60 protein-coding genes (2 of these 60 cut by a window edge) are annotated in these 57,671 nt (G+C 40.0%); 51 read left to right on the top strand and 9 right to left on the bottom strand.

The features are described from left to right. A protein-coding gene (locus BT147_RS00560) for a beta-ketoacyl-[acyl-carrier-protein] synthase family protein (protein ID WP_072329843.1) crosses the window boundary here: on the top strand, positions 1-1,243 show its 3' portion. 1,208 nt of this gene lie to the left of the window's left edge; the window shows 1,243 of its 2,451 coding nt (coding positions 1,209-2,451); its start codon lies beyond the left edge, outside the window; it ends in the stop codon at positions 1,241-1,243. A gap of 189 nt (positions 1,244-1,432) precedes the next feature. Further along, positions 1,433-2,167 carry a sugar phosphate nucleotidyltransferase gene (locus BT147_RS00555; RefSeq protein WP_072329841.1) on the top strand — a complete coding sequence of 245 codons (735 nt, stop codon included), beginning with the start codon at positions 1,433-1,435 and terminating at the stop codon, positions 2,165-2,167. 5 nt (positions 2,168-2,172) lie between these two features. Here BT147_RS00555 and BT147_RS00550 read toward each other — a convergent pair whose 3' ends face one another. Beyond that, positions 2,173-2,499 carry a hypothetical protein gene (locus BT147_RS00550; RefSeq protein ID WP_072329839.1) on the bottom strand — a complete coding sequence of 109 codons (327 nt, stop codon included), beginning with the start codon at positions 2,497-2,499 and terminating at the stop codon, positions 2,173-2,175. A gap of 135 nt (positions 2,500-2,634) precedes the next feature. After that, positions 2,635-3,459: an HAD family hydrolase gene (locus BT147_RS00545; protein ID WP_072329838.1), complete on the bottom strand. Its 825-nt coding sequence runs from the start codon at positions 3,457-3,459 to the stop codon at positions 2,635-2,637. Positions 3,460-3,717: 258 nt separating this feature from the next. On the opposite strand from BT147_RS00545, the gene miaB reads away from it, so the two are divergent. The 17 genes from miaB (at position 3,718) to glnA (ending at position 23,119) form a co-directional block, all read left to right on the top strand. Then, a complete protein-coding gene (gene miaB, locus BT147_RS00540; RefSeq protein ID WP_072329836.1) occupies positions 3,718-5,202 on the top strand; it encodes a tRNA (N6-isopentenyl adenosine(37)-C2)-methylthiotransferase MiaB in 1,485 nt (494 codons plus the stop codon). Between the two features lie 12 nt (positions 5,203-5,214). Further along, on the top strand, positions 5,215-5,643 hold the full coding sequence (locus tag BT147_RS00535; RefSeq protein ID WP_143187867.1) for a YlbF family regulator: 429 nt from the start codon (positions 5,215-5,217) through the stop codon (positions 5,641-5,643). 90 nt (positions 5,644-5,733) lie between these two features. Next, a complete protein-coding gene (cotE, locus tag BT147_RS00530; protein WP_072329832.1) occupies positions 5,734-6,324 on the top strand; it encodes an outer spore coat protein CotE in 591 nt (196 codons plus the stop codon). A 274-nt stretch (positions 6,325-6,598) separates the two neighbouring features. Beyond that, positions 6,599-8,032 (top strand): putative amidoligase domain-containing protein, encoded by a 1,434-nt coding sequence (locus tag BT147_RS00525; RefSeq protein ID WP_072329830.1) that lies wholly within the window; start codon positions 6,599-6,601, stop codon positions 8,030-8,032. Between the two features lie 111 nt (positions 8,033-8,143). Beyond that, positions 8,144-10,897 (top strand): DNA mismatch repair protein MutS, encoded by a 2,754-nt coding sequence (mutS, locus tag BT147_RS00520; protein ID WP_072329827.1) that lies wholly within the window; start codon positions 8,144-8,146, stop codon positions 10,895-10,897. Positions 10,898-10,968: 71 nt separating this feature from the next. Continuing rightward, the gene (gene mutL / locus BT147_RS00515; protein ID WP_072329825.1) at positions 10,969-12,915 is read left to right on the top strand and encodes a DNA mismatch repair endonuclease MutL; all 1,947 of its coding nucleotides are present in this window, start codon (positions 10,969-10,971) and stop codon (positions 12,913-12,915) included. 397 nt (positions 12,916-13,312) lie between these two features. Next, the gene (locus tag BT147_RS00510) at positions 13,313-14,134 is read left to right on the top strand and encodes an ADP-ribosyltransferase (protein WP_286118851.1); all 822 of its coding nucleotides are present in this window, start codon (positions 13,313-13,315) and stop codon (positions 14,132-14,134) included. A gap of 323 nt (positions 14,135-14,457) precedes the next feature. Beyond that, entirely contained in the window at positions 14,458-15,108 is a 651-nt protein-coding gene (locus BT147_RS00505; RefSeq protein WP_177239614.1) for a class I SAM-dependent methyltransferase, read from the top strand. A 57-nt stretch (positions 15,109-15,165) separates the two neighbouring features. Next, positions 15,166-15,843 carry a hypothetical protein gene (locus tag BT147_RS00500; protein ID WP_072329819.1) on the top strand — a complete coding sequence of 226 codons (678 nt, stop codon included), beginning with the start codon at positions 15,166-15,168 and terminating at the stop codon, positions 15,841-15,843. Between the two features lie 12 nt (positions 15,844-15,855). Beyond that, positions 15,856-16,785 carry a tRNA (adenosine(37)-N6)-dimethylallyltransferase MiaA gene (gene miaA / locus BT147_RS00495; RefSeq protein WP_072329817.1) on the top strand — a complete coding sequence of 310 codons (930 nt, stop codon included), beginning with the start codon at positions 15,856-15,858 and terminating at the stop codon, positions 16,783-16,785. Between the two features lie 33 nt (positions 16,786-16,818). Further along, positions 16,819-17,067: an RNA chaperone Hfq gene (gene hfq, locus BT147_RS00490; protein WP_072329815.1), complete on the top strand. Its 249-nt coding sequence runs from the start codon at positions 16,819-16,821 to the stop codon at positions 17,065-17,067. 92 nt (positions 17,068-17,159) lie between these two features. Then, positions 17,160-18,122 carry an AAA family ATPase gene (locus tag BT147_RS00485; RefSeq protein ID WP_072329812.1) on the top strand — a complete coding sequence of 321 codons (963 nt, stop codon included), beginning with the start codon at positions 17,160-17,162 and terminating at the stop codon, positions 18,120-18,122. Next, the gene (gene hflX, locus BT147_RS00480) at positions 18,085-19,437 is read left to right on the top strand and encodes a GTPase HflX (protein WP_286118846.1); all 1,353 of its coding nucleotides are present in this window, start codon (positions 18,085-18,087) and stop codon (positions 19,435-19,437) included. The genes BT147_RS00485 and hflX overlap by 38 nt, the downstream gene beginning before the upstream one ends. Positions 19,438-19,466: 29 nt before the next feature. Then, a complete protein-coding gene (locus tag BT147_RS00475) occupies positions 19,467-20,729 on the top strand; it encodes a methionine gamma-lyase family protein (RefSeq protein ID WP_083426261.1) in 1,263 nt (420 codons plus the stop codon). Positions 20,730-20,749: 20 nt separating this feature from the next. Further along, positions 20,750-21,232, top strand: a complete 483-nt coding sequence (locus BT147_RS00470) for a DUF456 domain-containing protein (RefSeq protein ID WP_083426260.1) — start codon at positions 20,750-20,752, stop codon at positions 21,230-21,232. A 100-nt stretch (positions 21,233-21,332) separates the two neighbouring features. Further along, positions 21,333-21,749: a MerR family transcriptional regulator gene (locus tag BT147_RS00465; RefSeq protein ID WP_072329808.1), complete on the top strand. Its 417-nt coding sequence runs from the start codon at positions 21,333-21,335 to the stop codon at positions 21,747-21,749. A 32-nt stretch (positions 21,750-21,781) separates the two neighbouring features. Continuing rightward, positions 21,782-23,119, top strand: a complete 1,338-nt coding sequence (gene glnA / locus BT147_RS00460) for a type I glutamate--ammonia ligase (RefSeq protein WP_502688546.1) — start codon at positions 21,782-21,784, stop codon at positions 23,117-23,119. A 186-nt stretch (positions 23,120-23,305) separates the two neighbouring features. On the opposite strand, the gene BT147_RS00455 is transcribed toward glnA, so the two are convergent. Continuing rightward, positions 23,306-24,076: a sulfotransferase domain-containing protein gene (locus BT147_RS00455; protein WP_072329803.1), complete on the bottom strand. Its 771-nt coding sequence runs from the start codon at positions 24,074-24,076 to the stop codon at positions 23,306-23,308. 377 nt (positions 24,077-24,453) lie between these two features. After that, positions 24,454-25,638, bottom strand: coding sequence for a CapA family protein (locus tag BT147_RS00450; RefSeq protein WP_072329801.1), 1,185 nt, complete (start codon positions 25,636-25,638; stop codon positions 24,454-24,456). Between the two features lie 174 nt (positions 25,639-25,812). Here BT147_RS00450 and asnS point away from each other — a divergent pair, with 174 nt between their 5' ends. The 16 genes from asnS (at position 25,813) to BT147_RS00370 (ending at position 41,473) form a co-directional block, all read left to right on the top strand. Further along, positions 25,813-27,108: an asparagine--tRNA ligase gene (gene asnS, locus BT147_RS00445; RefSeq protein WP_072329799.1), complete on the top strand. Its 1,296-nt coding sequence runs from the start codon at positions 25,813-25,815 to the stop codon at positions 27,106-27,108. Positions 27,109-27,227: 119 nt separating this feature from the next. Beyond that, a complete protein-coding gene (locus BT147_RS00440) occupies positions 27,228-27,947 on the top strand; it encodes a DnaD domain-containing protein (protein WP_072329797.1) in 720 nt (239 codons plus the stop codon). A 115-nt stretch (positions 27,948-28,062) separates the two neighbouring features. Further along, positions 28,063-30,282: a YheC/YheD family protein gene (locus tag BT147_RS00435; protein WP_072329796.1), complete on the top strand. Its 2,220-nt coding sequence runs from the start codon at positions 28,063-28,065 to the stop codon at positions 30,280-30,282. A gap of 252 nt (positions 30,283-30,534) precedes the next feature. Further along, complete coding sequence (locus BT147_RS00430; RefSeq protein ID WP_072329794.1) at positions 30,535-31,386, top strand: cytochrome c oxidase assembly protein; 852 nt, start codon at positions 30,535-30,537, stop codon at positions 31,384-31,386. A gap of 22 nt (positions 31,387-31,408) precedes the next feature. After that, on the top strand, positions 31,409-31,735 hold the full coding sequence (locus BT147_RS00425; protein WP_072329792.1) for a c-type cytochrome: 327 nt from the start codon (positions 31,409-31,411) through the stop codon (positions 31,733-31,735). Positions 31,736-31,905: 170 nt separating this feature from the next. After that, a complete protein-coding gene (locus tag BT147_RS00420; protein WP_072329790.1) occupies positions 31,906-33,237 on the top strand; it encodes a helix-turn-helix domain-containing protein in 1,332 nt (443 codons plus the stop codon). A 107-nt stretch (positions 33,238-33,344) separates the two neighbouring features. After that, the gene (locus BT147_RS00415) at positions 33,345-34,064 is read left to right on the top strand and encodes a sugar phosphate nucleotidyltransferase (RefSeq protein WP_072329788.1); all 720 of its coding nucleotides are present in this window, start codon (positions 33,345-33,347) and stop codon (positions 34,062-34,064) included. 27 nt (positions 34,065-34,091) lie between these two features. Further along, a complete protein-coding gene (gene rfbB / locus BT147_RS00410; protein ID WP_072329786.1) occupies positions 34,092-35,060 on the top strand; it encodes a dTDP-glucose 4,6-dehydratase in 969 nt (322 codons plus the stop codon). Positions 35,061-35,081: 21 nt separating this feature from the next. Further along, on the top strand, positions 35,082-35,948 hold the full coding sequence (rfbD, locus tag BT147_RS00405) for a dTDP-4-dehydrorhamnose reductase (protein ID WP_072329784.1): 867 nt from the start codon (positions 35,082-35,084) through the stop codon (positions 35,946-35,948). Continuing rightward, a complete protein-coding gene (locus BT147_RS00400; protein WP_072329782.1) occupies positions 35,941-36,396 on the top strand; it encodes a dTDP-4-dehydrorhamnose 3,5-epimerase family protein in 456 nt (151 codons plus the stop codon). Before rfbD ends, BT147_RS00400 begins: the two co-directional genes overlap by 8 nt. 17 nt (positions 36,397-36,413) lie before the next feature. Next, positions 36,414-36,905, top strand: a complete 492-nt coding sequence (locus BT147_RS00395; RefSeq protein WP_072329780.1) for a glycosyltransferase family protein — start codon at positions 36,414-36,416, stop codon at positions 36,903-36,905. Next, entirely contained in the window at positions 36,892-37,662 is a 771-nt protein-coding gene (locus BT147_RS00390; RefSeq protein ID WP_072329778.1) for a glycosyltransferase family 2 protein, read from the top strand. Before BT147_RS00395 ends, BT147_RS00390 begins: the two co-directional genes overlap by 14 nt. Positions 37,663-37,667: 5 nt before the next feature. Further along, the gene (locus tag BT147_RS00385) at positions 37,668-38,639 is read left to right on the top strand and encodes a CgeB family protein (protein ID WP_072329776.1); all 972 of its coding nucleotides are present in this window, start codon (positions 37,668-37,670) and stop codon (positions 38,637-38,639) included. A gap of 124 nt (positions 38,640-38,763) precedes the next feature. Further along, positions 38,764-39,294, top strand: coding sequence for an adenylyl-sulfate kinase (gene cysC, locus BT147_RS00380; protein ID WP_083426254.1), 531 nt, complete (start codon positions 38,764-38,766; stop codon positions 39,292-39,294). Between the two features lie 15 nt (positions 39,295-39,309). Further along, positions 39,310-40,698 carry an alkaline phosphatase family protein gene (locus BT147_RS00375; RefSeq protein ID WP_072329772.1) on the top strand — a complete coding sequence of 463 codons (1,389 nt, stop codon included), beginning with the start codon at positions 39,310-39,312 and terminating at the stop codon, positions 40,696-40,698. A 79-nt stretch (positions 40,699-40,777) separates the two neighbouring features. Further along, positions 40,778-41,473 (top strand): DUF4937 domain-containing protein, encoded by a 696-nt coding sequence (locus BT147_RS00370; protein WP_072329770.1) that lies wholly within the window; start codon positions 40,778-40,780, stop codon positions 41,471-41,473. A 31-nt stretch (positions 41,474-41,504) separates the two neighbouring features. On the opposite strand, the gene BT147_RS00365 is transcribed toward BT147_RS00370, so the two are convergent. The 3 genes from BT147_RS00365 to BT147_RS15330 form a co-directional block, all read right to left on the bottom strand. Then, a complete protein-coding gene (locus BT147_RS00365; RefSeq protein ID WP_072329768.1) occupies positions 41,505-42,758 on the bottom strand; it encodes a sulfatase family protein in 1,254 nt (417 codons plus the stop codon). 23 nt (positions 42,759-42,781) lie between these two features. Continuing rightward, complete coding sequence (locus tag BT147_RS00360; RefSeq protein WP_072329766.1) at positions 42,782-44,335, bottom strand: recombinase family protein; 1,554 nt, start codon at positions 44,333-44,335, stop codon at positions 42,782-42,784. A 94-nt stretch (positions 44,336-44,429) separates the two neighbouring features. Continuing rightward, positions 44,430-44,579, bottom strand: a complete 150-nt coding sequence (locus BT147_RS15330) for a hypothetical protein (protein ID WP_177239613.1) — start codon at positions 44,577-44,579, stop codon at positions 44,430-44,432. Positions 44,580-45,482: 903 nt separating this feature from the next. Between BT147_RS15330 and BT147_RS14940 the strand changes: the two genes are divergently transcribed. The 8 genes from BT147_RS14940 to BT147_RS00315 all read left to right on the top strand — a co-directional run bounded on the left by BT147_RS14940 (position 45,483) and on the right by BT147_RS00315 (position 51,925). Beyond that, entirely contained in the window at positions 45,483-46,931 is a 1,449-nt protein-coding gene (locus tag BT147_RS14940; protein WP_083426253.1) for an alpha-helical endospore appendage domain-containing protein, read from the top strand. A 278-nt stretch (positions 46,932-47,209) separates the two neighbouring features. Beyond that, the gene (locus BT147_RS00340) at positions 47,210-47,599 is read left to right on the top strand and encodes a hypothetical protein (RefSeq protein ID WP_072329759.1); all 390 of its coding nucleotides are present in this window, start codon (positions 47,210-47,212) and stop codon (positions 47,597-47,599) included. Then, positions 47,596-47,739 (top strand): hypothetical protein, encoded by a 144-nt coding sequence (locus BT147_RS15325; RefSeq protein WP_177239612.1) that lies wholly within the window; start codon positions 47,596-47,598, stop codon positions 47,737-47,739. Before BT147_RS00340 ends, BT147_RS15325 begins: the two co-directional genes overlap by 4 nt. A gap of 634 nt (positions 47,740-48,373) precedes the next feature. After that, positions 48,374-49,648, top strand: a complete 1,275-nt coding sequence (locus BT147_RS00335) for a Tle-like phospholipase domain-containing protein (protein ID WP_072329757.1) — start codon at positions 48,374-48,376, stop codon at positions 49,646-49,648. Positions 49,649-49,668: 20 nt separating this feature from the next. Continuing rightward, complete coding sequence (locus BT147_RS00330) at positions 49,669-50,424, top strand: hypothetical protein (RefSeq protein ID WP_072329755.1); 756 nt, start codon at positions 49,669-49,671, stop codon at positions 50,422-50,424. A gap of 114 nt (positions 50,425-50,538) precedes the next feature. Beyond that, positions 50,539-50,835, top strand: coding sequence for a transposase (locus tag BT147_RS00325; protein ID WP_072329753.1), 297 nt, complete (start codon positions 50,539-50,541; stop codon positions 50,833-50,835). Continuing rightward, complete coding sequence (locus tag BT147_RS00320; protein WP_143187865.1) at positions 50,808-51,536, top strand: IS3 family transposase; 729 nt, start codon at positions 50,808-50,810, stop codon at positions 51,534-51,536. Before BT147_RS00325 ends, BT147_RS00320 begins: the two co-directional genes overlap by 28 nt. Before the next feature lie 188 nt (positions 51,537-51,724). Then, positions 51,725-51,925 carry a hypothetical protein gene (locus BT147_RS00315; RefSeq protein ID WP_072329749.1) on the top strand — a complete coding sequence of 67 codons (201 nt, stop codon included), beginning with the start codon at positions 51,725-51,727 and terminating at the stop codon, positions 51,923-51,925. 149 nt (positions 51,926-52,074) lie between these two features. Here the strand turns inward: BT147_RS00315 and BT147_RS15320 are convergent, their stop codons facing one another. Then, positions 52,075-52,221, bottom strand: a complete 147-nt coding sequence (locus tag BT147_RS15320; RefSeq protein WP_177239611.1) for a hypothetical protein — start codon at positions 52,219-52,221, stop codon at positions 52,075-52,077. A 218-nt stretch (positions 52,222-52,439) separates the two neighbouring features. Between BT147_RS15320 and BT147_RS15315 the strand changes: the two genes are divergently transcribed. Beyond that, positions 52,440-52,586: a hypothetical protein gene (locus BT147_RS15315; protein WP_177239610.1), complete on the top strand. Its 147-nt coding sequence runs from the start codon at positions 52,440-52,442 to the stop codon at positions 52,584-52,586. 112 nt (positions 52,587-52,698) lie between these two features. Further along, the gene (locus tag BT147_RS00310) at positions 52,699-52,917 is read left to right on the top strand and encodes a TM2 domain-containing protein (protein ID WP_072329746.1); all 219 of its coding nucleotides are present in this window, start codon (positions 52,699-52,701) and stop codon (positions 52,915-52,917) included. Between the two features lie 224 nt (positions 52,918-53,141). Here BT147_RS00310 and BT147_RS15165 read toward each other — a convergent pair whose 3' ends face one another. Then, on the bottom strand, positions 53,142-53,309 hold the full coding sequence (locus BT147_RS15165; RefSeq protein ID WP_143123767.1) for a sulfatase-like hydrolase/transferase: 168 nt from the start codon (positions 53,307-53,309) through the stop codon (positions 53,142-53,144). Positions 53,310-53,468: 159 nt separating this feature from the next. Here BT147_RS15165 and BT147_RS00300 point away from each other — a divergent pair, with 159 nt between their 5' ends. The 6 genes from BT147_RS00300 to BT147_RS00275 form a co-directional block, all read left to right on the top strand. Next, entirely contained in the window at positions 53,469-54,077 is a 609-nt protein-coding gene (locus BT147_RS00300) for a glycosyltransferase family A protein (RefSeq protein WP_083426327.1), read from the top strand. 143 nt (positions 54,078-54,220) lie between these two features. Then, the gene (locus BT147_RS00295) at positions 54,221-55,234 is read left to right on the top strand and encodes a CgeB family protein (RefSeq protein WP_218159098.1); all 1,014 of its coding nucleotides are present in this window, start codon (positions 54,221-54,223) and stop codon (positions 55,232-55,234) included. A 130-nt stretch (positions 55,235-55,364) separates the two neighbouring features. Next, positions 55,365-56,228, top strand: coding sequence for a HesA/MoeB/ThiF family protein (locus tag BT147_RS00290; RefSeq protein ID WP_072329741.1), 864 nt, complete (start codon positions 55,365-55,367; stop codon positions 56,226-56,228). 17 nt (positions 56,229-56,245) lie between these two features. After that, positions 56,246-57,106: a HesA/MoeB/ThiF family protein gene (locus BT147_RS00285; protein WP_072329739.1), complete on the top strand. Its 861-nt coding sequence runs from the start codon at positions 56,246-56,248 to the stop codon at positions 57,104-57,106. A 14-nt stretch (positions 57,107-57,120) separates the two neighbouring features. After that, positions 57,121-57,570: a DUF441 family protein gene (locus BT147_RS00280; RefSeq protein WP_072329737.1), complete on the top strand. Its 450-nt coding sequence runs from the start codon at positions 57,121-57,123 to the stop codon at positions 57,568-57,570. Positions 57,571-57,585: 15 nt separating this feature from the next. Continuing rightward, positions 57,586-57,671, top strand: partial view of an alpha/beta hydrolase gene (locus BT147_RS00275; RefSeq protein WP_143187864.1) — the 5' end (the start) only. Its footprint extends 955 nt past the window's final position; the window shows 86 of its 1,041 coding nt (coding positions 1-86); its start codon is at positions 57,586-57,588; its stop codon lies beyond the right edge, outside the window.

Below are 57,671 nucleotides of genomic sequence, written 5' to 3'. Positions count from 1 at the left end.
GCATGATGAGCAAAAGCCAACTCCTGCTCAGACACCTCGGAAGAAAGTTTTGTTAACGGGTGTAGGTGTGTTAGCAGGTAATGTTGCCAACATGGAGCAGTTTGATCAACTGATAAAAGGCGAAGAGAGTGGAATTTCGGAAATTCATCGATTTGACACTAAGCCTTACGGGCAGTCAGAAGCTGGGCAAATTCCTGATATTCCTTATAAAAAGATGATCAATCCAAGCATGTTACGCAGAATGGACGCACTGAGTAAGCAAGCAGTTGCGGTAACGAAAATGGCATTGGATGATGCCAAGTTTAAGATTACCCGTGATAACAGCGAAAAAGTAGGTGTGATTTTCGCGACAGGCACAGGTCCGACTGAGACGGTAGAGTCCTTTAATCGTGTAGTCATTCAAGAAGGGGCTAAGATGGCGAATGCCCAGCTCTTTCCGAATACGGTAATGAATGCTGCTGCAGGTCATATTGGACTTCACTTTAAAATAAAGGGACCTACTTCCACGATTACAGCTGGTGGGGTCTCAGCGATTAGCGCCCTATATTATGCTTATTCACTGATTCAACTAGGTGGATGCGATACGGTGATTGTGGTGACATCAGATGAGTTTAATGAGCCGTTACTCGCGGGTCATGGCCGGATTCCTAACTTCTTGAGCAAAACAAAATCAAGACCTTTTGCTAGTGATCGGGATGGAGTAGTGCTGGGAGAAGGAAGCGTGGCGATGATTGTGGAGAGTGAAGAAGCGGCAAAGGCTCGTAATGCACGCATTCTCGCTGAGTGTAAAGGGTTTGGTATGACATCTGATCATCATAAAATTGCAGGTCTAAATCCGGAGGGAACGGAGTGGACAAAGTCATTTGAGCTGGCTCTATCGGATGCTGGTTTAGCTACAGAAGATATCGGCTATATCTCTGCCGCGGCGAATGGTCATCCTATTTTTGATCCGATTGAAGCAAAAGCAATCCATCAAGTGTTCCAAGATCAAGTTCCTGTTAGTGCACCGGGTTCTATTTTTGGAGAGACACATGGTACAGCAGGTTCAATTGGTTTGTTAACCGCTCTGTCTGCCCTGGATGGTACGATTCCTTTCATACGGAATTTAGAGAATCCGATGTTGGATGTAAACCTTGATTATGTAATGGGAGAGCCGCGTAAGACGCAGGTAGATCATGCATTGATTAGTTCGTATGCGTATGGTGGGAATTATCATTCGTTGGTACTCAGTCGTTATGTGTAGGGGTTGAGAGTTGAGCTAATCACCAAATATTTTTGGAGATGGAAGAGGGGCAATGTGTCTGATCACTGTGATGTTAGTGAGTCTGCGGAGCGGACTTGCTTTTCTACATCTTTGCAGACTCACTATTGGAGCAGTGATCAGATACATGCCTCGTGCCATTAACCAAAAACTAAACGAGGTGCATACATCATGAAAGGCGTGATTTTAGCAGGTGGAACGGGATCCCGATTGTATCCGTTGACAAAGGTGACAAATAAGCATCTACTTCCCGTTGGAGAATACCCTATGATTTATCATCCGATCTACAAATTACGTCAATCAGGCATTCAAGACATATTGATCGTAACCGGCCGGGAGCATATGGGAGATGTAGTGAATCTCTTAGGAAGTGGAGTTGAGTTTGGGGTTTCGTTTACCTATAAAGTTCAAGATCAAGCAGGTGGGATTGCTCAGGCTTTAGGTCTTGCTGAGGATTTTGTTGGTGATGATTTGGTGACGGTTCTCCTAGGAGATAATATTTTTTTAGATGATATTTCTTCTTGTGTCCAAACGTTTCAGGATCAGGCCCAAGGGGCTAAGATATTGATTAAACGAGTGGATGACCCCAAGCGCTTTGGCGTACCTGAGATCGATGGAGATCAAATTATATCCATTCAAGAGAAACCAGCAGATCCTAAAAGCTCCTACGCAGTAACAGGGATTTATCTATATGACCACCATGTCTTTGAGATTATCAAAACACTTCAACCATCAAAGCGTGGGGAACTTGAGATAACCGATGTAAATAATGCTTATATTAGAAAAAAACAACTAACCTATGACATACTAGATGGATGGTGGACGGATGCAGGAACCATTCACTCTCTAGCCATTGCAAATAAGCTATCTAGTGAGATAGCTTATGATGTGATAGAAATGAAATAATGGATTTATTCAGCTGATTCGGTAGGATTGTCTCCATTCCAGTAGCGAAGGTAGGTCGTTTCATCAGTTGCTTCTTTTTTAATAATGTTCCCACTCGCGTCTCTTGTAATTTCATACTCTTGGTAGGCCTCGACCTGATAACTACCTTTGTCTTGACGATTTTGTAGTTCAGATGTGTATTCATTTTTTGCTCCACTTTGGGAGGGAGAGGCAGTAGCAGGAACTGAGTTTGCCTTTGGGACCCAGAGGAACATGGCGACTAGCATTAGATTTATTGCGATTGTGGTTACTAAGCAGGATTGCATGATGATGGAAAACCATTTATTTTTCATCGTATCCTCCTCTAACTGAGCTTTACCTTCTATTTTATGAGATAACTATCTTTTTAGAACTAACGAGAGAGGTTCCTCTATTTTGGTTGCTATTATGCACCTGAAATAGAGGAACCTCTCATTAATTTTCCATGATTATGACTGTAGTTTTAGATATTTTTTCAAGTAATTCGCTACACCATCATGATCATTGCGGTCGGTGATGTCATCCGCAACATTTTTTAAGGCTTCGATGGCATTTCCCATGGCTACACCCTTACCGACATACTGGAGCATTTCCATATCGTTGTCTTCGTCGCCAAAAGCGATAATCCGTTCCTTAGGAATATCGTAATAACGAGCCATGCGTTCTACTCCAACAGCTTTGTCAACACCTTGTCGTAGGACTTCCACCACTTGAAATGGTTCATCCCATTTGCGATGATGTACGATATGACTGTGACGATCAATAAAGGTTTTTTGAATTTCATCCCAGTTATGATGGTCATGGAATTGTGCGAGTATACTTGTTGGATGGTCTTTGATAAGTTGAAGCAAATCTCCTGTGTGGATTTCGTGCGCATGCAAGGAGAAAAATTTATGATTGGTATTTTCGCTTCCTGTTGTGGAGGAATAGATATGATCCTCTATTTCTACGAGAATATTTGGCATATCAAGAGAATAACAGGTTTCAATAATATGATGAGCTTGCTCTAACGGTATAGTAATGTGATGCTTTTCAAAGGAAGTATCATGGGGATGATGGCTAAGTGCACCATTATAGTTTACAATGGGTGAGCGTAAGCCAAGCTCCTGATAATACTGCATACTCATTCGGTAAGGACGACCTGTTGCAATGGCAACCTCATGCCCTTCGCTCATCGCTTGGTGTAGTACTTGCTTCGTGGCTTGTGATATTTTCTTATCTTCTGTTAGTAATGTTCCATCTAAATCTAGCACGATCAAATGTTTGTTCGACATAAATAAACCTCCGTTTCACCATTCTTTCGATAATGAAAATATTATACACCATGTACTAAGGGAACGCGTGAAGATTACTTTATTTCTATTTTTAGGAATAGTAGGTGGATTGTTAAGTCTACATTGAAGAAATACGTAATTTCAGGTATAATCACTTAGTTGTAGACTGTTTTTATCTAAGTGATGCAATGGATGTTAAGATTTCATTTAAAATAGATGAGTCTCTCAAAAATAAAATGAGAATTCAGAGGTGGGAGCATGAGTAAAATGAAAAAAGACTTCTCTCAATACTTTCAAGCCCCTGACTTAAGAGAAGCGAAGAAGCGTGGGAAAGAAGAAGTACAAGTTTTGCAGTTTGAGGCATTACCAGATGAGATGAAACAGATCGGAGTGGGTCATAAATATTTGATCCAAACGTTTGGCTGTCAGATGAATGTCCATGATAGCGAGACAATGGCAGGTATTTTTGAGATGATGGGATATTCATCTACTACAAATGAACGTGATGCAGATATCATCTTGCTAAATACATGTGCCATCCGTGAAAATGCAGAGGATAAAGTGTTTGGAGAATTAGGTCGGCTCAAACATCTCAAGCTTGAGAAGCCGAATTTGATTCTAGGTGTATGTGGCTGTATGTCACAAGAAGAATCAGTAGTAAATCGCATCCTAAAAAGCTATCAAAATGTGGATTTGGTATTTGGAACCCATAATATCCACCGTCTACCTCATTTAGTGCATAATGCGCTAATGAGTAAAGAGATGGTAATCGAAGTTTGGTCAAAAGAGGGAGATGTAGTAGAGAATATGCCAAAAGTACGTGCGGATGGTTTGCGTGCTTGGGTAAATATCATGTACGGTTGTGATAAATTCTGTACCTACTGTATCGTGCCTTACACTCGCGGGAAGGAGCGTAGCCGCCGACCTGAAGATGTACTTGGCGAGATCCGAGAATTAGCCCGTAAAGGCTATCAAGAAGTAACGTTGCTTGGTCAAAATGTAAATGCATATGGTAAAGATCTAGAACAACGTAATTATCTCTTTGGCGACTTAATGGATGATGTGCGTAAGATTGGCATTCCCCGAATTCGCTTTACAACGAGTCATCCTCGTGACTTTGATGACCACTTAGTGGAGGTGCTTGGTAAAGGCGGTAACTTGGTAGAGCACATTCATCTTCCTGTTCAATCAGGCAGTAGTGAGGTCCTGAAATTAATGGCCCGTAAATATGATCGGGAACGTTATCTAGACTTGGTGCGTAAAATCAAAGAGGCAGTGCCAAATGTGGTTTTAACAACGGATATTATTGTTGGTTTCCCAGGTGAAACAGATGAGCAGTTTGAAGAGACGATTTCGTTAGTGAAAGAAGTGGAATTTGATTCTGCCTTTACCTTTATCTACTCCCCTCGTGAAGGGACTCCAGCGGCTAAGATGCAGGATAATATTCCGATGGAAGTGAAAAAGGCACGACTTCAAAGACTAAATGAAACCTTAAATGAGATTGGCCGTCGTAAAAACGAAGAGTTACGCGGTGAAATCGTAGAGGTATTGGTCGAAGGCGAGAGTAAGAAGAATCCAGATGTTCTCTCCGGCCGGACTCGTACAAATAAACTGGTAAATTTTGCTGGACCTAAGAGTTTAATTGGTAAAATGGTCATGGTTCGTATTGATGATCCAAAAACTTGGTCGTTAACAGGTGTTTGGTTGGAAGAGCAACCACAGCAGAAAGTTCCGGTTGCTTAGGTGAGGTGGCAGGTGAAGGATATAATGGAACACCCCGTGCTTGCATTTGCAAAAAAACTATCTGAACAAGTGAGTGCTACTGCTGAGGTCAAACGTTTTCGGCAAGCTGAGAAACAAGTTCAGGATAGTGCGAAGGTAAACCAGTTAATTGATGAAATTAAGAAGAAACAAAAAGAGTTGGTTCACGCCAAACATTATCATAAAAGCGAGTATGTTCGTTTGCTGGAAAAAGAATTAGAACAGCTACACCATGAGTTTGATCATCTTCCGATTGTTAAGGAATACCAGCAGTACCAAGTAGAGATAAACGAACTTCTGCAAACGATTCAAAATGTCGTGGCAGAAACCGTTTCAGCAAAAATTCATATTGAAGTGGGAGGAGAAGTCGCTAGAGGCTGTGGTTCCGGCGGTTCGTGTGGCTGCAAAAGCCGTTCAAAATGAAAAAACTTTGAGATCTGTTAATTCCCTCATGCACCCTAGGCGTACGCCCTGCATATACTCAAGTGAACGACCGTTTGAGGAGGGAATAAGGTGGCAAATACAGATCGATCAGTTGAATACCGTCAAATCATGTCGAGAGCGATTTGTGGGAAAGGACGGAAGTTTTGTCAAGTGAAACACTCTATCCACCCACCTGACCACATTCACCACATATTAGGAGCGTGGTTAATTAATCACAATTATGAAAGCTCTAAAGTAGGTGAAGCGGTCGAGGTACGTGGTACGTATGATGTGAATATTTGGTACTCCACCAAAGGAAATACCAAGACAGATGTCATGACAGAAACAGTACACTATGCAGAAAAGATTCCACTTACGTACTATGATCGCTATACACGCGAAGGGACTGTTAATGTAAGTACGATTTGCACACAGACTCCCAATTGTGTAGCAGCAAAGCTTTCTCCCCATAAAGATTCCATTTCTATCAAAGTGGAAAAAGAGTTTGTTGTGGAGCTGATAGGTGAAACAAAAGTCACAGTAGCCGTCTTCCCACATGAGCTTGGCGAGTGGGATGATAAAGACAAAGAAGACTTCATAAGCGAGATGGCTGAAGAAGACGAGGACGACACCTTCGATGACTTAGATCCAGACTTAGTCTTTGATGATTTGGAAGACTGATTCTTAATAAGCTACTGGCAACGATGCCAGTAGCTTTATTTTTTTAGAAATAGAAGATATGTTCATAGACACGTAAAAATAACCAGAGACAGACTCTAGTCCGCATAGTTTTGAATACTATAGCAGGGAGTCTGCTTTTTGGATGAGAATACGTGGCTTGGATAATACGCACTTGTGCTGATGCATTTGCATATAAATAACCAATGGATTTGGCTTTTTCGGTATGAAGGCATAAAAGGTAGCCATGGGTGGTGCGTAGAAAGGGGAAAGGGTTATGGGAGCCGTTACCCTACCATTAGATGCAAAGGAATCTGAACAAGAAGAACTGCAAGGTCTTCGCGAACAACTTGTCAGTGTTGATCACAGATTTGCGCCTTCCATCCTCCTGGAGACGACTGACGATCAGATACAAATATCTGGGGCGATACGTACGTCTTCAACGCTCTACACATTAAACAACGAAAAACACGTAGAGAAACTAAAAAGTTCAAAACAACATAATGACATTCTTCAACTACATGGGATTCAGGTGGTAGGTAGCAGCCGGCAGTTTCTTCGTGAATACGTATTTAGTATTTTTCAGACGAAAGTACTTAGTGTTTATCGATCGAAAGAAACGAGTGTTTGGTTAAGTCAGTCCAAGAAAAAACAAAAAGTAAAGAGAAAAACATATGTAAGGGTTACCGATCCAGATAATGATCGAGAAATCAAGCGAGTACAAAAGGTAGCTGTGCGGGCTTTATATGCGACGGGACTGGATTATGGCATGGTAACCTGTGGAGTAGGTACAAGTAAAAAGATATCGATTGTTCAGGTTGACCCTAGTCCTAAGTTAAATGAAGATCTAGAGAGACTTTTTATTAAAGCAGTATCTGATTATCGCAAAAGGCTTAGGAAGTCAAGCACCACACTTAAGACGATTATGTTAGGTGCCGACCCTGAATTTATTATGGTTACTCCAAAAGGAAATTTGATTGTCGCATCGAAATATTTTCCTATACAAGGGAAAATAGGGTGTGATGCGGCATGGTTAGGAGACAATCGAAGTCATAAACCGATTGTGGAGCTTAGGCCAGACCCTACGCCAGATCCCTTGCGGTTAAGTGTTCGTGTCTATCAGTGCTTGCTACATGCTGCGAAGAAGGTGCAGAATGTACAATGTAAATGGTTAGCTGGAGCTCTCCCTTACCCCAAATACCCGATTGGTGGTCATGTTCACTTCAGCGGGATCGAGCCTAGTTTTCAATTACTCAGAGCTTTAGATAATTACTTAGCTTTGCCGCTAGTAGTGTGCGAAGATCCTAGAGGGAAGGAACGGCGTCCCAAATATGGGTTCCTAGGAGATTATCGCATGCAGGAGCATGGTGGCTTTGAATATCGAACTCCACCTAGTTGGTTAATAACCCCTACTCTTACCAAAGGTGTGCTGGTTTTGTCGAAAATTATTGCTGGAAATTTCGAACAATTGATGTATAATCCGTTAAGTGATCCTGGTATACAACAGGCATACTACGATGGGAATAAAACAGTGCTAAAAGAATGGATTCCAGATCTATGGCAAGATATAAAACGTTTAGATGATTATGAAGCATATCAAAATGTAATTGACGAGTTTTTTTCATTCATCCAGCAAGGAAAGACTTGGGATGAGTCAACGGACCTACGGAAAGCTTGGAGACTTCCTCCATATCATACAAAGAAAAGGTAACATAAGGCATTGAAGGGAACCTATGGTATATTATAGTTGTTCCCTTTTTCTATGCATGTTACAATAAGTAAGATATAGAATTGATAGAATAATAGCCGGAGGAAGAGAGATTTGGCTAAATATACTCCGATGATTGAACAGTATCTCAAGATTAAGGCTCAAGCCCCCGATGCCTTTTTATTTTTTCGCTTAGGGGATTTCTATGAGTTATTTTTTGAAGATGCTCAATTAGCTGCAGAAGAACTAGAGATTACATTGACAGGGCGTGGTGGGGGAACAGAAGAGCGAATTCCGATGTGCGGGGTTCCGTATCATTCTGCTAATACCTATATCGAACGCCTAATTGAAAAAGGTTATAAAGTCGCCATTTGTGAACAGGTAGAAGATCCATCTTCTGCCAAAGGGGTCGTAAGAAGAGAGATTATCCGTTTCGTCACCCCAGGCACTGTGATGGAAGAATCAATGCTGACTGATCAAGAAAATAACTTTCTTGTATCCGTTGTACAGAGTCATTCTCTATATGGTTTATCGGCTGTTGACTTATCAACAGGGGAGATCCATCTTACCGAATTACCAAATCTGTCCTCGCTATTAGATGAAATTTTGTCTTATCAGCCAAAAGAATTATTAGTCGAACATGCCTTACTAGACCAAGAAGATATAGGGACGATGTTGCAAAAGCGATATCGTGTAATGGTTACACCGTTTTCTGTGCAGAAGTCGCAATTGGAGGGTCTGCTGAAGAAGATAGAGGACCAGTTTCCTTCTTTTCATCAAGAATGCTCTACTGTTGGCTTGAAAAAAGGATTAGTTGCCCTATATGCTTATCTGCAAAATACGCAGAAACGTTCCTTAGGCCATCTCCAAAGGCTTCACCGATATGATGCTAAGCAGTATATGATGTTGGATGAAGTGGCTCGTCGTAATTTGGAATTGACGATTACGATGGGGGAAGGGAAGAAGCGCGGTTCCCTATTAGGATTATTAGATCAATCGGTTACGGCTATGGGAAGCAGGCTCCTAAAAAAATGGTTGGACAAGCCGTTGCTTCGTATACAAGAGATCCAGAACCGACAAGATGTCGTAGCTGCTTATCTGGAACATCTACTGTTATTAGATGACGTTCGGGCTGGATTAAAGAATGTATACGATTTAGAACGTTTGGCCGCCCGGGTTTCATATGGATCTGCTACGGCTCGTGATTTGGTTGCCCTCCACCGTTCATTGGCAGCGATTCCTGATTTAAAAATCTTGTTAGGTCAGTTGCCATCGAAACGGATTCATTCCCTTCTAGTAGAGATAGATGAATGCGTCGATTTACAGACATACATATCAAAAGCGATTGTGGCAGAACCTCCACTCTCTGTAAAAGAAGGAGGCATCATTCAGGCTGGTTACCACGAACAGTTAGATCAGTATCGTGACGTCCAGAAGAATGGGAAACAATGGATTGCTACACTAGAACAACAAGAGCGTAATCGTACAGGGATTAAGTCTCTCAAGATCGGTTATAACCGCATATTTGGTTATTATATTGAGATTTCTCGCTCGAATTTACGAAATCTTCCAGAAGGACTATATGAACGAAAACAGACTCTTGCCAATGCAGAGCGGTTTATTACTCCTGAGTTAAAGCAGAAGGAGCAATTGATTCTCGATGCTTCTGAGAAGTCGATGGATTTGGAGTATGAGCTGTTTTGTGGAGTAAGAAATCATCTGGCTACCCATGTTGGACGACTCCAGAAGCTGGCCGAGCAGGTTGCTGAATTAGATGTACTTCATGCATTTGCGAAAGTTTCTGCCGAGGGGCAGTATGTGCGTCCAGAAGTGCATGAAGGGGATGAAATGGCTGTCGTCGCAGGGCGTCATCCAGTGGTTGAAGCACTCGCTCCCGATGATCAGGAGTTTATTGCAAATGATGTGGAACTAAATCATCAATCTCGTCAATTGTATCTCATTACCGGGCCGAACATGGCCGGGAAATCAACTTATATGAGACAAGTGGCTTTAATTACGATTTTAAGTCAAATCGGATGTTTTGTTCCTGCTCAGTCTGCATTGATTCCGTTAACAGACCGGATCTTTACGAGAATCGGTGCTGCAGACGATTTAGTAGGTGGACGAAGTACGTTTATGGTAGAGATGGCTGAGACGTGTCAAGCATTGAAGGAAGCGACCCCCCGCAGTTTGATTCTGTTGGATGAAGTAGGTAGAGGTACCTCCACCTATGATGGTTTAGCTCTTGCGCATGCCATTGTAGAATATATCCATGATCATGTGAGGGCGAAAACTCTGTTCTCGACTCATTATCATGAGTTGACACAATTAGATCAAAAACTAGAACGTCTGGTAAATGTACATGCCAAATGTATTGAGAAAGACGGGAAAGTCGTGTTCTTACACCGCATTGTCTCCGGTGGAGCGGATCGAAGCTACGGAATCCACGTTGCCGAGTTAGCTGGGATACCTACCACTGTGATTCAGCGTGCGAAAGTGATCTTAGAGAGGCTTGAAGTTGGCAATGCGGAGTCTGCTGTTGCGTGTGCGTCTTCAGTTCAAACCAATAGAAGGCACATCTCAGAAATTCAGGAAGAACCAATCGTATATCAAACAGATGATCCAGATGGACAGTTAAGTTTGTTTGATTTCGGTGGAGCCGCCAAAAAATCGGAAGAGCAGGATGTTGTTCATGAAACAGAGCAGGATGTAGTAGATGCTGAAAAACGACCAGAGAGACTGTCTGCAGACCGTTCTGTAGCAGAGGAAGAAGTGTTATCTGCTGTATTACAATTTGATCTAATGAATCAAACACCATTTGAAACGATGCAGTTTGTTTTAGAGTTAAAGAAAAAATTATTGAAATAACTATTTTGGGGGCGGGCAGATGGTAGAAACCAATCTCTCGTTCCTTTGTTTATAGAGAGGAGGATATGTTCATGGGGAAAATTCGTGTGTTAGATGAGCAATTAGCGAATCAGATTGCCGCAGGGGAAGTAGTAGAACGTCCTGCTTCCATTGTGAAAGAGCTAGTGGAAAACGCGATTGATGCCAGGGCAGATAAGATTATCGTGCAGTTAGAAGAAGGCGGAATTTCGTATATTCGTGTTTCAGATAATGGTTCGGGGATGGAGCGTGAAGATGCAGTAATTGCCTTTGAACGACACGCTACTAGTAAGATTCAGCGTGAACGCGATTTATTTCAAATCCAAACACTTGGATTTCGTGGAGAAGCATTACCTAGTATCGCATCGGTGGCGAAGGTGGAGCTGAAGACAGCTGAAGATGCTTCCGAACTCGCGACTTTATTAACAATTGAGGGCGGTCAGTTATTGCATATAGAAGATACTTCTCGTTCTAGAGGGACGGATGTAGTAGTCCGTGACTTGTTTTATAATACGCCTGCTCGCTTGAAATACTTGAAGACCGTCAACACAGAAGTAGGCCAAGTAGCAGACGTAATGGGCAGGCTAGCTCTTTCGTGCCCTGATCTTTCATTTACGCTTATTCATAATGGAAAAGAACTTTTCCGAACACCGGGAGACGGAAAATTATTACATGTCATCCATGCCATCTATGGGAAACAAGTGGCTTCTCAGATGATGCAAGTAGGTGGAGAAGACGGAGATTTTCAATTAAGTGGGTATATCTCTAAGCCGGAGCTGACCAGATCAAACCGTTCCTATCTCTCAATCATCTTAAACGGTCGCTATGTAAGAAGTATTCCTATCTCTCAATCGATCCTGAGGGCATATGGAACACTACTACCAAATGGGCGTTATCCGATTGGTATAATCCAGATGAAGATGGACCCCAAACTAGTAGATGTAAATGTTCATCCGACCAAATTAGAAGTTCGTTTGAGCAAGGAACGTGAACTATGTCAATTGATAGAGCAGTCTGTTCAAGGTGTTTTTCATAAGCAACGACTTGTCCCACAAGCTATCGGAGCGGCAACGATTAAGAGTGCGGCACCGAAACCGGAGCAATCTGAGTTATCTTTTACACCCGTTCGTACGAATGACTGGCAGGTACAAGAGAGGGCTTCTCTATGGAATGATAACTTGCAGGCGCAAAAATCCCCCTCTTTCCGTTCTTCCGATCAGAAGAAAGACGTTGATTTTAGAGTGGAAGAGAAAAAAGAACTAGAGAACGTTCAAGAGCAGTTTTCACCGCTTCTGTATGGTAGTCAGATGCCAGACCCAGTAGAAGAAAAGATCGAGCCTGCGTTACGAGACATCGCGGAACAAGCAGAGTCTCTAAATATAACAACTTTAGATGAATCAATAGAGGCTACGAACTCACGTTTTCCGCTATTGTTGCCCCTGGCTCAGGTACACGGAACTTACATTGTTGCCCAATCGGATGATGGCTTTTATCTAGTAGATCAGCACGCCGCTCATGAACGAGTTTATTATGAAGTTTTTTATCGCAGAATGGGCGAAAAAAATAGTACACAACAACCGCTATTAATTCCCCTAACGATCGAATGTACGCTTTCAGAAGTGAAGACACTAGAAAATTATTTAGAAGAACTGCAAGACTGGGGATTGGATTTGGAACCGTTTGGAGGAAATACGTTTATGATTCGAGCGTATCCAAGTTGGTTTCCCAAGGAAAATGAAGTGGGTTTGATCTATGAGATTATTCACTACTTGAAGGATCATGACAAAGTTGATGTGGCGGTATTACGAGATGCCTCTGCAAAGATGATGTCATGTAAAGCGGCGATCAAGGCGAATCGTCATCTTAGGCATGAAGAGATGGAGTCTCTTTTTCAACAGTTATCGGAGTGTGGAAATCCGTTTACTTGCCCACATGGGCGCCCGATTTTTGTTCATTTTACAACGTATGAGTTAGAAAAGATGTTCAAACGAGTGATGTAATAACAAGTGTTCCAGTCACTTTTATTCACCTGATAAATCTGAGCTTTTTAGAAGCTGTCGAAGGAGAATCAGGTGAATAAAAGGGGCGTTGCAGACAAATTGCAAAACAGAAGCAAAAGGTAGTGAAGTAGAGATATTCAATTATATGTATATAGTAATTTATAGGGATTAGTGATACTATTACCACAGTAATATAATGAATTGAGAAAAACATCTTTATATCAAATGATTATATTACAAGTCTACTTAAAAGGGGGAGAGAGTTGCCGGTATTTGTATTCAATGTATCCGAAAATAAACGGTTTTACATGTTTTTAAGAATATTATAAAATAAAGGCAACGAGATAATATGATGTTGAAAAGCAAACGAATATTGAGTGTATGCATGAGTATATTCATGGTATCTTCAATCGTAATTCCTATCCATGTTTCTGCACAGTCAAAAGTAGAGGCGACTACTAAACAGTGTCTTTCTAAAAGACCATTGGAGTTTAGTCTAGAATGTAAGTCAGAAGCTGATGAGTGGGGAAACGAACTATTTAACCTGTGGAATAAACTTGCCCCTCAAGTAGAAAAAGATATAGTAAGAGGGTATACTATGGCAGACTATAGTTCTATCAATAGTTACCTTCGCTCTGACTTTTTTGAGGGTCTAGATCAAGCAAAAATTGAAAAAAGCATTAAACATATGGACAAGGCTTTTTCTAGGACAAGGCTTTATCAAGATACGATTGTATATCGCCGAGTGAGTGAGCGAGCATTTGGGATGCAAAATGGTGATCTAATTAACGAGGATTCTAAGATAAATATGGATGGTTTTGAAGGGTTCAAAACTTTGTTTCAAGGAAAAATGAAAAAAGATCCAGCATATATGAGTACGAGTATTATTAAAGATGCAGCAAGTGGGTTTAGTGAGTTACCTATCTTAATGAAAATTCATGTTCCTCAAGGTGTTCCAGCTATGTATTTAGCACCTTTAAGTAATTTTCCTGACGAAATGGAGTTGCTTTTACCGAGAAATCGAACATATAAAGTTACCAATATATCGCCAGTAACTGAAAAAATAAGTGAAAAAGACGAGGAAGGAAAAACGATCGAAAGAGATAGAGAATATGTATTGGTAGATATTGATATTTTAGATATACCATCTAATTATAGAGAGAAACGTTCTCTTGATAACAAAATGTTTGAAGATCGTCTACCATCTTTATCAAAATAAGGAGTAAAACCAAACCACTTCTGAAAAATTTTATTAGAGGTGGTTTTTGTATGAATTTTTCGCTTCCCTCGAAGTAAAGAAAATAACAGGTTGATTGGATAGAAGACCGGTATTCGTGTATACTTTCAAAAAGATAAAAAACACTATAAAACCCTTATTATCGAAGCGAGTGATGTAAAATATTATTTGTAAGCACTTCTTTTCACCCAGACGATGTACTAGTAGAAGAGGCGACGCAGTTAGCGAGAGAGTTAGCTGTTCCGTATAAAGAACGACATCGCTTATCGCTCCCCGGTTTATTTGACCAGGTAGATAGAGATGAAGTGATTTTAGTAACGAAAAAAGGCTGGCGCTATGAGCGAAAAGACGGCCATTCATTTCATTTCCATCCAAATACCTCAGCACTCAGAATAAAAAATCTAGCTCGTGGCGAATCTGATTCATTGGTGAAGTTTGCAGAGCTACGACCAGGGGACCACGTTCTCGACTGTACTTTGGGTATGGCTTCTGATGCGATTGTGGCAAGCTATGCAGTTGGTGATTCCGGGCGAGTGGTTGGTTTGGAGTCGCAACCCGTTTTAGCGCAGATGGTAAGACAAGGTCTTAAGACCACAATTACGAATCGAACCCGGTTAGATGCTGCGATGAGAAGAGTGGAAGTGATGAATCAAGATTATCGCGAAACTCTTGCAGGTATGAAAGGTGATTCCTTTGATGTGGTTATCTTTGATCCGATGTTTCGCTCGACTATTAAGACTTCTTCCGCAATGCAGGTATTAAAGCCGCTTGCGAATCCTGTACCACTCGATTCAGAATCGGTACAACACGCTGTTCGAACGGCTAGGCGGTTGGTTATGCTAAAAGAGAGACCAGGCAGTGGGGAGTTCGAGCGATTAGGATTTACGATTGTAAAAGAATCTTCGCAATTTGCTTGGGGAGTTATACGAAAATCTCATGTAACATCAGTTTTTTAGTTAGACAAGTTTGCTTCACAAACAAAAATAAAAAAATAAGGAGTTCAAAAGTCCAAAGTGGATATAACATGGAGAGAACTCACATCCGAAGATCAAGTCTTTATTCAAAAAGCATTAGAGATTTATGATCAATCATTCCCTGATGAAGTGAGAGAGTCGCACGATGTGTTTTACAGAGGCTTATTAAGCCAGAAATCTTCCTTTCCAGACTCATATACATTTCTAGTAGGGTATCAAAATGAGATTGAAATTTGTTCTCTTGCTACTGCCCATTATTTCTCTAAATTGAATATGGGTTTTGTAGTATACCTCGCAACGAATCCACACATAAGAAGTCGTGGAATCGGCAGTATGACTCTAAATAAAATAGAGGCAATTCTGATGGATGATGCAAAAAGAGCAGGGTACCAATTTTTAAAAGGAATTGTACTAGAGACTGAAAAAGAAGAATTTGCACATACAGAGCTTGAGAAACGGAACTGCGCGCGGAGAAATCGCTTTTTTGAAAAGAATCAATTTACGAATCTGAAAAGTATTAAATATCTACAGCCGCCATTAAAACAAGGCGATCAACCTGTTCCGCTACATTTGCTTCTGAAACAGTATGATGGAACGACTCATCATGATGAAATTGGAATGGTGATCGAGGAAATATTTAAGAAGAAATACCAAGAAATCAATCAGATTCCTGTAAAAGCACTTGAAGAATGTCAAAAGTTAATGAGGTTAGATTAGGAGTGTAGTACGATGAAGCCTAATTTGTTGGTAATTGTTGGCCCTACTGCTGTAGGGAAAACAGCCTTAAGTTTGGAATTAGCTCAAGAGTTTCACGGAGAAATCATATCGGGGGACTCGATGCAAGTGTACCGCTATATGGATATTGGAACAGCAAAAGTATCGCAAGAAGAAAGAGGACTCATTCCTCATCATCTCATTGATTTATATGATCCCGACTATTCGTTTTCAGTGCAGGAGTTTCAGAAAGTTGCTCGGGAATCGATTGCCGAAGTTACTGAGCGATCCCACCTCCCGATTTTAGTAGGTGGAACGGGTTTATACGTGGATTCGGTTACCCATAACTATCTCATGCCGGACGTGAAAGAAAATCCAAGTTTGAGACAAGAATTAAGAGAGTTGGCAGAACAAGCAGGAAATGAAGCTCTGCATAGACGTTTACAAGAAGTAGACATGAGATCTGCAGAGAAATTACATCCAAATGATCAGAAACGGTTAATCCGGGCATTAGAAGTGTATGAACAGACAGGTCATTCGATCTCGCAACTAAGTAAAAAGGGAGAGTCGCCGTACCGCTCCTTATGGATTGGTCTAACGATGCCCCGGGATTTATTGTATGAGCGAATTAATCGGCGTGTTGATTTGATGATAAAGCAAGGACTTGTAGAAGAGGTACAAATGTTGCGTCAAAAGGGGTACCAAAGGGCCGCTACTTCGATGCATGCGATCGGCTACAAGGAGATTTATCGGTATTTAGATGGAGAATGGTCTTTGGATGCTGCTGTTGAACAGATTAAAAAGGGATCTCGTAATTATGCGAAACGGCAACTCTCATGGTTTAGGCGATCAAGTGAGATTCTTTGGTATGATGTAATGAAAAAAGGAATCTTTGAAGAAATTAAAGAGCAAGTGGCAGGAAAGTTTCCAGAGTACAGAGAATAAATACCTGACTGATAAACATAGGAGGTACTTACTTTGAAACAAGCCATTAATATCCAAGATACATTTTTGAATCAGATTCGAAAAGAATCAGTACCTGTAACCATTTATTTGATGAATGGATTTCAATTAAGAGGTGTCATTAGAGGTTTTGATAACTTTACGATTGTAATCGATAGTGAAGGTAAACAACAAATGGTTTATAAGCATGCGATCTCTACGTTTACACCAGCGCGTCCTGTATCTCTTATGTCCCAAGAAGATAAAGAAGTAGAAGTCAAGTGAGAAATTATCACTTGGCTTTTTTCTATTATCACCAAAAAATGGGCATATGCGTATATATAGACAGAACAAATAGCCCAGATGAGGTGAACTTCATGAGCAGGAGAGTCCTTGAGGTGCAAGATGAGAAACATCGAATCCAAATCGTGTTTGATCGAAAACAGAGCGCTGCTATCTGTTCCCTTCCTGCTTGGCAAGAGGAAACGCCTGTCGGTTTAAAGAAATGTTTTGACCAACTGGATCAATTAGTAGGATTAACCCAGGTGAAGGCATTCGTAAAAGAAATATATGCATGGTTGGAAATCGGTAAAAGAAGGCAGGCTGCTGGATTAAGTAGCGAACAGCAGGTTCTCCATATGGTCTTTACTGGGAACCCCGGAACGGGTAAGACAACGGTAGCGAGAATTATGAGTAGTTTGTTTCGTGAGATGGGGATGTTGTCAAAAGGTCATTTAGTAGAGGTGGAGAGAGCTGATTTAGTAGGGGAGTATATCGGACATACTGCTCAGAAGACAAGAGAGCATGTAAATAAAGCACTTGGTGGAATTCTTTTTATTGACGAAGCGTATTCATTAGCTCGTGGTGGGGAAAAAGATTTTGGAAAAGAAGCGATTGATACTCTTGTAAAAGCCATGGAGGACCATAAGAATGATTTTATCTTAATTTTAGCGGGGTACTCATGGGAAATGAGTAATTTTTTAAGCTCCAACCCTGGTTTGCCTTCTCGGTTTCCTGTTCAGCTCGAGTTTTCTGACTTTCCAATTCAACAACTACTCGAAATTGCTGAATGTATGACAACTGAGAGACAATACCGCCTTTCCGTTGCGGCAAAAGAGAAGTTGCGAAGTCATGTTCAACGAGAAATGGAGCGTTTAGATCGTCCTTTTGGGAATGCTCGCTATATACGTAATTCGATTGAACAGGCTGTTCGCCAACATGCTGTTCGGTTGTTACAAATGCCTTATGCAAATCGAAACGACTTAATGACCTTGCGTTCAGATGACTTTCAGTTAGATGAGGTTGAAAAGAAAACACCTATTCACTCATGGTATAATTAACTTATTTCATTGTTTGTTGGAAGGATGGATACCAATCGAAGGAATCGTAGAGAGAGAGCGAGCCATACTTGTGAGTTGTGGCTCTAAGTTACATGAATGGGAGCTTCGTTCTTCTTTGGAAGAATTAGCAAGCCTAGCGGATACGGCTGACGCAGAGGTAATAGAACAAGTGATTCAGTTCCGAGATCGAAAGGATCGTGCGTGGTTGGTCGGAAAAGGAAAAGCAGAAGAGATCGCGCAGTTAGTAGAGGATCTAGAAGTTGACTTGGTCATTTTTGATCAAGAGTTAATTCCTTCCCAAATTAAACATCTAGAGGGGCTTATCAATGCGAAAGTCATTGATCGGACTCAGTTAATCCTCGATATATTTGCAGGGCGTGCCCAGACGAAAGAAGGTCGTCTTCAAGTTGAGTTAGCTCAACTCCAATATATGCTACCAAGACTGGTAGGTAAACGAAGAGAGCTATCTAGACTGGGTGGCGGGATTGGGACCCGAGGCCCTGGTGAGAAGAAGCTTGAAACGGATCGAAGACATATCAGACGTCAAATTGATATATTGAAACATGACTTAGAAGAAGTACGCAAACATCGCAGGCTTCACCAAGCAAGAAGAAAGAAGCAAGCAGTGATGCAAGTATCACTCGTTGGTTATACAAATGCAGGGAAGTCTACATTACTCAATCATTTAACAGAGTCGGAAGTGTTAGCAGAGGATAAATTATTTGCTACCTTGGATCCGACATCGCGTAAACTAGATCTTTCAAATGGGCAAGAGGCTTTATTGACCGATACTGTTGGTTTTATCCGCAATCTTCCGCATCAATTAGTAGCATCTTTTCGGAGTACCCTTGAGCAGGTAACAGAAGCTGATTTGCTACTACATGTAGTGGATGCAAGCCATCCTGAATCATCGGAACAAATGAAGGTAGTGGAAGGGATTCTTGAGGAATTAGGCGCGGCACATATCCCGACACTTATTGTTTTTAATAAAGTGGACCAAATGGCGGAGCGATCGATTCAGGATGAATTGGAAGAGCGGGAAGGCAACCGAATGATGGTTTCCGCATTTAATCAATCTGATTTGGAGCGCCTAAAAGAAAAAATAGAAGAGCTTCTCTACCAACATGACTTTAAAGGTACTGTTTCATTCTCTGTTGAGAAGGGGGACTGGATTTCTGCGCTATATCGTCATGCAGAAATCTTACATAGTGAGACAGAGGATTTAGAGATTTCTTTCCAATACCGTCTCCCGAGGAATAAAGTAAGCTCTCTGCCGAAGGATTTGCGAGAGAAGATGCAATTAGGTAATAAGTAAACAAATACACAATAGAAACGGTGTACATAATGGAGCTAAAACATGCAACATGGATTCGGGAATTACAGTCTAAAGTAAGAAAGCAGATAGGGCCGATTATTAGTCAAATCGAAGAACGCGTCGATATGCATCAGTGGCGCGTTCTTGATGCTTTTCGTAAACATGCTGTAAGCGATTATCATCTGCACTCGTCTACAGGATATGGATATGATGATGTGGGACGAGAAGTGTTTGAACGGATTTTCGCCGATTTGTTTGGTGCTGAGATGGCATTGGTCAGATCCAACATTATTTCCGGTACACATGCGATTGCAAGCAGTTTATACGGAAATCTGCGCCCAGGGGAAGAGTTGATCTATCTTACTGGAACCCCTTATGATACGCTTCATAAAGTGATTGGTAAGGAGGAAGATGGGACAGGCTCCTTGGCGGACTATGGAATTCGATATCGAGAAATCCCATTGCTAGAGGATGGGGATATCGACTGGGACACATTTAGGAAATCGGTTAGTGAGAGTACCAAAGTAGTTGCTATTCAGCGCTCTCGTGGCTACGCAGATCGACCTTCTTTTACCATTGCACGCATTCGCAATATGATTATACAAATTCGTGAAATAGCACCTCAAGCGGTCATTTTTGTAGACAACTGTTATGGGGAGTTTGTAGAGGACTTGGAGCCAACACATGTCGGGGCTGACATTGTAGCGGGTTCACTCATCAAAAATCCAGGTGGGGGCTTGGCAAAATCAGGTGGATACATGGTTGGAAAGACGGAGTTCATCGAAAAAGCGGCTTCACGTCTCGTTGCCCCGGGTATAGGGGTAGAGGGTGGAGCCACTTATGGGTATCAGCGCGATTACTACCAAGGACTGTTTTTAGCACCTCATGTAGTAGGGGAAGCGTTAAAGGGCGTCGTATTTGCTTCTGCGATGTTAAAAGAGGTCGGCTTTCAGACTACTCCAAGATGGGATGAACCGCGAACGGATATTATTCAGCAAGTTCGATTAGGGAGTGCTGAACTATTGATTGCTTTTTGCCAAGGTATTCAAAGTGCGAGTCCAGTTGATGCTCATATTACTCCGATTCCGGCAGCGATGCCAGGATATCAAGATCCTGTTATTATGGCAGCTGGCACATTTGTACAAGGAGCTAGTATTGAGCTATCTGCTGATGGGCCGCTCCGTGAGCCATACATTGCATTTCTGCAAGGTGGACTTACTTATTCACATGTAAAGATTGCTATTTTACAAGCGTTAGATCTTATGAAAACAACAGGGTCGCTTCCAGTATAGGTGGAATAGGGAGGATATATGTGGTAACGATAACGATTATATGGATTATTATCATTGCGCTGTTTGCTCTGGGGTTCTTAGGCTTGATATTTCCAATCTTGCCAGATGTCCCTTTGTTGATGGCTGGTTTTGCGATGTATCACTTTTTTGTGGACGATCAAGCATTAGGATTATGGTTCTGGATCATTACTAGTATCGTGATGGTGTTAAGCTTTTTGGTCGATCAATTTGCTAGTGGGATTGCCGCTAAAAAAGCAGGTGGATCGAGCGGTTCGTTTTGGGCAGCGGCTCTTGGAGCAATTGTGTTCTCGCTCTTTTTAGGGCCACTTGGAGTTATAGTAGGTCCTTTCGTTTTTGTTTTAGTGGTTGAGTGGATTCGTACCCAAGATTTCAAAAAAGCATTCTCTGTCGGGATCAGTACATTGATTGGTTTTATCGGTGGTATGTTGGTGAAACTGATTATTTTAATTGCGCTGTTGGTATGGTTTTTTATCTTAATTTAAGGGTGGGTGTACATATAAAAAGTTTTTATGTCAACTTTCCTTACATGTGTTGACATAAAAGTTGACACGTCGTAAAATAAATGTAAAGGAGACCGTCATCATGAATGATGAGATGCGGCGAAATATGCCTTTGTTTCCAATTGGAACCGTAACAAAATTGACTGATCTAACACCACGTCAAGTCCGTTACTATGAGCAACAAGGTTTAATTCGGCCTGAGCGTACAAATGGAAACCAACGCCTGTTTTCCTTTAACGATGTAGAACGCCTATTCGAAATTAAATCGTTGATCGAAAAGGGAGTTAACCTTGCAGGTGTCAAGGAAATGTTGCATAAAGACCATCAGATTCTTGAGGCACACAAAGAGGTGGAAAAAGCGAAAGCTGTGGTTGTAAAGGTGAAACAAGAGTTGTCCGAACGAGAACTACGTCGGTTACTAAAACGTGATCTCCTACATCCTAAGCTAGGCCGTACTTCTGAAGTTTACGGTGAATTCTCGAGGTTTTTCCGTCAATAAATTTAACGACTTTGAAAAGGAGAATGATGGATATGGCACGGTTTACGAGAGAGGATATTTTAAAACAGGCGGTTGAACTAAATGTTCAATATATCCGTCTTCAATTTACAGATTTACTTGGAACAATTAAAAATGTAGAGATTCCACGGAGTCAGTTAGAAAAAGCTCTTGATAATAAAATGATGTTTGATGGATCTTCGATCGAAGGATTTGTTCGCATCGAAGAGTCCGACATGTACTTGTATCCAGATCTCGATACGTGGGTAGTTTATCCATGGGTTGCGGCAGGGGACTCAAAGGTGGGCGCTCTTACTTGTGATATTTATAACTCAGATGGTACTCCATTTGCAGGAGATCCACGCGGAATTCTAAAAAAAGTGATGGCAGAAGCGAAAGAACTTGGTTTTACTTCCTTTAATGTAGGGCCGGAGCCAGAGTTCTTCCTCTTTAAAACGGATGAGAAGGGAAAGCCAACTCTCGATCTAAATGACCAAGGTGGTTACTTTGACCTAGCGCCGCTTGATCTCGGCGAAAACTGCCGTCGTGATATCGTACTTACATTGGAGCAAATGGGCTTTGAAATCGAAGCTTCTCACCACGAGGTAGCTCCTGGGCAACATGAAATCGACTTCAAATATGCGGATGCAATCAAAGCAGCAGACCAAATCCAAACATTTAAATTGGTGGTAAAAAATGTAGCTCGCAACTACGGCTTGCATGCAACCTTCATGCCGAAACCGCTATTTGGTGTTAATGGTTCTGGTATGCATTGTCATCAGTCTCTCTTCCGCGGAAATGAAAATGCTTTCTATGACGAGAGAGATGAGCTAGGTTTATCTGAAACAGCACTTCACTATCTAGCTGGAATCTTAAAGCATGCTCGTGCCTTTACCGCAGTAACGAATCCGCTGATCAACTCTTATAAGCGTTTGGTGCCTGGTTATGAAGCTCCTTGCTATGTAGCTTGGTCTCCAAAAAACCGTAGCCCGTTGGTTCGTGTACCCGCTTCACGAGGTCTTAGCACTCGGATCGAAGTGCGTTCTCCAGACCCAGCAGCAAACCCCTACCTAGCACTAGCTACGATGTTAGCGGCAGGCTTAGATGGTATTCGGAACAAGCTAGCAGCACCTCCACAGACAGACCGCAACATCTATGTGATGGATGAGCAAGAGCGTAGAGATGCAGGCATCAACAGTCTACCAGCAAACTTGTTCGAAGCGATTCAAGAACTGCAAAATGATACCGTTATAGCAGAAGCGCTTGGTGAACATGCACTTAGCCATTTTGTAGAAGCAAAAGAAATCGAATGGGACCTATTCCGTACCACTGTTCATGAGTGGGAACGCGATCAATACATGTCTCTCTACTAAGATATATGTACAACAAAACCATCTACTCAGCGTAGATGGTTTCAACTTTTTTATGTTTTGGATACAGTATAAAGAAAGAAATTCTCGTAGGATAGGATGGACAAATGGACCTTTATCAAATACGGCTCCCATAACGGTAGGATGGTAACCTGTCTTCATGAATGCTAATAGCTCCTTCATTTGATTTTACCAATTATTATCTTGTTCAAATCCATAACGAGTTAACAAATTTCCTGCATATTCCTTAAAACATGATTTTATTTCATCGTCAAATTCTTCTTTCCAAGATCCTATTTTTCCTTTTCTAAAAGTATGGGATTTTAAAGGGTTGGTATTTGCTTTCATTGCATTAACCAATGAAAGCTTATCACAGTTCTCTATATCATTCTTTAAAATAAAATCAATTATAGATAAATATATATTATTTTTAGTTGTCTCAGCTATTAAATTTTCAAATGAAATAGGAAGGAAATTATCAGTTTTTTTATTTAACCATTTGTAAAATGGATCATAGAAATGTAGAAAATTATATTTTTCACTGGTTAATATGGTTAGCAGACGTTGCTTTCTACTATGATATCTACTTGTATCTCTTAGTTTCTCTGCCAAAGGATAATTTTTAAAATACCCTTTCTCAATATAATAGACTTTAGAAATTAAGACATCTCTGGGGTCTCTATATAAGTAAATCGATTTGATATTTAATTTCTTCAAGATTTCCATATACTCCGAATTGTAAACTGCATGACCAAAAAGAAATTCGTTCATTCTTAAACTCTTCAATTTGTTATCAAATATAACAAGTAATTGTTTATTAAATTTTTCTGGAAGGTAACAAGATAATTCATTTAGTGGGGTTATATCACAGGTTAGATTAGGAATACCCTTAACTATTTGTAATAGTAGGTTCAGTCCACTCTTCGGAACACTATTTATAATAAATGGAGATAGTTCCACTTTATCCATTCCCCCTCTATAAATGACGAATATCTCTCGTTTTAAAAGTGAAGCAGACGGATAAACAGAACTAAAAATCCTTTATATATAAGGAATACAAAAGATCATATTTACAAATAGGGTACACTATTTGTAAATATATAGTAGGATTAAGGTACTGCGCCTTAGACAGTAAGCATACATATAATTTCCAATTCATTAGGAATTTACTTCTTTCATTCTTATGAAAATATAAATAGAATTGTGATTCTCCTTCAATAAAATTGGATCTATGTCACGTTAGTGGTAAAGCGTATAAAGGTAAGAATGTGGTCGGGATCGCCAGACTTAAGTGAACCACATGCTAGGGTGGGGGGCTAATCACCCCCTCTACTCGATTATTGTTTTTGAACTGGATTCGCATAAACGGGAATTGCTTCACCAGGACTGACATGTGAAACGGTGTTATTCCAAACAGATTTCCATTTGGAAGCGGATAACCCCGGATAAGGCAAGTTGGTTGCTTCTTGTTTAGGTGTAGGGATGATAGCATATTGTAACTTTCCATTTGCTTGGTACTTATGGACAAAGGTAGGAAGAAAGGAGAATTCTTTTAGTTTCACTTCATTGGTTTTTGAATCCTTCTCTACATCCACATATACAATAACCCCTTCATCAGTGTAAGGATCTTTTTGGTTAGAAACAAAGTTCCCCATGGAATAAATAATATATTTCTCCTTTCCATCCACATTCATTTTCTCCATCGGCTGGAGGACATGAGGGTGACTACCGAAGATAACATCTGCTCCCGCTTTAAATACTTTCTCAGCAATCGACTTTTGGCTCGTATTAGGTTTACGTTGGTATTCGACACCCCAATGGAGCGAGACACAAACTAATTCTGCACCCTCTTTTTTCGCTTGCGCGATATCTTTGGCTATTCCTGTTCCATCTCCAATCAAATCAACAAGATACGGCTTGTTTGATGGTACAGGAATTCCATTTGTAAGCTCTGTATAAGCGAGGAAAGCCACTTTAATTCCATTTTTCTCCACGATGAGTGGTTTCCGTTTCTCTGCGGTGGGAGAAGTGCCTGTGGTTTTGATTCCACGTTCATTTACGACTTTATGGGTTCGAATGGCTCCATCTTCTCCCGTATCCATGGCATGATTATTCGATGTGCTTACTACATCAACTCCAGAGTCCTTCAGCGCGTCCACGATCTGGTCAGGTGCATTAAATTGTGGAAAACCAGAGTACGGCTTAGAGGGACCTGCAAGTGTCATCTCAAAGTTTCCAATGGCGATGTCTGCTTGACTAATATAAGGTTTGACTTCCTTAAAAAATGAACGAAAGTCGTAATTGTTTCCTCCTAAGGCACCTGCTTTAATCTGGGGGGTATGCATCATGATGTCCCCAAATGCAGCGATCTGAAGCTTACTTGGAGGATTCTGCTTTTGCTCAGACTTGCTGGGCTTATCACTATTGCTTTCAGGAGAGATCGTTGCTTTGCCAAATGGGAAAAATATAACGAACAAAATGACAGCTAAAATAGCTGTGATAATCGATATAATTCGTTTCAAATGTTTTCACTCCTTTTCATGCCCGACCTAAAGTTTACAGCAATACGTCCATTATAGTAGATTTTTCACTTCAAATTCTGTCTAAAATAAGAAATCCTTTGATCGAATTCGTTGACGATGAAATTTTTAGCAGTTTATAATGGAAAGAAGCGTTTTGAACAGATGGGGGTATTTATGTCAATGATAACCATACGTGAAGTCTCTGCATATGTAGGACAAGAAGTTACCATAGGGGTATGGATGTATAATAAACGTTCCAGTGGTAAAATTCAATTCTTGCAATTACGAGATGGGACAGGCACGATTCAAGGGATTTTAGTGCGGAATCAGGTAGCTCCAGAGATTTGGGATGAAGCGAAACTATTGACGATGGAAAGTTCACTATATGTTACAGGAACCATACGTCAAGATGATCGGGCTCCTTCGGGCTTTGAACTAGACGTAACAAGTGTGAAGACGATACAAGTTGCCGAGGAGTACCCGATTGCAAAAAAAGAACATGGCACCGACTTCCTGATGGATCATCGTCATCTTTGGATCCGTTCTGCTCGTCAAGCAGCGATTCTTCGTGTTCGTGCAGAAATCATTCGGGCGATTCAAACCTTTTTAGATCAAAAAGGTTTTACATTAGTAGACCCGCCGATTTTGACACCATCTTCTTGTGAAGGTACAACCAATTTGTTTCATACCAAGTACTTTGATGAAGATGCTTACTTGTCACAAAGTGGACAGCTATATGCAGAAGCGGCTGCAATGGCATTAAATAGGGTGTATTCTTTCGGGCCTACATTTCGTGCGGAGAAATCCAAGACGCGTCGCCATTTGATTGAATTCTGGATGATTGAGCCGGAAATGGCGTTTGTGGATCATGAAGGAAACTTGGAGTGTCAAGAGCAGATGCTAGAGTTTGTAGCTCAGTCTGTTTTGCAAAACTGTCAAACAGAATTACAAACACTTGAGCGCGATATTTCTAAGTTAAAGAAGATTAAAGCGCCATTCCCGCGAATTACATATGATGAGGCGATCGAGTTATTACATCGTGAAGGCTTTGAGGATATTCAGTGGGGTGAAGATTTTGGTGCACCACATGAGACGAAAATTGCCGAAAGCTTTGATAAACCTGTATTTATTACACATTACCCAACCGAGATTAAATCCTTCTACATGAAACCAGATCCAGAGAGACCTGAAGTGGTACTATGCGCTGATTTGATTGCTCCAGAAGGTTATGGAGAGATTATTGGTGGATCACAGCGGATTGACGATCCTGAGCTATTAGCACAGCGGTATGACGAGCATAGTTTGTCCAAAGAGGCTTATGCTTGGTATCTAGATCTGCGTAAATATGGCACCGTTCCTCACTCTGGATTTGGACTTGGGCTAGAAAGAACGGTGGCTTGGATTTGTGGTTTGGATCATGTACGTGAAACCATTCCATTCCCTCGTATGTTAAATCGTCTCTATCCTTAATAAAAGGAGGCATCTACTAATCGGATTTTAGGATGTAGATGCTTTTCCTTTTTTCAAGTCTATTTTATTAAAGAATTCGTGGTATAGTTAAAGGATGAAGTAAGCGAGGTGGATGTTTCTTGGAACAATCTGGGTCTTTTCAGACAACACTAGTTAATTTTTTGTTGCAAGGATCGGTGTCCGTACCAGTAATCCTTTTACAAGAATATAAGCAGGTTGGTTTAACAGAGAAAGATGTTATGATTCTCATCCATCTGATCAATTTTCAAGAGAAGGAATGGAATCCACTTCCTTCGATCCAATTGCTAGAATCTCGTATGCATATGAACTATGAAGAGATAAGCAATGCCCTTCATCACATGGTACAGCATGGTTTTATCGAATTGGAAGATGTTACGGATGAAAATGGACTTCAATCTGAAAGATATTCGTTAACTCCACTTTACAGACAGTTAGCCGCTAATTATATCGGTCGACAAACACACGAAATAGAGGAAGAAAATGCTTACCAAGGCCTGTTTCAATTATTTGAGAGGGAATTTGGGAGGGCTTTATCTCCGTTTGAGTGTGAGACATTGTCACGGTGGATCGATGAAGATGGATACTCAGATGATTTAATAGAGGCAGCATTACGAGAAGCTGTTTTTTGCGGAAAAGTAAGCTTTCGTTACATAGATCGAATTTTATTGGAATGGCAGAGAAATCAAATTCAAACTTCGGAGCAAGCTTTTGAATATACAAGACGTTTTCGATCCAAAGGAGTTTTGTATAAGCAAATGAAGCCGACAGAGATGGATACAGGAAATTTCTCCTTCTACAACTGGGTAAGTCAAGAATAGACGTATGCTGAAAACCAATCAGCATACGTCTATTTTTCTAGATAGGGGACAAATATACTTGTGACTTTGCTCACTTCAGGCATAATCTAATTCAAATAGGAGGGAGGTGGAGGTCTTGTCGCGAATAGGCATTCTCATTAGTCAGAAGATTTTCTCTGATTGCTTACGTCAGCGATCAGCATATGAATCCTTCGTTATGTACCATCGATTTGCGAAAAGAGAAGGTCTTACTCCCATTTTCTTTACCATTCAGCACGTGAATTTTAAGAATCGCACTGTTAAGGGTTTTCGATATAGAGAAGAACAAAATACGTTTCAAAGAGTAACCGTTCCCATCCCTGCTATCATTCATAACCGAGTGAAGCCAGTGAGTACCAAAAAACAAGTAGATCAACTAGTACGTACATCTGGTATAACAGTATTTAACCAAGATAATCGTTTGAATAAGTGGAAGGTGCATCAAGATTTATCTCAATTTCCAGAGATTTCTCCCTATCTTCCTAAAACAGAGCTACTATCTGTAAACAATTGGCGCATGTTACAGGAACAATATCCGGCTATCTATGTGAAGCCTCTGGAAAAAAGTTTAGGGATGGATATTTGTCGCATTGATCAAAAAGAAAATATATGGCGAATGGTACATTCTACTGGCGTGAAGGAAGCATATCCAAACTCTGAACTAGAAATTCAGTTAGAAAGAAAAGCTGAAAAAGATGAGTTCTTAATTCAACAAGCAATCTCAGTTCAAACCATTTATGATCAAGCGGTTGACTTCCGTATAGCAGTCCAAAAAGGCATGAACGGGGAATGGGGCGTCTCAGGTATGGTTGCCCGACTTGGCGTGAAGCATGGGATTGCAACTAATTTAGCTGTTGGTGGAAAATCGAAGAAGATGGATGAGGTTTTATGTGATTTAAAGATAAGTGATCCTCAAGGGATGAAGGAAAAGATCGAAAAGTTAGTAATCCTAGCAGCTCAAAAACTTGAAACGACCAATCCCGGCTTAGCCGATTTAGGTTTTGATATCGCAATTGATGTAGATGAAAAAATTTGGATTATCGAAGTAAATGGTCGAGATCTTCGAATTACGTTTTACCAAGCGCAAGATTTTGATTCATGGCATAAGACCATACAAAGACCCATGCAATATGCGGGTTATCTTGCAAAGCAAATGATACAACAGCAACAAGAGAGTCCAAAAGTTAGCATTGTTACTCCCGGAAATTTACCAGTTGATGAAGCAGGAAGTGGTTCAGTAGAAATTTGTTCGCGTCAGATTACCAACTATCTAAGTTATATGTTGTCTGTTACTTTAATAGGGGCTCATATTCATAATTTCAAGGAGATTCCAGCTCGACAAATCAATATTTCTTCTGAACGGAAGAGCTATCGGAAAGAAGTAACGAAATATTTGCTTCATAATCCAAATCAGATTATCCAATTTGAAAATCGTCCAATCTGGATTATGAATCCCCCTGTTAAAAAGCTACCAGGAAAAAAGGTTCTTTTTCTCCACTCAGAAACCTATATCAGAGCCCCTTACATCAACCCGAAAGAAAGAAGCAAGATTTTAAAGAAATACGATATGATTTTGGTAAACAGCCAGTACCTCCAATCACAAGTGCTTACGATGGAGGCTAGTCTTTCTGATCGTTGCCATGTGGTACCTCTAGGCGTAAATTTAGATATGTTTCCTTCTATTCATGATCCGGAATGCCTACAAAAGCGAATTCTAGAACGCCAAAAGCGAAATCTGGGAGGAAAGCCTGTCCTGCTTTTTGTAGGACGAATCATTCCCCAAAAAGGCCTCCATCATCTGTTAGAAGCGTTTGTAGAAGTAGTGAAACAGGAACCAAATGTGAAATTGTTGGTTGCTGGAAGTAGTTATTATGGCAAAGAGATTGAAACAGAATATCTTAAGAAATGTAGGAAAATAGTGGAGACGTGTGCAACACAAGTTGAATGGTTAGGTTATGTGCCAAATGACCAGCTTCCCTCTATTTATCAACTTGCAGATTTACTGATCACACCATCGGTAGGTAATGAGTCTTTTGGTCTGGTGAATCTGGAAGCGATGGCGACTGGACTACCGATTTTAAGTACCTCTGTGGGAGGAATTGGGGAAGTTGTTCAAGATGGAGTAAATGGGAAACTATTATCTCCAGATATTCTAAGTAAAAGGATCGAGAAGATTTTACTACATTGGCTAAATAATCCACAGCTATTAAAAGAAATGGGACAACAATCTCGTAAAATAGTAGAAGAGAAGTTTAACTGGAAGCGAGTTGCGGAGGATTTAAAGAACTACTATCAGCTACTGATGAAAGGAGAATAAAAAAGGAGCTGGAGCAAGCAGATCCTCCAGCTCCAGACTGGTTTTTAATACAAACAAAATTCAATATACAGGGGAAATGGTTCACAAACTACATATTAAGATTGAAGTTAACAAGATAGACAAGAGGATTTTTTGTTCAATTATTCACATATTCTTTAAAGTGTCACAAAGAGGCTTTTTATTATGTGTCCAATATGTGATAAGATGTGTTTGGTAGTAATCTCGAATTAAGGTATGGGAGGAGGACTTCCGATGTCTTTTTATGATTTTATGCAGTTATTTCTATATGCTGCTAACTGGAATTTGCAATTAAACTTATTATTTATTGGACTTGCTGTTGTGTATTTACTTATTACAGGACCGTATCGACATAGATTTCCCGGTAAGAATCCGGTTTCTGTTTCTCAGAAATTGTATTTTATGTTTGCGATCCTGATTGCCAATCTAGCGATTAGTAGCCCACTAGACCTCTTGGCGCATGAGTTATTTAGTATGCATATGCTTCAGATGTCGTTATTATTTATTGTGTTGCCACCGTTTTTATGGCTTGGTATACCAGATTGGATGATTCGTCCTATGATTGAATATAAGGGAATCCGTCCAGTATTTCGCTTTTTAACAGGCCCGGTCGTGATTCTTTTTTTATTCAATGGTGCCATTTCTCTATACCATGTGCCGATTGTTTTTGATGCTATCATGGAGAGTCATTTCCTACACTTTGTGTCCCACGCGATTCTACTTATTCTGGCTTTGTGCATGTGGTGGCCTATTGTTTGTCCGGTTCCAGAATGGGATAAAACGAAGCCATTATTCAAGTTAGCCTTTATCTTTTTAAATGGGTTTTTGCTGACACCTGCATGTGCTCTGATCATGTTTGGGGATCATGTGCTATTTGATACGTATCGTCAAATGTCTCAGCTTGCCCCTATTTTAACTCCTCTAAATGATCAGCAACTAGGGGGAGTTATTATGAAGATTGTGCAAGAGCTTGTTTATATATCCGCCATTGGGATTGTACTAAAAAGATGGATGAAAGAGCAAAAGAAAGAAGATGAGCGTGATTTGGCAGAGCTTATGTCCAGAAAGCCAGTTACGGAAGAGTAATGAAAATAGGAGAGTGTTACGCATGAAGAAGGGTTGGATTGCTGTTTTAACATGTAGTTTTATACTGACAACCGCTTGCTCTGGCCAAACCAAATCTACTACTGATGCCCCTCCTACCGTAGATGCTGGGACGCCAGAAGCTACTTATCAAAAAAATTGTATGAACTGCCATGGGATGAATTTGCAAGGAGGAACGGGTCCTGATCTGACGAAAGTTGGTAGTAAGCTTAGTAAAGAGGATATTCATAAGGTCTTGGAAAACGGTAAGGGCCGGATGCCTGCACAAAAAAGCTATATCAATGCAGAAGACTTAGAGAAATTGTCGACATGGCTCTCAGAAAAGAAATAATGAAAATAAGGAAACAGTTCTATATATGAAGAGCTGTTTTTTCTTTTGGCTTTAAATGCTATGTGAATGTAATAAAAAATTCATATGCTTGTTATAAAGGGATTGAATGAAACCATTCAAAGTATTATAATTCATACGATTAACTTAAAAAATTTAAGTAGGTGGCTATCATGTGCTATTTTCCCTTAGATCGGGAGCGGTTAGGTAGATTGATCCGTTCTTGTAGAAAAGAACGTTCTTTACGTCTAAAAGACCTACAGGACGAAAACATTTCAAGTGCCACGATTAGTTCTGTTGAACGTGGGATGAAAAATATTTCTTTTGAGAAAATTACATACTTATGCGGTAAATTGGATCTGGATGTTGATCAGTTCTCAGTGTTTGTTGAAGTCGAAGAAAAGCGAGAGATGAAATTACGAAATCAACTCAATTTTATTGAGCATTCGATGGATCTATTTGGTCCAGATCAGGGACTCGATCAATTACGTAGTTTTAAAATCGATCGAAAGAGCAGATGGTTGGCTCAATATACATATCTAAAAGGTAGATGCTATTTTCTTAAACAAAATTGGGAAAAAGCAAAAAGGCAACTACAAAGTACGTTAGATTTATTGGAAGCTGGAACAGATCTCGAATCTACAAACATAAAGGCTGCTTGTCAATATCTCTTTGCTAAGATTGCGATGGAAGAGCATAGTGATATCATACTTGCACAGAACTGGATTGACTTGGGAAGCCAATCGTTTGTTCAAGGGGGAGATCGTGGAGAGATTTGCTATGAATTATTGTTACTTAAAGCGAAGGTCTATATGGGTCAGGAAGATTGGGAGAAAGCACTCGGGATTGTGAATGAACTGTGGGAATCCCTTGATCAGGTTACGAATCCACACTTAAAGGTGGATTTATACCGTCTAAAGGCATTTTTCTGGTGTAAACAAGGCTATATAGCTGAAGCCACTTCTGCTGTGTTCCAAGGGCTTGAGTTAGCCAAGATGTGCATGTGGCGTGAAGGTGCAGTGGATCTGCTACATGTGTTGTCAAAGATCTATATCGAAGAAGGCGATTTTGAATCAGCAGAGAAAGTTTTGCTACAAGCTTCGACACATAAAGAGAAGCATTCACACGAATACCGGATGATTCAAACTTATCTATCTTTGGGGAACTTATATAATAATCAAGAAAGATGGAGTGAAGCGGAAGGCTGGCTTCGAGATGCTGTTAGGAAAGCAAAGAATCTTACAAATAAAATATATTATGTGATGGCTTTAGAGGCGCTTGGAGATTGTGAAAAAGGGAAAGGGGAAGAAGGCGAAGCCCTTCGGACCTATCAATCTGCATTGGAACAAGCAGAAAGGCACGGATTTGTTCCTCAATCTAAAACTTCCTTAATGAAAGTGATCCAATGTCAAGAGGTACTCAAACAAGAATTAACGTTCCGCGATTTGGAGCGTCTATACAGAATCGTATCACAAGAAAAGAGAGAATTACTGACTACCGTATAATCAAACAAAAGAAAGACCCAAGGACAAGCCTTTGGGTCTTTCTTTTGTACTAGTTTGGTGCTAGGTGAATATTCTATATATCATACTCTTTCTAGGAGGGTTTAGATATGAAAGGTGTTATATTAGCAGGTGGAACAGGCTCGCGTCTATATCCACTGACAAAAGTGACCAACAAGCATTTATTACCTGTAGGGAATACACCTATGATTTATCATCCCATCAAAAAGTTGATAGAAGCAGGGATTAGGGAGATATGTATTGTGACGGGTGTAGAGCATATGGGTGAAGTTGTCCGGCTCTTAGGAAGTGGGGAAGAATTTGAAGCAGAGTTTACGTATCGTGTACAGGATAAACCAGGAGGAATCGCCCAGGCGCTATATTTAGCTAGACATTTTACTGGTGATGATTTAATGGTAGTATTGTTAGGAGATAACGTCTTTGCAGATTCAATTAAACCATATGTAGAAGATTATATCGTTCAAGGGAGTGGTGCGAAAATTCTGCTGAAAGAAGTTGAACATCCTCAACGTTTTGGGGTGGCTGAGTTAGATGGAAATCGTGTTCGATCGATTGAAGAGAAACCGCAAAACCCTAAGAGCTCCTATTGTGTCACGGGTGTTTATATGTATGATTCAAAAGTTTATCAATATATTGAGCAACTAGAACCCTCAAAGCGGGGTGAATATGAGATTACGGATATAAATAATAAATATATTGAGCAAGATATTTGTTCCTACAATATTCTGTCGGATTGGTGGACCGATGCAGGTACATTTGAATCTCTGATAAGAGCTAATCAATTTGCATCCCAAATAATAGACAGGTGAAAGTATCGTAAGAAAGGGGAGTCAATTTTGGCAACCATTTTAGTAACAGGTGGAGCGGGGTTTATAGGGAGTCATTATATTCAGTTTCTGCTGGAGAATACCGATCACACAGTAATTAATATTGACAGTTTAGCTTATTCTGCCAATCGATTTAACAACATAGATGTGGAGTTATATCCTCAATACCAATTTGTGCAGGTTGATCTTGTTGACTCGCTACAAGTAACGGAGCTGTTTGATCGCTTTTCATTTACGGATGTAGTTCATTTTGCAGCAGAGTCACATGTGGATAGAAGCATTCATCTTGGTGCTGAGCCCTTTCTCATGACGAATATTGTGGGGACACATCGTTTATTAGAGGAAGTCCGGCGTCGGGGAATTGATCGATTTATTCAGATCTCCACAGATGAAGTATATGGTGATTTTCCTCAAGGGAGTGCGGATGAACAGACGAATCTTTCTCCTGGAAATCCGTACGCGGCAAGTAAGGCAGGCGCTGATCTATTATGCATGTCTTATGCAAATACGTATAATTTGCCTATTATTATTACACGTTGTACTAATAATTACGGTCCTAGACAGCATCCCGAGAAGTTGATCCCTAAGATGATTCAATCTTTAAGAGCGGGTAAACCCATTACCTTGTATGGAGATGGGTCCATGCAAAGAGATTGGATTTATGTATACGATCATTGTGCAGGGGTAGAAGCTGTACGAACGAAGGGGAATGTAGGAGAAATCTATCATATTGGTTCTGGAAAGCCGATTTCAAACCTCCACGTAGCAAAAATGGTATGTGATTTTATGGGGGCTTCTCATTCACTGATTGAATTTATAGACGATCGTCCTGGCCATGATACAAGATATTGTTTAGATAATACCAAGATAAATCGAGAATTAGGCTGGAATCCGACGATGACGTGGGAGGATGGGATTACTACAACCATGGATTGGTATCAATCTCAGACCGTTTGGTGGTCAGGAGTGAAATACTAAAGAAGTGAGTAGGGATATAGCGTGAAGATACTTGTAAACGGGGCAAACGGACAGCTGGGGCAATCGATTATTCAAGATTGGTCTAATCTAGCGGGGATATCAGTAAAAGGTTTTAGCCGCTTGGAGTGGGACATTGCAAACGCTGAGCAAACCATTCATATCATGAATGAAGAACTGCCAGATGTAGTAATTCATTGCGCTGCCTATACAAAAGTGGATGAAGCTGAAGGGACGGGAGGTTATTCCTCCTATCAAGTAAATGTAGAGGGAACTCGTAATGTAGCCTCAGCTTGTCAAAAAGTGGGGTCGAGGATGATTTATGTCAGTACGGATTATGTATTCGACGGAGATCAATCATCTGGATACACTGAATCTGCACCGACAAAGCCACTTAATTGGTATGGGCAAACAAAACGATTAGGCGAGCTCTGGACGTTGGCATTATGTAAAAATAGCATAGTCGTTCGCACTTCTTGGCTATACGGTATAGATGGGGCTAATTTTGTTTGGACTATGCTAAATCTAGCAAAGAAGCAGGATATGCTTTATGTAGTAGATGATCAATATGGCTCACCTACATACACAAGGGATTTGGGAGATGGATTATATCAACTCGTTCATACCCCGCAAGTAAAAGGGATTGTCCATATGAGTAATGTAGGTGGTTGTACGTGGTATCATTTTGCTAAAAAAATATTTTCATTTGCCGATGTGGAGATGCAGGTCGTACCTGTAGAAACAAAAGAGTTTGTCAGACCAGCGCAGAGACCTGTTAATTCCAATTTAATCCATAGTCGGTCGGGAGAAGGAATTAACCATCTACCACATTGGACAAAAGGATTAGCGAGATTCTTTTTAGATGGAAGGGAGAGAGGACTTCTTGATTGAGGGAGTAGTCTATAAAAAATGTGTAAAGCATTGTGATGATCGTGGCTATTTCACTGAGCTAGTGAGAGATGATGAGGAGCTTCTGGAACACTTCGGACAAATGTCAGCCTCTTTGACGTATCCAGGGGTGATTAAAGCATTTCACTATCATAAAAAGCAGGATGATATATGGTACTTTCCTGCAGGCAATGCTCAAGTTGTTTTATATGATTTACGAGAGGACTCTAGCACATACCGCCAAACAGATGTGTATTATTTAGGAGAGTTAAATCCGGGTGTGTTATTGATTCCGAAGGGGATCGCGCATGGCTATCGTGTTTTAGGGAATGAGCCAGCTGTCATCGTTTATCTAACAACAAAATCTTATCAGGCAAGTGATCCAGATGAATACCGGATTCCTTATAATGATAAGGTCATCAACTTTAATTGGGAAACACAATTCAAATAGAGAAAGGAGGAGGGCGAATGATTTCATCAGGGAGGCGTCGATTTTGGATTGCAACCCATGAAGAGTGGATTCGCCCTTCTTTAAAAAGCGAATTTTTTTCCTTCATAGGGGATACTTTTAAAAATTCAAATTGCAAATTAGTTTGTTTTACAAACAAAAAACTAAAACAAAAGCAAAATATACAATACATATCATTGGCACAGAGCAGACGGATATGGAAAGAAGCTCATGTCATCCTTACATTTGCTTCTCCTTCTATCAGTATGAAGGAAATTCATAGCAAGTCATTATTGCAAGGTATTCCTGTGATTACGGACGATGACGGTGATCATAGTTATTATGTTAATCATCTATATACAGGCTATATAGTCGATTTAAAAAAATGGAGAGAGAACTTAGTCTCTGCGGTAGAAATGATGGTAAAGGAGCCATCTGTGTGGTTAACCATGCGAGCAAATGCGAAGAGAATGGGGAAGATCTACTGGGGGAAATGGGATGGGGAGGTTTGAAGATTGTTCTGTAAGTATCATCATTCCAGTAAGGGATGAGTGGGCCTTAACCAGAGAATGTGTTGTGAGGATTTTACAACATACGAAGTGTAGACAGGTCCAAGTTATTTTAATAAACAATGGCTCACAAGAAAATCCGCCACCATTTCTTCTCCAACACTCTTCAATCACATGGATTCATAATCCATGGAATCGTGGATTCGCTAGTGCTACGAATCAGGGCTTACGGATTGCGACGGGTGATTATTTAGTATGCTTAAATAATGATACACGTCCCGGTCCGCATTGGTTAGCACAAATGGTTCACGTTTTACAAGTGTCCTCGCAATATGGAATGGTGGGTCCTGTCTCAAACAGAGTAATCCCTGAACAGAAGATACAAGTTCCTTCATTCCATTCAAAAGCGGAAATTGATGCCTTTACAAAAGGGTATAATCATACCGATTCATCAAAGTGGAGAAAAAGCAATCGTTTATCAGGTTTTTGTCTTGTGCTTCCGCGTTCTATCTACGAAGAGATAGGGGAAATGGATGAACGATATGGTTTAGGTACTTATGAAGATGATGATTACTCTTACCGTGTGAGAAAGGCTGGATATTATTGTATGGTGGCGGGTGACACCTATCTCCATCACTATGGAAGTCAGAGTTTTCAAAAGAGACCATATCAAGAATTTAAAAAGCTATTAAAGCAGAACAGAGCCTATTTTATTCGAAAATGGGGTGTTTCTCCGCCTGGAGAGCGAAAAGGGGAGTAGGGGCGGTGCAAATTGTCTATTTGCGATCAGGTATTAAAAAGCCATTTACCTTCATTGATCAGATGATTATCCGTGCATGCAAAACATTGGAGCATAACGTTATTACATGGAGCCCTGGAGATGAGTTCGATCAAAATTGGGATCGAATGAAAGGACGGATCAGTCCTCAACTTATTTTGGCTATGCATGGGGAAAGATTAACACCTAGTAATCGACAACTTTTGAAATCGATCACCCTCCCGAAAGCAATCTGGTTTACAGATGATCCATATGCGATTGATAAAGCGAAAACCATAGCACCCTTTTTTGACTACATTTTTACAAATGAATCGCAGGCAGTCGCCATCTATCAAGCTCAGTGCCCCTCAGCGAGTATCCATCACCTTCCTCTAGCGGTATCCTCTGATACTTATCAACCTCGAAAACAAATCTCGAAAAAGTATCTCTCAGATTTAGTAATGGTCGGATGCGGATTTGAAAACCGGATTCGATTTTTAAAGGCATCGGGTCAATCATTACGCCTTATGAAAACGAAGCTAGTAGGACCTGGTTGGTCCCTATTTTCCGAAAAGGGAGAGGTTCAAGTCCATCCGCAATGGGTTTCAGGGCTTGAAGCAAATTATTATTACTGTGGTGCAAAGATGGTACTAAATTTACATCGTTCCCATGATGATCCTCATTTAAAACAAAACAGTCAAAAAATTAAGGCGCATACCCCAAATAATCGATTATTTGAAATCGCTGCATGCAAATCGTTTCAGTTAATCGATCATCGCCCAGACCTATCTTCTTTATATGAGATGGGCAAGGAGATCATTTCTTTCTCAGGTGTAGAAGATTTTTTAGAGAAAAGTAAGTTTTATTTACCTCGTGTACGATTGCGTGAACAAATTGCTCATGCTGCCTATATGCGGACACGGAGGGACCACAGTTATGAAAAGAGGATACAAAAAATACTTTCTACCTGTGTCTTGTAATGTTCTGTCTATACTTGTGTCTTCAAATAGGCGGGAATGTGTAAAGTAAACGAATGAATAGTAGGCAAAAGCATACTCCAAGCCTTCTTCTTACACATATAGTAAAAATATGGAGGGATTTCGGATGACGAAGGAAGGATTTACGTTATGGTTTACAGGACTATCTGGTGCAGGAAAAACCACAATTGCCAAGTTAGTTGAATCCCTATTACTAGATAAGATGAATGTTCCAGTGCAGTTATTAGATGGAGATTTATTAAGAGAGGTAATCAATCAAGATTTAGGATTTAGTAAAGAGGACCGGATGAAGCAGATAAAGTGCGCTGTGTTTATGACACGACTCTTAAACAAAAATGGCGTTCATGTCCTTGCTTCGTTTATCACTCCTTATGAAGAGATGCGGCAGTATTGTTGTTCTCATATCCCGAATTACCATGAAATTTTTGTGGATTGTTCTTTAGAAGAGTGTATCCAACGCGATGTGAAAGGTCTTTATAAAAAAGCCATAGCTGGACAGATCAATCAATTTACTGGAATTAGTGATCCGTTTGAAACCCCCTTAGGACCCGATTTAATTTTAGATACTGTTACCGAATTTCCAGAAGAGAGTGCAGAGAAAGTTCTTTCATATATAGTAGAAAAACAACTCATCTAGAAAGGAGGACTACAATTGGCACGACCAAAAGTAGCGTTGATTGGTCTTGATTGTGCGGAACCAAGCTTAGTATTTGATCATTGGATCGATGATCTGCCAAATATCAAGCGGATTATGGAAAGTGGTGTGTATGCCCCTCTACGTAGTTGTGATCCTCCTATAACGGTTCCTGCATGGGCATGTATGATGACAGGAAAAGATCCAGGGCAATTAGGCTTCTACGGGTTTCGAAATCGAGCAGGGTATGACTATCTTGATGTAGGCTTAGTGGATAGTAGTCAACTAAATGAACCGACAGTATGGGATCAATTAGGAAAATACGGCTATAAATCGATCATAATGGGAGTTCCACCAACCTATCCACCCAAACCAATGAAAGGTTGTCTCGTTAGCTGCTTCTTAACTCCAGACCAGTCTGCAACACATACCTATCCACCCGAATTACAAGAAGAAATCAAAGAAAACGTAGGGGATTATCAATTTGATGTAAAGCACTTTCGTACACATCTAGTAGAAGAATTAACCAATGATATCTATCAAATGACCGAGACGAGATTTAAGACAGCAAAATATTTATTAGAGCATAAAGAATGGGACTTCTTTGCCATGGTTGAGATGGGAATTGATCGGATGCATCATGCATTTTGGCATTACATGGATGAGACACATGTACTACACAAACCTTCTCCTTATCAAAATGTCATATTTCGATACTATCAATACGTTGACCAACAGATAGGGGAGTTATTGGAACAAATTCCAGAAGGAACCCATGTATTTATTGTCTCAGATCATGGAGCAAAGAAGATGGATGGTGGATTCTGCATAAATGAATGGCTCATAAATGAAGGTTATCTCACTTTAAAAGGATCCGTTACCGAACCCACTCCATTAACACCGGATATAGTTAACTGGAATAAGACGAAAGCATGGGGATACGGGGGATATTACGGACGGTTATGTCTGAATATCAAAGGGAGAGAACCCGATGGAATTATCCCTTTTAAACAAGCTGAGAAGCTTCGAAATGAAATCATCCAAAAGATTAAGAGTGTACGAAATGAACTGGGAGTCCTTATGAACAACAAAGTTTTTAAACCCCAGAAGCGTTATACAATGGTAAAAAATATTCCGCCTGATCTATTGATCTATTTTGGGGATTTATACTGGAGATCGGTTGGGACGGTAGGTAACGGAACTCTTTTTGTGAAAGAAAATGATACGGGTCCAGATGGTGCAAACCACGATTATAACGGTATTTTCATTCAGGGGGTCAAGAATAAGGATACTCGTAAATTCCAAAGGGTAGATCGCTTGCATATCACAGATGTAGCCCCTACTATTTTAAATATCTTTCAGATACCTCCCATGAAAGGGATTTTAGGGAAAGCTAAAGTATGGTAAGAAGATAGGAGTAACTTTGTTCAAACAAGTTGCTCCTATTAGTAATAGTTTATATAATTTGATAAAAAAGGAGCCCGATATGCTAATAAAATTCATTCAATGCCACGTGAAAATAAATAACAAAAATGCATTTTCTAAGGCCCAACAGAAGTGGAAAGAGATAAGAAAGTCCAAAGGATTTAAAGGACAGATTGGAGGGTGGGGTGATCGTGATAACCAGCAGGCAACCATCTTATCGCTATGGGAGACAGAAGAAAACTACCAGACTTTCATGAAAGAAAAGCATGGTCTTATCTATGACAAAACCAAACAAAAAGATATTTTTGAATCTATGGAAGTACAAACATTTCAAGTAATAAAGCATTCCATGAATATAGGTATTGATAAGATCTGGAAGGAAGCAAGTGTTGTACAAGCTATCCTATGTAAGGTTGTACCCGAGCAGGCCCATCGATTTATTGAGACACAGGAGAAGATGATTGTGCCGAATGTGTCAAGTTTCGATGGTGTTTTAGGGATGTGTCTAGGGCGTAAAGATTCTACATTTTTGGTTGTAAGCTTCTGGGATCGCATGGTCAATCATGAGAATTATATGTTGCATGCATTTCAACATTTTCGTGAGCAAACAGAATCAGAGTCAGAGCAATATCTAACTCATGCGAAAGGATCCCTCCTACATATTGAGAAAAAATGGATAGTAAATCCAAAAAGGTATATTCGTAAGCTTCGGAATTTAAATATATATAGCTCCCTCGATATTAAGAAAAACAAGTAGCCTTGCATGAATGGAAGGCTACTTGTTTTTCTTAATATCCTAGCTCACTTAACCGCTTCTTCACTTTTTCCTCTTCCGCTACCGTTAGACGGTTCATTTTTACTTTAACACCTTTAGAAAGAGGATCGGGTCTGCGATATTTTCGAAGCATCTGGGCAACCCATTTTTTCATCTGATGCTGAAGACGTCGTGCTACATGTGGATGCTGAGAGATGACATTCTTTGTTTCGCATGGATCTTGAATTAAGTTGTAAAGTTCAAACTTGGGATTCCCATAAACATCACGCTCTAGGGATTGGATGAGTTTCCATTGTTGATTACGAATGGATCGTTTACACTGCCAGTTTGCTTCACAAGAAACGACAAATGAACGATGATTCTGCTTGTTAGCGAGTGTGAGTGATAGTAGAGATGTTCCGTCGATCGGATCCATCCCCCTTGGAATGGGTATCTCAGCCATCTCCATGATAGTAGGCACAATATCAGCATGTTGAACAAGTTTGGTAACGCGTTTATCACTAGGTAGTTTTTGTGGATAAGTGATCATAAGGGGAACATGAAGTGTGGATTCATAAAGTCCGTGATGATCAAAGAAAATTTTATGTTCCCCTAAGCTCTCACCGTGATCGGAAGTTAAGATAATCATGGTATCTTCATAGATACCGAGTTGCTTGATTTCTTCTATTAATTCCCCTATATAGTGGTCAACCTGTTTGACGGTGCCATCATAATCTTTTTGAATTTGGGTAATACTCTTCTGACCCTGATTGTATTTAGATATAAAACTCCAGAGTGGTTCTCGTAGACAGGCCTTTAGTGATGGTTCATTGGACTGTGCTCGAACGGGTGACTGCTCTGAGGACCAATTTGCAAATTTCTTCTCTGGTTGATAGGGATAGTGTGGATCCCAATAATGGAGAAATAAAAAGAAATCAGGTTCTTGTGCGTGTTTCTTTAGCCAAGGAATCGCATTCTGGTTAATTTCCTTTGCACTGAGGTTAAGGTGTGTGGATCGATTTTCAGAGGGGTCTAAGTATGTGTCAAATCCCCTTTTAAACCATGGGTTCGACTTCCCGGTAATTCGATAATTACAATCAACAGCAGCCGTTTTATAGCCTTTTCTCTGGAGGATAACAGGGAGTGGAATCAGGCGCTGTGGAATTTTGATTGGTTTCATGTTGACGATGCCGTGTTGATATGGATTTTTGCCCGTTAGTATCGTTGTAAAGCTACTTTGGGTTACGTTATACAGATGACTGTAATAAACATTAAAAAAGCAATCCATTTATTCAGATTGGCCAATTCGTATTAAAGTCTTGGATATACAACCAATGTAAACTTGTCTAGCTTTTGATGTGGCTCTTTTTCGTAACTACAATAATCAATTACTTTCTTTAAGAGCATATTCTTCTCTTTGGGGTCTTTTAGCCGCGGATATTGGTATAGAACATGTTCGACACTAGGAATGATTTTTACTTTTGCTTTAAGACGTGTATTTTCTACGTCTAATTCTTGGATAGCTTTTTTGAGTGACTCCTGAATATGTTTGGTACGTTCTGCGATATTGATGGATCTTTCCAAATAAGTTTGTTCGTCATAGATGCCACGCTCTAAGAAGTCATGCAAATTTCCTTTTTGTGTTTCTAAGCTTCTTATTTCTTGTTGTAAAGTAGTAATACTGGTTTCAAGAAGGCGTATGCTTGATGTATCGTCTTTTCCTATAGCATTCAAATCTTGCTCAGATACACTTACTTTATATTCATCTAACCATTGCTGTAAAGAATGTAATAATCGTTGTTCGACAAACTCGAAAACACTAGATCTACATTTACACGTTATTTCTCTACAACAAAGACGGTCTCTTGCGCCTCTACCCTGTGCCCTCTTCAGCATAGAGTTGTTACATTTTTTACATCTGATTAAGCCTGCAAGTGGGTTTGTTATTTTTTTATTACTTTTATAGGGGACGTGAACTCTATTCTTAAGTATTCCCTGGGCTTTTTCATAGAGTTCTGTTGAAATAATTGGTTCATGCAGTCCTTCAACGTCGATCCATTTATCTTTTGGCTGTAGGGACTGTTCGTATTTCCTGTTGGGATCTGCGGATTTTTTTCTGATTTGCTTTTTCCATTGGATTCGTCCAGTATAAACGGCATTTTTTAATATAACTAGAACACATGCCGGGTCCCATGTTCTTCCTGTATAACTGAGATAACCTAGCTCATTTAATTTATGAGCAATTCTCCTAGATCCTATTCTGTTTTCTGGGATATCGCTTGTATACCAGTCAAAGATCATTTTTACTACTAGAGATTTTTCAGGATCTGGAACCAAAGTTCGTTGCTTCTTGTCTTTGACTATTTGGTAGCCGTAAGGCGCATGAGTGCCTAAATAATTTCCTTCCATGACAGCTCTTTTGATCCCGCTTTGCATACGTCGGGTAATGAGCTTTAATTCTTTACGAGCCATAAATGCTTCAAATTCACTATATTCCTCATCAAACTCATCTTGAAGATCATATGTTTTTCGAGGTGTAATAATTCTGGTTTCTGATTTCTGGAACGTTTCTAAAATCAAACCTTGCTCCCGCATGTTGCCACGGCCTAGTCGATCCATATCCATTACCAGTACCGCATCATAAAGTTTATTTTCCACTTCTTTTAATAACTCCATCATCTCAGGACGGTGTAATAAACTTTCTCCAGAAACAACCTCTTGCCTTACTTTAATTACGTTTAAGCTCATGTCTTTTGCCAGCTTAAAGAGTGCTCTTTTATGTTTAGCGAGTGTTTCTTCTTCTCCTCGATTTTCCGCCTCTATATCTGCTCTGGACTTACGAAGATACATTGCAACTCGTTCCATGTTGTTCACTTCCCTTGTTGTTATTTATATGAATGATGAATGAAATTATATACTTGTTACATCAGTAAAGTATTGGGGACACCCAATACTTTACTTAACTTGATCTGCGTGCAAATTGAATGATACTGGTGTACGGACGATAGGAAATCAGTATACCTACGGCAATTCCAACCGCACCAATGAATAGATTTTTAATAATGTTTCCGGCAAGCCAACCAAATAAATCTAGAAAGAAATTACTCAAGTAAAAAGACTCCTTTTTACGAAACTATTCTATTAATCATCTCTTTTCACCTCTTTTTCGTTTTGTATACGTTTCTCATAGTCTTTCAATTTCTTTATATAGATTTGATAGATCTCGTCAATTAGATTTTGTTTCTCGTCGTCGGGGAGTTTTTTATTATAACGGATGCCGGATAGGATATTTTGGAGTGTCTTGTTGGACTCTAATGCTTCATAAATACCTAAAGGGGTTTTCTCCATTTTCTCAAATAGAATTCGCTCATCAATATGATAGGTTTGAGCTAATTCTCGTATGAATAAATCACTAGGAACCCTTTTAAAGGGGTGTCTTTTTGCTTTCTTTTATCTCTTTTGGTAGATTCGTTCTATAATCGATCTGGCAAGCAATATGATTGACTCTAGCAATGTCCAAATATCGGGAATTAGCGATCCGGTTTTCCAGATTGTTTGTCAACGGATGAAGCTAGAGGCCGAGAAAGCCTATTTAGAGAGCCGTATAAAGCGTAAGGAAAAAGCACTTATTGTCTATGGCGAGGTAGCAGGACATATTTCTTTCCAAGATGGAATATAGTAAAAGCAGATATATCTCTTATACATAGCTTTTGGGCAATGGAGGTATGTCTGGCATCCAATACATTTTCTAATTTCTCATTCAGTATTCATCCTTTCTTTCGATTACATTAATGGTGTCGCGAAACATATTTGATAAGAATCCAGTTGTTGAAAATGATTATATTTCAACAACTGGATTCAATTTGTTTTTAAGTACAGGAAGCCACGGAACAAAAAGCAATCAGTTTTATTGGACTGTATATGTGAAAATGGGTTGTGAATAGGCTTCAATTGTTATGAATATGAATACTTGTGATAAAGACATTTATATATTATATAAAGGAGTGAAAATATGTCTCAAGCAAATATACCTAATATTTCACCGAATATAAGCATTACGAGAGAAGATGCAGTGAATCTTCTATTATCATCGATTGCCTTAGAAGAGCTAGGACTTAGTCATATTATTAATGCCGAGGGAGAAAAACTCCAATACGTTCTCGGAACTCTCCCTGGGGTCTCAGCAGTCTTTCAACCTTCCATCAGCGATTTACTTACGATCAATAATAGTGTTCGCGACACGATTAATGTAATCGGGAAGAAAGAATGGATTCTAAATGAGAAGTTAGAAAATGTGTTAAACACAGACGTTACAAGGGGACCCACCGGGTCGGCAGGCGCCACTGGGCCAACAGGTCCATCTGGAGGACCTCCCGGACCAGCAGGGGCTACCGGGCCTCAAGGACCAGCAGGACCCACAGGGGCGGTTGGAGCTACAGGGGGCATAGGGGCTTCGGGTCCCCAGGGAAACACTGGACCCCAAGGCGCTACTGGGCCTCAAGGGGCTACCGGGCCTCAGGGTGCAACGGGACCTCAAGGGCCGACAGGGCCTCAAGGACCGACGGGAACTTTTGTTACAGGTGATTTCTTATTTTTAGTTCAAGGAAACTCAGGCGCGGACGGTACGGTTCCTCTCAGCTTTGGAGATACACTCAACTTTCTATCTGATACGTTAGAAATCACGGTAACGCCTGGTTCTGCCATCGTGAAACTGGAGGTTCCAACAGGGGATAACGGGGCTACGGGCGCTACGGGACCTCAAGGGCCGACGGGCGCGGATGGTGCGAACGGCGCTACAGGACCTCAAGGGCCGACGGGCGCGGATGGTGCGGACGGCCCTACGGGACCACAAGGAGACACTGGGCCTCAAGGACTTACAGGACCACAAGGAGATACTGGGCCTCAAGGACTTACAGGATCACAAGGAGATACGGGACCTCAAGGGGCAACCGGCCCTCAGGGGGGAACCGGGCCTCAAGGGAATACAGGTCCCCGAGGCGATACGGGAAGTTTTTTGAACTCAGCCCTGTTTTTGGCCCGAATGACAGGACAGACATTAGTAGGAGGCGGTACTAATCCTGTATTGTTTGATGCACCACCATATGCAAGTATTGGATCAGATATATCATATGCAACAGCTACAGGTCAAATAAGTCTAACCGCCGGAACTTATTTTGTCGAGTACACTGTAAACATACTAGGTATCACTGGGACTACTACGCAAGTACCTCAGTTGGGATTGCGTGAAGCCGGCAATTTATTTGGATTTAACAGGATGTCAGTCCCATCTCTTTCCACAACAGAAATATTCCAACTATCTGCAGGAGCTATCATCAGTGTGCCAGCTACCGTACTTTCATTAGCAAATTCGACTTTGTCGGCGGGGCCAGGAACTTTTAGTCTAGTTGTACCAGCTCCAAGTGTTCCATCGGCTACGTTACGAATAATGAAAATTGGCTAGTGCACTAGTGTCGCAAGGCCTGAGAGAAAAAGAAATCCCTTTAGATTGGGTTGAATCTGGGAAGGAACTGGGAACAAAGAACAAGTTTACCGTGTTAAGATGATAGTATGAGAAGGTCAAAGCAAAGACACGGCTCTTGTTAGAGCAAGGGACATGACAAGCTAGTCCCATTCTATTTTTATAGGGTGGGGCTTTTCTTATTGTTGAGGTGGTGAACATGTGGCACGTAGAGGAAAGAAGTTATCAATAAGAGACAAGAGAAGGGATTCTCGCTCACCATGCAGATAACTGATACAGCTAGAAAGTTTAGTGTTTCCACAAGTACGGTGCATAAGCTTGTCAAGGATTCATCAGACGAATTCGAAGGACTACGGATACAAAAAAAGAGAGAACACATAGCAAAAGCATGGGTTGTCATTCATGCTTTTATTGACCGCCTTCAAGATCCTGGGTTGATCCAGAAGACTAGCGCAATAGTAGCGGGTACTCTCTGGGACAAAATTCACCGAGAGAAAGAGCTTGAGTACAAGGGTCAAGAAATAGACTTGAAACGACGAGAGCTTGATCAGAAGAACAAAGCACCGGAAGCTCTTAATGTACAAATTTACTTAGAAGCATTGAAAAGTGAAGTGAAGGAAGCATTTGAACAGAAGGAGGACGAGGCATGAATAAGATCATTCACGGGGATTGCTTAGACGTGTTAAAAACACTCCCCGACAATTCAGTAGACACAGCTTTAACCGATCCGCCTTATTCAGTATTAGTAAATCATTTTATTACCACAAGTGATAAATGGAAGCGCAAATAGTCTGATGTAACCATGTTGACTCATTGGTGGGATAGTGTAACGGACGAACTAAATAGAGTACTAAAACCAAGTGAGCATATATTAGTTTTTTGTAATGCGGATAGCTATACGGCATTCTATCCTCCCATGTTTATCAAATGGCAGAAGCTGTCTTGTTTGGTGTGGATCGGATATATTAGAACATCAAATTGTTAGTTCGCAAAAAAGGATTCATCCAGCAGAAAAGCCCGTTAACCTATTAGAGTATTTACTAAAGCCGTAACTCCTCCGAAAGTTAGAGGCCGAGAGAGCCAGTCTAAAGCTCCGTATAGATCGTATAGACAATGTTTTGTCGGTTATGAGCCATGAGCAAAGAGAGCTTGTACAGAGGCTTTATGTAGATGGCTTAGATCGAAGGAAGATAGAGTTAGAAATGAATATAGAGAAATCCACCTTTTATAGAATGGAGGAAAAAGCACTTATCTTCTATGGAGGTAGTGGGACATATTCCTTATATGATTAAATAATGAAAAAAGTGTAGTTTTGTTATACAATATTAGAATAGGCTTCTTATCATAGCATGTAAACCGATGAGGGCAGGTATCCATCCTGTCCTTTTTCTTTTCGCTGGATTGGAAGGGAGAAGATAACATCTATGCGAGACAACAAAGCTATTAAATTTGTATTCATTATGATGATTGCTTTACTAGTGGTCGGATTCGTTGGCAATGGAATGGTACATGCAGAAGGGAATTTTATCGATCAAACACCGATTAATGGAGAGTTTAAGGATGATTTAGCAGGTACATCTACAACAAAAGAGAAAGGATTCTTGGAGAAGGCAGGTGATTGGCTCTCGGATACGTGGGATTTTATTTGGGAGGGAGCTAAGGATCTAGCTGCTGGAATTTGGCAAGAAATATGTGATTTGTTTGCTTTCATTGCTAGTATTGTCATGGAGTTTATTGGCTTCGTGGTGATGGGGCTTGGTGTTTTGCTGACTTGGGGTATATTTAAAGGGGAAAAGAATGCGTTTACTGATATGTTTCAACGTCTTGGAGAATATCTAACAGGCATAGACCACAATAATCCCTATGGAAAGCTGAGTGATGTTAAAGCAACCGATCAGCAATTAGCACATGCGGCAGACTTAGTATATCAAGATAATATTATGAAAGCCGAACTGGAAAGAAGGTTAGGAGAGGGCTGGGAACTAGGTACGGAGAAAGTTAATTCATTAAATGGACTACAAGCAATTACTTTTGTGAATGAAAATACAAAAGAAGTGATTGTTGCCTTTCGGGGAACCGAAGAAGGAGGAGATTATGTTTCTGATGCTATCCTTGCAATAGGTCTTGATTCTTATGTGCCACAGTCAGGAGCAGCTAAGAATTTTTTTGATCAAGTAGCTGAGAAATATAAGGGATATCAATTGGTTGCGACAGGTCATTCTTTAGGTGGTTACATAGCAAACGAAGTAGGAATGACATATAGAGTTCCAACGGTTGCCTTTAATGCGCCTGGCAAAAACCTCTATCCTAATATCAATGCTTCATTGGCTACAGGTTATGCAGGTGGAGCGGGAACCTATGCCATTAATATGAGTGATTATCGGAATCGTAGACAATCATATAACGAATTAGCGGGTAACTATGATGGTTTGATTCGAAATTATAACTCCAATCGAGACCTGGTTGGCGCTGTAGGATATAGACCAGGTGAAACATATGTAGTAGAGAAAGGAACGGTAACCCCCATAAAAAGGTTGGATAATATTATTGTAGATGGAGTAAAGTCAAGTGTTACTACAGGACCATTAGCGACTCATGTGATGTCTAACTTTACCGGTGAAGTGGATGGAAAATCTACATCTAATCCAATCAATTCCATTTATGATAAGAACAAAGGGAACATTGCACCACGAAAATGAGATATGGAGGAACATAGATCATGGCGGACAGATGGAAAAAAAGAGGAATTTGGCTATATGCCATAATGATCTTGGGGATGCTATTGTTTAGTGGATGTAGTCATATTTCTAAGGAATCATCTAATATGACATCTGAAGAGGAACAACGAGTTAAGGATTCGGCAGTTCAATATATCAAGAAAACATATAACAAAGAACTTGTGATTAAAGATATTACAAAAGGTCGTGTTGTAGGAGATTACAGTATTCATGGAACTATTAAGGATGGGAAAGATACGCCAGTCTATGTAGGAGTTGGAGTTAACTCACCTGATGGAGATGGATTCGATGATTCTTATGTAAATCAATTATTTACTACAGAATTAGAGCCTCATATCCAAAAAATAGCCCAACATACATTTGATCTAAGGCAGATGAGAGATGGTTTTTCATATGGATATCGAGATAAGATAAAGAGAAAATATACCAGCGAGATTCCTTCTGTATGGGAGGTATTAAAAAAGGGCGATAAGGATTTTCGGCTGAGATTGACTTTGGAGGTCTATCAACAAGTTGGACAAGTAGAGGTATCTATCTCCAAATTCATACAGGAACTAAAGAAGATGAATTTTAATGAAGTTGGATTAACGGTATTTGTATATGATGGCAGTCTTAAGTCAAGATCGGATAAAAAAGATGCGGATGATTACCGTATGCAAAGATATGGTTTACATGGTGATATTCAGACAATGGATGTAAATAATTTAAAATTGGATAAGATGGAATTTAAGAAATGAGCATTTGGCAATTCAATCAAGTATATGTAAGAAATTGACCTGATATAGTGAAATTGTAACACCACAAAGAATTAGACGAGATATAATAAAGACAATAGAAAGTGGTGTTGCAAAGTGAAAAGAAAGAATTATGATCTCATTTTTAAAGAGAAGCTAGTGCGTATGCACCTCGAAGAGGGAAGAAGTGTAAACAGCCTGACAAAGGAATACGGACTGGGAGCAGGAAGTCTTAACAGCTGGGTCAAGAAATACCGCGAAGAATGCAAACAAACCAATCGAATGGATCAATCAAACCAAGAGGATGTATTTGACCAACTTGCTCAATTAAGAAAGCAAAATGAAGAACTTGAAAAGGAAAACCGCTTTTTAAAAAAGGCAGCAGCATTCTTTGCGAAGGAAACCGAAAAATAGTTTATCAATTTATTGATCAATACGCCAAAGAATTTGGCGTTAGATGGCTACTAAGACGATTTCAACTCTCCCCTCATGCATATTACAATTATCGCAAGCAACGAAAATCAAACTATCTCAAACAGAAGGAAGTGATTCTTACCTGTATTAAGGAAATCTACCATCGTTATGGTGGGAAGATGGGTTACCGGATGATCCAGAGAAGGCTAACTCACGAAGGGCATTTATGTAGCCAAGTAACAGTCTATAAGTATATGAAAGAACTAGGTTTGCGATCCATTGTGTTCAAACGGAAACCACCTTATGTAAAGGGTAAGAAACACAGGGTGTTTCCTAACGTTTTAGCTAGAGAATTCACTGCTGAATACCCCAATCAACGATGGTGTATCGATTTCACATACCTTCATTTGGCTAGTGGGCAACTTCATTACAATTGTTCTATTTTGGACCTGAACAACCGCAGGATTGTTGCTACGAGAACAGCTTCATACATAACTGCTGATCTAGCCATTGAGACACTCCAAATGGCCCTCCACAAATGTTCACCTAAAAAAGGATTGGTTTTGCATAGTGATCAAGGTGTTCAGTTCACTTCGAAATCCTTTACTGAATTCTGTTCGAAGAACGGGATTATACAAAGCATGAGTGCATCAGGATGCCCCTTTGAAGAAAAAAGTGAAAAAAGCACTCTCAAAAGTTAATGTGAAACCCCCTTGCGATTAGCTATCTCCGATGAGATCTGCTATCACAGGGGGTTTGTATGTGTTTGCTATTAACCTGAAAAAGTTGATGGTTATCTATTTGTATATTGCATTCTTACAAATATTAAAAGAATAAATACATGTCAAAAATCCTCAGCTCCTGCATACCTTGAACAGAGGTGATGACATTGGAAGAGGATTTTTGTCCAGATGCAACCTATCATATAGGGAATACGACGATTCACATAGTAGCGCCCAAGATAACAGAAGAAGAGCGACAGAAAAGGCTGGAAGAGATTAAGCAACTAATTATACAGTTAAAGTGGTCTAATGAATCGAAGTTAAATAATGAACAAGATAAGCAACAAAAAACGATAAGTAAACAATAAACAAGTTTGTTATACAAACAAAAATAACCTAAAAGGAATCCTGACAGAAAAACGCGGATTTCATGCGCTCAGGATTAAAATAGTAGGCGAACCCGATTTTTCACTACGCTAAGTGTGAAATTGGTTCGCCTACTATTTTAAACAAATCATTATTTTTGTTGCTTTAACAGAAGATTCCTTGCTTCTTGTTCCATTCTTCCAGTATTAGCAGCAGCAATGACCATTTCTCTCATACCTTGGGCAATAGTTTTTTGGTTTTCAGAAATTTTAGCAATCATTTCATATATGCCATTCATAACTTGTTCACTCCCTTTCATGTCGCTATCTTTCTCAGTTCATCATACTCATTACTCCCAAAACTTCCTCCGCTTATTGGCAATTAACAAATTAATTTTCTTGTTTTTAACGAGTATATATCGTTCATTGGTAGCAAATTTATACCAAGCCAAAGCACCAAAGGGATAAAACTTCCTTTGGTGCTTGTTTATCTAGGGAAATTGGAAGTGACAACAAAATGGAAGGTACGCTAGAACAAATGCTTCGTGGGAGATCATTCAAACAATATTTTAAAGATGCTTTAGGCTTTAAAGATTCGACCCTATCTGACGGCTTTGTAGGGGTAGAAGGAGTGAAGACCGATTTTGGGGCCATTTGCCCCTAAGTGCGTATATAATAATTTGAAACAGATCCGACTGACATATGTTGGTTACATGTTTGGAGTATTTGTAGAAGGGAATATATATTTTAAAATATTCAAGGAGATGTCTACTAGAATGAGAAAAGATAAGGCTATTGCATATATTCTACTTATTTTTATAGGAGGATTTATTGGGCTTCATCGCTTTTATTTAGGGAAAGTAGGAACTGGGATTTTATTTCTATTAACGTTTGGCTTGTTCGGCTTCGGATGGATTTATGATTTATTTACACTTGGACGCCAAGTCGATAATTATAATTACCGACTTGCTTATACTAAGTCTCACGGTATCTAATAAAAGAAAAAATACATATCGTACTGTTTCAATGATTGTTGGAAAATAACAAAGAAAGCTAAAACCTTGATATTTCTAGGGTTTTAGCTTTCTTTGTATGCTATACATAATTACAGCTAATACAGATTCTGGTCATTCAAGTCGTAAATCGCTTGAAGTATACTCTAAACTGGCTATTACCAACGCTCCCATTCACACATTACAACGGACTTTTTTTCATACAGTCATCTGTATAACGTACTTTGGGTTACGTTATTTTCTGCTATCATGTTTTCAAATAAAATCCCATCTTTAGCTAGTCCATCGATGTTAGGACTAATGTCGTCATGGTATCCATAACATCCTAAACGGTCTGCTCGCAAGGTATCAATTGCAATGAGTATGATTTTCAAAAAGTACACCTACTTTCCATCAGGATGATATGAATAACATATGATGAATGAGTAGAATCGGTGTTTATTTCAAACAATCTGACATTGGTATACTCACACAGTTTCGATAATAAGATAAAGCAATATACCTCATCTACAAAGGAGCTAATCACATTGGAAATGAAATTATCTATTTTAGTACCTACAACCATTGAACGACTTACTCATGCATCTAGGACGATGGCTGAATTGCAACGGCAAGCGCATCAGCTTCCTGTAGAAGTATTAGTTTTAGTTGATAATAGAAAGAGCACTATAGGGGCTAAGAGAAATACGCTTATGGATCTAGCACAAGGTGCCTTTATCTCTTTTGTGGATGATGATGATCGAATTGAGATAGATTATGTTCAAGCTCTATTAGAATGCATCAATCATCATCCAGATGCAGATTGTATTAACTTTCATGTTGAGGTAAATTTAAGTGGTTTAGGAAAGAAATTATGCAAATACGATGTAAAATACTCCCATTCTGAGGATGAACATTATTACTACCGTAAACCCAATAGTCGAGTGTGTTATGCAAAAAAAATAGCTGTCCAACACCGGTATCAAGATAGTAATTATGGAGAAGATGATGAATGGGGATGGAGAGCATGTCAGTCAATAAGGAAGCAAGTTCAAATAAACAAGACATTATACTATTATGATTATATATTGAAACGGCCTTCCGATAACCGTGGGTTAAGAGAATGGGAAGACCATTTAATGCTGCACTCATTAAATAAATGATCAACGAGATAAAAAGAAATGGGCTTTCCCAAATGCGGGGTATCCATTTCTTTTTTTATGTAAGCAATATGAACGAACCTAAGGCATACTTCCTCCATATAATATGCAGAAATCACTGTGTCTTGGGAAAGGACCAGATGTGTATGAGAATTTTCTTCATTTCATCGGGATGTGGTTTTGAATTTCAGAACCATCTGTCGGACGAAGACTCTAATATTTTGGAAGGACTACAATCTATTGAAAAAAAGAGGGAAAATTTCCATTTTGACAAATTTATGATTCGACAAGATAAACGAAAAGAATTGATTCCAAAAATTAAAGCGTTTCGTCCTGATTTCGTTTTGGTGTTCCGTGGACCGTTTTTACCTGCTCATTATGTGAAATCCGTAAGAAAAATGAAGATACCGGTCGGAATATGGGTGGTGGATGACCCTTATCGTTTGAAGACGCACAAAGAGTTAGTCCAGCCTTATAATTTAGTCATCACACAAGACAGTAATAGTGTTCCATTTTACCAAGGACTAGGGAAAACAGTGATTCATTTGCCGTTGGCGGTAAATCCAGAGAAATATCGACCGATGAAAGTAGGAGAGAAGTATCAGTCTGATATTTGTTTTGTAGGGAGTGCTTTTCCAATTCGACTCCGTTATTTTGATCAATTGACCCCGATTTTACTAAAGAATAAAACCAGAATTATCGGTCAGTGGTGGGAAAAGCTAAATAATTATTCTAAGTTAAAGAGGTGTATTTTAAATAATCCGATTCCTCCTGATGAAGTTATCAAATATTACAACGGCGCGAAAATCGTGCTTAATATTCATCGTACGAACAATGATCGAAAAGATAATCCGAAAAATATAGCAGCGCATACACCTAATAATCGAACCTATGAGATTGCCGCTTGTAAATCATTTCAGCTAACCACATGGCGTACCGATCTTTATCAGCACTTTGCAGAAGGAGAGATTGCTAGTTTCACTACATTAAGTGAATTAAAGGAAAAGATTCACTACTACTTGTCACATCCAGAGGAACGAGAGGAAATGACGGCAAAAGCATATCAAAATGTTCGCCGTATGCATACGTATCAGAAACGAATTCATGATTTACTTCTGTATTTGGAAAGTCATGTTCATTACAAGAAAAACCGTGGCTGAAACACATTAGTCGCGGTTTATTTGTTTTTTATACACAAAATGATAGCGAATTGGCTCTTATGGACCATTACCTTCTAATCTTACCCAAGATAAGATAGAGGGTGCAGAAATACATAATTAGGAGGTCGACATGTTTCAATCATTTCAAAACGAATCCGATTTTTACTGGGAGCTTGTTAAGAAAAACGTCGGTGTCTATTCAGAAGAAGAACAACTTACATTAAAAGAAGCGAAAGTCGTTATTTTCGGATTAGGGGGAGTAGGGGGAGTTCAAGCAATTCTCTGTGCTCGTATGGGAATTGGTCATATCACAGGTGTGGATGCAGATGAGTTTGAAGTCTCAAATATGAATCGGCAAATGCTTGCATCTACTTCTGTATTAGGAGAAGCAAAGGCAAAAGTAGCTGAAAAAGCAGTAAAAGATATCAATCCATACATATCAACTCGATTTGTCCAAACTATGGTGGACGAGGAAAATGTAATCGATCTCATTAAAGGGCACGATGTAGTGATTGAGGCAGTCGATGATATGCCTTCACGGGTTATTATCCATCGAACTGCTCGCGAGCTAGGCGTTCCAAGTGTGGGGATGTCGGGTAGCCCGCCTAATCGGGGATTTGTATCTTCCTTTTTTCCAGATGGAGTTCATTATGAAGATATTTTAAATCTACCAGGTAAAGGGGTCAAACTTACGGATGAAAGTGCGCGGAAACAGATTGCAGACATAAAAAAAGAACGAGCTAGGTACTCAGTAGAACAAGGGGCTCCCAAGGAGTGGGCCGAACAATTTTGCGAAGGAAAAGCGGGTTGGATTATTACCCCTGTGAGAGCTATGCTGTTAGCCACTTTTAGTTTCCACGAAGCTGTTCAGATTATAACAAAACGTCCCCCTTCGGCTCCTGCACCTAAGGCGTTACTCATTAATCTGGATGCAGAACAACCTGTTCAAATGAAAACCGCACCAGACGGTGGCTGGAATTATGCACATTTATAAAAATAGGAGGAAATAAAATGAAAGCACAAACTACACAAAATCTATATGAAGCAAGCTTTATTCGTAACATAGGGGTTATTTCCAAAGAAGAGCAAGAGAAACTCCGAAATGGACATGTCACAGTAGTAGGGGCAGGTGGAGTGGGAGGAATTACTCTGATCCAACTAGCCCGTATGGGAGTGGGACATATTCATGTGATTGATCGAGATGTGTTTGAAGCGAGTAACTTAAACAGACAAATGCTTAGTTCGGTAAGTCGCATTGATAAAAGCAAAGCAGAATCTGCTAGAGAGACACTAGAAGACATTAATCCGGATATACAGATAAAAGTAACGGAGCAGTTTGTAACGGAAGAGAACGCGGAAGAATTGCTACAAGGTGCGGATGTGATTATCGATGCAACAGATAATCTGGTCGCAAGAGTCATTATTCATCGTACCGCTGCGAAACTAGGAATATCATCTATTTGGATTGCAGTAACCCCACCATTTAGAGGGGGCGTTATGTCTCTTACGCCTACTTCGGCTCCTTATGAAGTGGTTTTAAGCCATCCGTCCTATCAACAACCTTTGACTGAAGAGATGAAAGAGAAAATCAATGCTTTAAAGGATGGTCGTGCTGTTTATTCCGTCCAACACGGGGCAGACGAGAACTGGGCGAATTCTTATGTGAAAAAAGAAGCTCCATGGGCAGTTCTTGCGCCAGTTGCAAATATAGTGGGCGTGCTAGCTAGCTTTGAAGCGTTTAAATCTCTGGTGAAGCGTGAGGACTTAAAACCCGTCATTGGTCCAGCTTTAATCCGAATTAACCTCGCCAGTCCTCAAATGGTAGAGGTCCAAACACCAGCGGAAGGATACTGGGATAATACCGTTCTATAGGGTGAGGGATAGAGATGATTCAGGTTGTTATTGCTTTTTTACTCATTGCAGGTGTATCCGCTCTTTTTAAAGATTATTGGTTAGCTTCAGCCGCCATGGTGTTGCTCCTGGTTTATTTGATCCAATGGAAGCCGATGATCATTCTGTTGCAGAAACACTCTTTTCATGTAGGAATCTTCTTTTTGATGATTTTTCTCTTGTTCCCTTTAACCAATGAAAAAATAGATCTACTTGCTTTGGCTAAGGAATTGTTTTCTCCTATCGGGTTATTTGCCCTTCTAGCCGGTTTTCTCGTTTCGTACATAGGTGGAAAAGGAATTGGAGTTCTTTCTACCCAGCCGGTAATCTTATTTGGAGTTATGATTGGCACACTTGTTGCCGTCCTCTTTTTTCGTGGTCTTCCGGCAGGGCTGATTATCGCGGCTGGATTGATTGCTATCTCTAAGTATTTTGTCTCAACATAGATGGAGGAAGTAAAAATGAAGTTTAAAAATGTATTACCTGTAGTAGCTGTTATATCGATTGGCTTAACTAGTATCCTGAGTGGATGTCAATCAAATACCAG

The organism is Thermoactinomyces sp. DSM 45891, assembly GCF_900119485.1.
In the GTDB taxonomy this organism is placed as follows: Bacteria; Bacillota; Bacilli; order Thermoactinomycetales; family Thermoactinomycetaceae; genus Baia.
Note: the sequence above shows the minus strand (reverse complement) of the source record. Positions and strands in the feature narration are given on the sequence as shown.

What these genes read in the sequence shown, in the direction of transcription:
- BT147_RS00280 (WP_072329737.1), top strand. Translation starts at nt 57,121, where the DNA reads ATGATTCAGGTTGTTATTGCTTTTTTACTCATTGCAGGTGTATCCGCT.
- miaB (WP_072329836.1), top strand. Translation starts at nt 3,718, where the DNA reads ATGAGTAAAATGAAAAAAGACTTCTCTCAATACTTTCAAGCCCCTGAC.
- BT147_RS00395 (WP_072329780.1), top strand. Translation starts at nt 36,414, where the DNA reads ATGATTTCATCAGGGAGGCGTCGATTTTGGATTGCAACCCATGAAGAG.
- BT147_RS00420 (WP_072329790.1), top strand. Translation starts at nt 31,906, where the DNA reads ATGTGCTATTTTCCCTTAGATCGGGAGCGGTTAGGTAGATTGATCCGT.
- BT147_RS00340 (WP_072329759.1), top strand. Translation starts at nt 47,210, where the DNA reads ATGCAGATAACTGATACAGCTAGAAAGTTTAGTGTTTCCACAAGTACG.
- BT147_RS00365 (WP_072329768.1), bottom strand. Translation starts at nt 42,758, where the DNA reads ATGGATTGCTTTTTTAATGTTTATTACAGTCATCTGTATAACGTAACC.
- BT147_RS00370 (WP_072329770.1), top strand. Translation starts at nt 40,778, where the DNA reads ATGCTAATAAAATTCATTCAATGCCACGTGAAAATAAATAACAAAAAT.
- BT147_RS00465 (WP_072329808.1), top strand. Translation starts at nt 21,333, where the DNA reads ATGAATGATGAGATGCGGCGAAATATGCCTTTGTTTCCAATTGGAACC.
- BT147_RS00330 (WP_072329755.1), top strand. Translation starts at nt 49,669, where the DNA reads ATGGCGGACAGATGGAAAAAAAGAGGAATTTGGCTATATGCCATAATG.
- BT147_RS00300 (WP_083426327.1), top strand. Translation starts at nt 53,469, where the DNA reads ATGAAATTATCTATTTTAGTACCTACAACCATTGAACGACTTACTCAT.
- BT147_RS00550 (WP_072329839.1), bottom strand. Translation starts at nt 2,499, where the DNA reads ATGAAAAATAAATGGTTTTCCATCATCATGCAATCCTGCTTAGTAACC.
- BT147_RS00310 (WP_072329746.1), top strand. Translation starts at nt 52,699, where the DNA reads ATGAGAAAAGATAAGGCTATTGCATATATTCTACTTATTTTTATAGGA.
- BT147_RS00285 (WP_072329739.1), top strand. Translation starts at nt 56,246, where the DNA reads ATGAAAGCACAAACTACACAAAATCTATATGAAGCAAGCTTTATTCGT.
- BT147_RS14940 (WP_083426253.1), top strand. Translation starts at nt 45,483, where the DNA reads ATGTCTCAAGCAAATATACCTAATATTTCACCGAATATAAGCATTACG.
- BT147_RS00335 (WP_072329757.1), top strand. Translation starts at nt 48,374, where the DNA reads ATGCGAGACAACAAAGCTATTAAATTTGTATTCATTATGATGATTGCT.
- glnA (WP_502688546.1), top strand. Translation starts at nt 21,782, where the DNA reads ATGGCACGGTTTACGAGAGAGGATATTTTAAAACAGGCGGTTGAACTA.
- BT147_RS00295 (WP_218159098.1), top strand. Translation starts at nt 54,221, where the DNA reads ATGAGAATTTTCTTCATTTCATCGGGATGTGGTTTTGAATTTCAGAAC.
- BT147_RS00290 (WP_072329741.1), top strand. Translation starts at nt 55,365, where the DNA reads ATGTTTCAATCATTTCAAAACGAATCCGATTTTTACTGGGAGCTTGTT.
- BT147_RS00425 (WP_072329792.1), top strand. Translation starts at nt 31,409, where the DNA reads ATGAAGAAGGGTTGGATTGCTGTTTTAACATGTAGTTTTATACTGACA.
- cysC (WP_083426254.1), top strand. Translation starts at nt 38,764, where the DNA reads ATGACGAAGGAAGGATTTACGTTATGGTTTACAGGACTATCTGGTGCA.
- miaA (WP_072329817.1), top strand. Translation starts at nt 15,856, where the DNA reads ATGAAGCCTAATTTGTTGGTAATTGTTGGCCCTACTGCTGTAGGGAAA.
- mutL (WP_072329825.1), top strand. Translation starts at nt 10,969, where the DNA reads ATGGGGAAAATTCGTGTGTTAGATGAGCAATTAGCGAATCAGATTGCC.
- BT147_RS15315 (WP_177239610.1), top strand. Translation starts at nt 52,440, where the DNA reads ATGGAAGGTACGCTAGAACAAATGCTTCGTGGGAGATCATTCAAACAA.
- BT147_RS00545 (WP_072329838.1), bottom strand. Translation starts at nt 3,459, where the DNA reads ATGTCGAACAAACATTTGATCGTGCTAGATTTAGATGGAACATTACTA.
- BT147_RS00525 (WP_072329830.1), top strand. Translation starts at nt 6,599, where the DNA reads ATGGGAGCCGTTACCCTACCATTAGATGCAAAGGAATCTGAACAAGAA.
- BT147_RS15320 (WP_177239611.1), bottom strand. Translation starts at nt 52,221, where the DNA reads ATGAATGGCATATATGAAATGATTGCTAAAATTTCTGAAAACCAAAAA.
- BT147_RS00390 (WP_072329778.1), top strand. Translation starts at nt 36,892, where the DNA reads ATGGGGAGGTTTGAAGATTGTTCTGTAAGTATCATCATTCCAGTAAGG.
- BT147_RS00510 (WP_286118851.1), top strand. Translation starts at nt 13,313, where the DNA reads ATGGTATCTTCAATCGTAATTCCTATCCATGTTTCTGCACAGTCAAAA.
- BT147_RS00485 (WP_072329812.1), top strand. Translation starts at nt 17,160, where the DNA reads ATGAGCAGGAGAGTCCTTGAGGTGCAAGATGAGAAACATCGAATCCAA.
- BT147_RS00360 (WP_072329766.1), bottom strand. Translation starts at nt 44,335, where the DNA reads ATGGAACGAGTTGCAATGTATCTTCGTAAGTCCAGAGCAGATATAGAG.
- asnS (WP_072329799.1), top strand. Translation starts at nt 25,813, where the DNA reads ATGTCAATGATAACCATACGTGAAGTCTCTGCATATGTAGGACAAGAA.
- BT147_RS15325 (WP_177239612.1), top strand. Translation starts at nt 47,596, where the DNA reads ATGAATAAGATCATTCACGGGGATTGCTTAGACGTGTTAAAAACACTC.
- BT147_RS00555 (WP_072329841.1), top strand. Translation starts at nt 1,433, where the DNA reads ATGAAAGGCGTGATTTTAGCAGGTGGAACGGGATCCCGATTGTATCCG.
- BT147_RS00415 (WP_072329788.1), top strand. Translation starts at nt 33,345, where the DNA reads ATGAAAGGTGTTATATTAGCAGGTGGAACAGGCTCGCGTCTATATCCA.
- BT147_RS00430 (WP_072329794.1), top strand. Translation starts at nt 30,535, where the DNA reads ATGTCTTTTTATGATTTTATGCAGTTATTTCTATATGCTGCTAACTGG.
- BT147_RS00475 (WP_083426261.1), top strand. Translation starts at nt 19,467, where the DNA reads ATGGAGCTAAAACATGCAACATGGATTCGGGAATTACAGTCTAAAGTA.